The following is a 42830-nucleotide window of genomic DNA, read 5'->3' on the forward strand; positions in this document are numbered from 1 at the left end:
GGCCCCCACGCTGCCGTCGAGGATGGTCCCGGTGGCCCCCGCGACTCCCAGGACGGCGGGGATGCGGCGCTCGCGGGCCACGATCGCCGCATGCGACAGCACGCCTCCCGCCTCCGTGACGACCCCCGCAGCGATGCGCAGCAGGGGAGTCCAGGCGGGGTCGGTGAAGGGGCACACGAGGACGTCGCCGGCGCGTACGCGCGGAAAGTCGGCCGGACCGCGGACGATACGGGCCGGTCCCGTCGCGACGCCGGAGCTTGCTGCGGTCCCGCGGAGCAGGTTCGCGGCGCCGCGCCGGGGTGCGTCTCCCGAGACGTCGGCAGAAGAAGCCGGGAGCGGAGCCGTGACCGGCCGGGCCTGCACGATCCAGAGCGTGCCGTCGGCGAGCGCCCACTCGACGTCCTGCGGCCCGCCGAGGAGGTCCGCCGCATGCCACCCCAGCCGGGCGAGGCAGGTGGCGGTCACGTCGTCGAGCGTGGGTCGCCGACGGTCGTCCGGGGGCACGTCGCGCGCCACGAGACGAGTACCGTCCCGGTCGAGACGCGTCCGCTTGTCGGCGACGACGCGCGAGGACACGCGCACGGCCCCGCGACCGAGGGTCTCGTGCGCCACGACGCGATAGGTGTCGGGCGTGACCGTGCCGCCCGCGACCGAGGGGCCCAGCCCCCACGACGCCTCGATCACGGTCGTGACGCCCGGGTCGTCGGACGCGAACACGACCCCGGAGACCTCGGCGTCGACCAGGCGTTGGACGAGCACGGCCATGGCGGGCTCGTCGGGCGTCGCGCCGTCCTCGCCGCCTGTCTCGCCCCGTGCGTCGAGCCCCGCCCGGTAGTCGACCGCCCGGGGCGAGTGCAGCGAGGCCCAGCAGGCGCGGACGGCGTGCGCGACGTCGTCGGGATCCTGTACCGCGAGCACGCTCTCGTGCTGCCCTGCCGCCGAGGCCCGGGCCGTGTCCTCGCTCGTGGCCGAGGACCGGACCGCGACGCGGGGCGAACCGAGCGCCCGCAGGGCGGGGGCGAGGGCGTCGCGCAGCACGTCGTCGGGGACCGCCGCCCGGTAGGCGTCGAACGGCACCACGAAGCCGTCGGGGACGGGCAGTCCTGCCCGCAGCAGCCCGCCGAGCGCCGTGGCCTTGCCGCCGCACGTCTCGCGCGCGGCCTCCTCCAGTGGGACGAGCACCCGAACCGCCTTCAATAGATCGTTGACAACATTTCGTTGATTGTGCAGGATCGTCGCATGCCACGCAACGACGACACCGCCAACGCGGTGCAAGCCCCTCCCGCCGCGCGGGCAGCCCACACCACCGGGGCCGACCGCACCACCCGGGCCGACCACGCCCAGGCGCGCCGCGAGCACGACGCCCGCACCCACCTGCTCACGCGGGGCGCGGACGCGCTCGAGCCCCGGCCGTGGCAGCCCGCGTCCGTGCCGCCGTCGGCCGTGGACCTCGCACGGTTCGCGCTCTGGCGGTCCACCGACCTGCCGCCCGAGCACCTCCTCGACGCCCTCGCGCTGCTGCCCGCCGCGCGCGCCGAGGTCGACGGCCTCGAGAGCGGCCTGCTGTTCACGGCACGCAGCGCAGGCCTGACCTGGGCCCAGATCGCCGACGCGATGGGCTTCAACTCCCCGCAGGCGTGCCAGCAGCACTTCCACCGGCTCACGGCACGGCAGGAGGGCCGCGCGTGACCCAGGACTCCCCGGTCGACCTGCTCGTCCTGCACGCGGTCCGCATCTGCGGGTTCGCCGACACCGCGACGCTCGCCCGCCGCTTCGACCTCGACCCGGCCGAGACCGACGAGCTGCTCGGCGACTTCGAGGCGTACGGATGGGTGCAACGGTCCGCGTTCGCGGACCTGAGCGGCTGGGCGCTGACCGAGGCGGGACGGAGCGAGGACGAGCGCCGGCTCACGGCCGAGCTTGCCGCCACGGGCCGGGCCGACGACGTCCCCCACGCCCACCGCGAGTTCCTGCCGCTCAACGCGCGCCTCCAGCGGGCGTGCACCGACTGGCAGCTGCGGCCCGTGCCGGGAGCGCGACTGGCCCCCAACGACCACACCGACCCCGCCTGGGACGCTGCGGTGCTCGACGAGCTCACCGCGCTCGACGACGCCCTCGCCCCGCTCGCGCGGCGGCTCGGCGACGTCCTGGTCCGGTTCGGCGGGTACGACGAGCGCTTCTCCACGGCCCTGCGCCGGGCACGCGCGGGGGAGGGCGGCTGGGTCGACGGCACCGACGTCGACTCGTGCCACCGCGTGTGGTTCGAGCTGCACGAGGACCTCGTCGCGACGCTCGGGATCGACCGCGCGACGACGGAGTGAGGGCCTAGCGGAGCATCGTCGCCGTTCGCCGGGCGGAGGGTCGCTCGGGCCGCTACCGTCCGGGTATGTCCGTCCTGTGGGGTGAGGGTCGAGGGCGCGTCGCCCTCGCGGGAGCGACGATGGGCCTCGTGCTCGCCGGGTGCGGCCCGGTCCCGGGCGCCGACGACGCCGTCGCGGTCACCCAGGAGTTCTTCGCGGCGCTGAGCGCCCACGACCCGTCGACGGCGTGCGGTCTGCTCGCCCCCGCGACGCGCGAGTCGTTCGAGCAGGATGCGGCGTCGTCGTGCGACCAGGCGCTGATCGACGGCGAGGCGGGCCTCGTGCTGGGCCCCGTGGCCCGGCGCGTCGAGGAGGCGCCGGGCGACTCGTCCGTCACCGTGGCCGGTCGTCAGGCGCAGGTCCTCCTGGGCGGCGAGGTCACGTTCCTCGCGGTGTCGGGGGACTCGTGGCGCGTCACGGCGGCAGGGTGCGTCCCGCGTCCCGACCGCCCCTACGACTGCCTCCTGGACGGGGGCTGACGTGCGCGGCGTCTTCTTCGGGCTCCTGGGCGGGGTCCTCCTCGCTCTCGCGTGGTTCCTCACGGTCGGGCTGCTCGCGCGATGAGCGCGCGCGTGCCGGCGGCGTTGCGGGACAACGGGCTCACGCTCGTGTTCGTCACGATCTTCGTGCTCGCCCTCGCGGGGCAGGCCGTGTTCGGGGTCGCGCTCTACAACCAGGAGCAGGCCTCGGCGGGCCTCGACCCGATCACGCTCGGGCAGTACGTGACGACCTCGGCGTTCGCGGTGGACGTGACCGAGAACTGGCAGTCGGAGTTCCTCCAGTTCCTGCTCTACGTCCTCGCGACCGTGTGGTTCGTGCAGAAGGGCTCCCCGGAGTCCAAGCCCCTTGGCCAGGCCGGGCGTGAGTCCGACGAGGCGCAGCACGTCGCCGAGTTCTCGACGCCGCAGTCCCCGCCGTGGGCGCGGGTCCGCGGTTGGCGGCTCGCGCTCTACTCCCGTTCGCTGAGCCTGGTCATGGGGTCGATCTTCGCGCTGAGCTGGCTCGCACAGTCGATCGCGGGCTCGGTGACGTACAACGAGTCCGCGATGCGTGACCTCGAGGACCCCGTCACCTGGGGCCAGTACCTGACCCTGCCCGACTTCTGGGGCCGGACGCTGCAGAACTGGCAGTCCGAGTTCCTCGCGGTGGCGTGCATGGTCGCCTTCTCGATCTACCTGCGCGAGCGCGGGTCGCCCGAGTCCAAGCCCGTCGGGACCTCCCACACGGCCACCGGTGTCGAGGGATGAGCGTGACGGCGATCACGACGCCTCGACCTGCGAGCGCACGGCACCCGGGCCACGATGGGAGGAGCGCAAGGCGCTGATGGACCGAGCACCGAGGAGGAATACATGGCTGTCCGCAAGGAGATGCCCGAGTACACCGTCCCGTCGCTGACCCTGAAGGACGGGGGGAAGATCGCCGCGATCCTGCAGAAGCGTCTGCACGCGCTCAACGACCTGGCGCTGACCCTCAAGCACATCCACTGGAACGTCGTGGGACCGCACTTCATCGCCGTCCACGAGATGATCGACCCGCAGGTCGATGCCGTCCGTGCCATGGTCGACGCCACGGCCGAGCGCATCGCGACCCTCGGCGTCCCGCCGCGCGGCACGCCGGGCGCGATCGTCGCCGAGCGTACCTGGGAGGACTACAGCCTGGGCCGCGCGTCGACCATCGCCCACCTGGGTGCGCTCGACGAGGTCTACCAGGGAGTCATCGCCGACCACCGCAAGGCGGCCGCCGACACCGAGGAGCTCGACACCGTGACCAACGACCTCCTGGTCGGTCACCTGCACGAGCTCGAGCTCTTCCACTGGTTCGTCCGCGCGCACCTCGAGTCCTCCGGTGGCGAGCTCTCGACCTCGGGGGCGACGACCGAGACCGGCGCGGCCCGCAAGGCGGAGTCCGCAGCCAAGAAGGAAGCCTGACCCGAACGACACCGAGCCCCTCTCCCCGCACGGGGAGAGGGGCTCCGTGCTGTCTGCGCGGTGGGCGCTCGCGTGCTCAGGCCGACAGCGGCGCGTTCCCGGGGGTGAGGATCACGAGCTGCTGGGTCGCGCGGGTCATCGCGACGTAGCGGTCGACGGCGCCCGCGATGCCGTCGTCGCCCTCGCCGAACGACGCGGGGTCGACCAGGACCACGAGGTCGAACTCGAGCCCCTTCGCGAGCACCGGGGTCAGGGAGCGCACACGCTCGGTCGCCCGGAACGCGGGGTCCCCGACCACGCACGCGACGCCCTGGTGCTCGGCGAGCCACCGGTCGAGGATCGCGTCCAGGTCCTCGGGAGCGCCGTGCAGGACGGGCGCATGGCCACTGCGGACCGACGTGGGCACGTTGGCGTCCGGCAGCGCGGCCCGGATGACCGGCTCGGCCTCGGCCATGACCTCCTGCGGCGTCCGGTAGTTGATGGTCAACGACGCCACGTCGACCTGCGACAGGCCGACGCGTTCGAGCCGTTCGCGCCAGGACTCGGTGAACCCGTGCCGCGCCTGCGCGCGGTCCCCGACGACCGTGAAGCTGCGCGACGGGCACCGCAGCGCCAGCATCTGCCACTCGGCGTCCGTGAGCTCCTGCGCCTCGTCCACCACGACGTGCGCGAACGGTCCCGCGAGCCGGTCGGGTGTCACGTCCGGCCGGGACGCGTCGTCGACCAGGGCGTCGCGCAGGTCCTGACCACGCAGCATCGACATGACCTGCAGCTCGGAGTCGTCGGTCGCGATGAGGTGGTCGACGACGTTGCTCATCTCCTCACGCTCCGCCGCGACCTGCGCTGCGTGCCGGCGACGGCGGCGCGACGCCTCGGGGTCACCGAGCCGCTGCCGTGCCGCGTCCAGGAGGGGCAGGTCCGAGACCGTCCAGGCCTGCGGCTCGTCGCGCTGCAACGACCGGACCTCGTCCGGCGTGAGCCAGGGCGCGCACATCCTCAGGTAGGCGGGCACGTCCCACAGGTCGCCGACGAGGTCGGACGGCTCCAGGAGCGGCCAGGCCGTGTTGAGGGTCTTCGCCAGGTCGCGGTGGGTCACCAGGGAGCGGCGCACGAGGTCGAGCGGCAGCCCGTCGTCGCCCTGCGCGTCGCCGAGCCTGTCCATCAGGATCTCGATCAACGCCTCCCAGACCACGTCGCGCGCCTCGTTGTGCGGCGTGCCGGGGTCAGGGGCGTCGAACGCCTCGGCCCAGTCGTCGGCGCCGAGCCGCAGGTCGAGCCACGGGGTCTCCACGGTCGTGCCCGTCCGGGGAGGACGCTCGTACAGCCGCACCGCGGGCTCGATCGCCGCGACCATGCGGGCGGACGCCTTGAGGCGGGCCACGGCCGGCTCTGCCTCGACCGTGGCCTTCGCGCCCTCGGGGACGAGGTCGCGCAGCGTGCACGTCTGCACGCCCTCTTCGCCCAGGCTCGGCAGGACGTCCTCGACGTAGTCGAGGTACGGCTGGTGCGGCCCGACGACGAGCACCCCGCCCCGGTGCCGTCCGACGTGCGGGTCGGCGTACAGCAGGTACGCCGCGCGGTGCAGGGCCACGACGGTCTTGCCCGTGCCCGGCCCGCCGTCGACCACGAGGGCGCCGTCCGAACCCGCACGGATGATGGCGTCCTGGTCGGCCTGGATGGTGCCCAGCACGTCGCGCATCCGCGGGGTCCGCTCGGCTCCCAGGCTCGCGATGAAGGCCGACTGGTCGTCGAGCGAGGCCGAGGACGCGAGCCCGCCGGCGCCCCCCGCTCCCCGCGCTCCGGAGCCCGGTCCGGAACCCGGTCCGGAACCCTGGACCGTCAGGAAGACCTCGTCCCAGTAGTCGCTGATGCGGCCCTGCGTCCAGCGGTAGCGACGACGGCTCGCGAGCCCCATCGGGTGGGCGTCGGTCGTGCGGAAGAAGGGCTCGGCCGTGGGGGAGCGCCAGTCGACCAGCAGTCGGCGTCCGCTGCGGTCGGTGAGTCCCAACCGGCCGATGTGCACGGGCTCGGAGCCGTCCGCGGGCACGACGCGGCCCAGGCACAGGTCCAGCCCGTGGGCTCGCAGGGTGCGCAGCCGTCCGGACAGCCGGTGGATCTCTTGGTCGCGCTCCAGGGCGAGCGTCCCGCTGCCGCCCGGCGATCTGCGGGCCGCGTCGAGGCGCGCGGACACGTCGGCGACCGCGTCGTCGAGGCAGGCCGCGATCGCCGCGAAGTGCTGCTCGTCGTCGGCGACGAGGGCGGGGTCGGCCTTCGGGGCCAGGCGCGCAGGGAGGGCGAACACGCTCGCGTTCGCGGTCGACCGGGAGACGGGGGTGGGGGTGGGCGTGGAGGGTGGCATGAAGGCGCTCGTTCCGTCGTGCGGGGCTCGGGCCGACCATCGTGCGCCACCCCGGGGGCCTTGCCGCAAGCCCCCCGGTGCGCTATAGATTGAGAGTGGCGGGAGGTCCGAGGACCTGCCCGCCACTCTCGTGCTCACCGTGGGCGCTCACCCGGTGCGCTCACCCGTCGTGCGGGCGGTCAGCCCCCCACGTACGCCGCGAGGTGCTCGCCCGTGAGGGTCGAGCGGGCCGCGACGAGCTCGGCCGGGGTGCCCTCGAAGACGATCCGTCCGCCGTCGTGCCCTGCGCCGGGGCCCAGGTCGATGATCCAGTCCCCGTGCGCCATGACGGCCTGGTGGTGCTCGATCACGATGACCGACCGGCCTGCCTCGACGAGCCGGTCGAGGAGGCCGAGGAGCTGTTCGACGTCGGCCAGGTGCAGGCCCGTGGTCGGCTCGTCGAGGACGTAGACGTCGCCCTTGGCGCCCATCTGCGTCGCGAGCTTGATGCGCTGGCGCTCGCCGCCGGACAGGGTCGTGAGGGGCTGTCCCAGGCTCAGGTACCCGAGCCCGACGTCGACGAGCCTGCTGAGGATCGAGTGGGCCGCGGGGATGCGGCCGTCGCCCTCGGCGAAGAACCTCTCCGCGTCGGTCACCGACATCGCGAGGACCTCGGCGATGTCGCGCCCGCCGAGCGTGTACTCGAGCACGGCCGCCTGGAACCGCTTGCCGCCGCACTCCTCGCACGTGGTCTCGACCGTGGCCATGACGCCCAGGTCGGTGTAGATGACGCCCGCGCCGTTGCAGACCGGGCAGGCGCCCTCGGAGTTGGCGCTGAACAGCGCGGGCTTGACCCCGTTGGCCTTGGCGAACGCCTTGCGGATCGGGTCGAGGAGGCCCGTGTACGTGGCGGGGTTGCTGCGCCGCGAGCCGCGGATCGCGCTCTGGTCGATCACCACGACGCCCTCGCGCCCCGCGACGGACCCGTGGATGAGCGAGCTCTTGCCGGACCCGGCGACGCCCGTCACGACGCACAGCACGCCGAGCGGCACGTCGACGTCGACGTCGCGCAGGTTGTGCTCGCTCGCCCCCCGGATCTCGAGCTGCCCGCTCGGGGGGCGCACGGCCTCCTTGAGCGTCGCGCGGTCGTCGAGGTGGCGGCCCGTGGTGGTGTCGGAGGCTCGGAGGCCGTCGAGCGTGCCCTCGAAGACGATCTCGCCGCCCGCGGTGCCCGCGCCCGGGCCCAGGTCCACGACGTGGTCCGCGATCGCGATGGCCTCGGGCTTGTGCTCGACGACGAGGACCGTGTTGCCCTTGTCCCGGAGCTGGAGCAGCAGGGAGTTCATGCGCTCGATGTCGTGCGGGTGCAGGCCGATGGTCGGCTCGTCGAAGACGTACGTGACGTCGGTGAGCGAGGAGCCGAGGTGCCGGATCATCTTGGTGCGCTGGGCCTCGCCGCCGGACAGGGTCCCCGACGGTCGGTCGAGCGAGAGGTACCCCAGCCCGATCTCGGCGAACGAGTCGAGCAGGTGCTGCAGGCCCTTGAGCAGGGGCGCCAGGGACGGCTCGTCGAGGCCGCGCACCCACTCCGCGAGGTCGGTGATCTGCATCTGGCACGCGTCGGCGATGCTCGTGCCGGCGATCTTCGACGACCGCGCCTCGGGGCTCAGGCGGGTCCCGTGGCACTCGGGGCAGGTCTGGAAGGTCACGGCCTTCTCGACGAACGCCCGGATGTGGGGCTGCATCGCGTCGACGTCCTTGGACAGGAAGGACTTCTGGATCTTGGGGATGAGGCCCTCGAACGTGACGTTGATGCCGTCGACCTTGATCTTGGTCGGTTCCTTGTAGAGCAGGTCGTGCAGCTCGCGCTTGGTGAACGTGCTGATCGGCTTGGTCGCGTCGAAGAACCCCGAGCCGCGGTAGATGCGCCCGTACCAACCGTCCATCGAGTAGCCGGGGATCATGAGCGCGCCCTCGTCGAGGGACTTGCTGTCGTCGTAGAGCGCGGTCAGGTCGAAGTCGTTGACGTTGCCCATGCCCTCGCAGCGCGGGCACATGCCGCCGAGCTGGTGGAACGTCGCCTTCTCGGCCTGCGTCTTGCCACCCCGCTCGATCGTGATCGCGCCGCTGCCGGACACCGAGGGCACGTTGAACGAGTACGCCTGGGGCGAGCCGATCTGCGGCTGCCCGAGGCGGCTGAACAGGATGCGCAGCATCGCGTTCGCGTCCGTGACGGTCCCGACCGTCGAGCGGGGGTTGGCGCCCATGCGCTCCTGGTCGACGATGATGGCCGTCGTGAGCCCCTCGAGGTGGTCGACCTCGGGCCGGGAGAGCGAGGGCATGAAGCCCTGCAGGAACGCGCTGTACGTCTCGTTGATCATGCGCTGCGACTCGGCCGCGATCGTGCCGAACACCAGGGAGCTCTTGCCCGAGCCCGAGACACCGGTGAAGACGGTGAGCCGGCGCTTGGGGATCTCGACGCTGACGTCCTTGAGGTTGTTCTCGCGTGCGCCCTGCACGCGGATCATGTCGTGGCTGTCGGCAAGGGGCAGTGCGGACGACTCGTCCGTCCTCGTGGCCGTGCTCATGGGCTCTCCATCTGTCGGGTCGGCAGGCGCGCGAGAGCCTGCGGCCGGGCATGTCGTCTCTCGTCCGCCCCAGCCTAGGTCCAGGCACCGACGCGGCGAGGGGGCGCGACGCCGCGTGCGCCGGGTGGTGCGTGGCTCAGCCCGACGGCGCCACGTCCGCGGGAGCGTCGGCAGGCCCAGGCGAGGGTTCCTCGAGGAGGGCTGCGCGGATCGCCTCGACCCCGACCTGCACCTCGGCGAAGCTCGTCGACAGGGGCGAGAGCCCGAGCCGCAGACCGTCGGGGCGGCGGAAGTCGGGGATGATGCCCTGCGCCCACAGCCGCCCGACCACGTGCTCGAACGCGGCGTGGTCGATCGTGACGTGGCCCCCGCGCCGGGCCGGGTCGCGGGGCGAGGCCACGCGCACCCCCAGGGGCACCAGGAGCTCGTCCACGAGGTCGAGCGCGAACGTGGTGAGCCGGACCGACTTGTCCCGCACGGCATCGGCCCCGGCGACGTTCCCCGCCTCGTCGAGCAGGTCGAGCATGTCCTGCATCGCGAGCATCCCGACGACCGCGGGCGTACCGCTCAGGAACCTCCGTACCCCGGTGTGGGGTGCGTACTCGGGCCCCATCTCGAACGGCGCGTCGCTGCCCATCCAGCCCTGGATCGGCTGGGTCAGCGCCGTCTGGAGCTCTGCGCGCACGTACCCGAACGCGGGCGACCCGGGGCCGCCGTTGAGGTACTTGTAGGTGCAGCCCGCCGCGAGGTCCACGTCCCAGGCGTCGAGCGCGACGGGCACGGCCCCCGCGGAGTGGCACAGGTCCCACAGCACGAGCGCCCCGGTGTCGTGGGCGACGCGCGTGATCGTGCCCGCGTCGGCGAGGAACCCGGACCGGTAGGCGACGTGGCTGAGGACCACGAGCGCGGTCTGCGGCCCGACGACGCCCGCGACCTCGTCCGGGGTCACGCCCGCGTCGGGGTCCGGGGAGAGCCAGCGCAGCGTCGCGCCCCGTTCGGCCGCGACGCCCTGGAGCACGAACCGGTCCGTGGGGAAGTTCCCGGTGTCCACCACGATCTCGGTGCGCCCCGGGCGGGCGTCGAGCGCCGCGCGCACGAGCTTGTAGAGGATCACGGTCGTCGAGTCGCCCACGAACGTCTGGCCCGGCGCCGCGCCGAGCGCGGTCTGCCCGATCCGGTCGCCGATCGCGAGCGGCAGGTCGTACCAGGACTCGTCCCAGCCGCGGATGAGGCGCGAGGCCCACTGCTCGGTCGTGAAGCGGGCCAGGCGCTCGGCGCTCGCGCGCGTGGGACGCCCCAGAGAGTTGCCGTCGAGGTAGGCGACCACGTCGTCGGAGGGCACGAACTCGTCCCGGAACCGGGCGAGCGGGTCGGCGGCGTCGAGGGCTGCGGCGCGTCGCGCGGGAGTCCGGGTGCGGGCGGTCGGGGGACTGGCCTGGCTGCTGGTCACGGGTGGTGCTCCCTGGTCGGGTCGTCGAGGGACAGGTCGTGGGTGGTCACCGCACGGCCGGAGGCGTCGGCCGAGGGCGGGTCGGCCGTCGGTCCGTCACGTGCAGGTGGTTCCCGGCCGAGGAGGTCGCGTGGCCTGAGCACCGTCGCACGCGCGAGCCAGGCGGCGACCTCCTCGGGCGGGGCGCCCGGCGCGGGTCTCGGCCCGGGCAGGAACGTGCAGGCGACCGGGGTCGGTGCGGAGGTCAGGGCGAGCAGCAGCCCGTCCGTGGCGAGACCTGCGGACTGGAGCGCGACGAGCTCGCGCTCGTCGACCCCGACGGGCAGCGGACCGTTGCCCTGGTCCGTCCCGTAGACGACCGCGCCGCCCGCCGCGACGAACCGCGTGAGGTTGTCGAGGGCCACCGCGTACGGGGCCGCCGGGGAGCCCCAGCCGTGGATGTCGAGCGTGCTGACCCATGACTGGGTGCGCGCCGCCGCCGTCACGAGGCGGTCGGGCAGCCGCTCGCTGAACGGGCAGTGCGCGAGCCGGTCCACGCCCGCCACGAGTGCCCGCTCGGCCTGGCCCGCGCCCTCGGTGTGCGCGACCACGGTCCGGCCGTGCTCGTGCGCCCGACCCACGAGCGCACGGAGGGTCGCGTCGTCGGGCACGGGACCCGCGTCCGCGTGCAGGGCGACCTTGACGAAGCTCGCCCCCGCGGCGACCTGCCGGTCTACTGCGGCGGCGGCCTGTGCGGGGCCGTCGACCTCCTCGACTGCTCCGGGGGGCGCCCACGACCGGTCCGACGGGTAGCCGCCGCGGGCAGTCAGGAACGCCCCGGCGAAGCGGACCTCGGGCAGTGGTGAGGTGTCGGCAGGGCCGGACCGGGCCGATCGTGCGCCCCGGGCGGAGCGTGCGGCGAGGGCCGACACGACCGCCGGGTCGCCGCCCAGGTCGTCGACCGCGGCGAGGCCGCCCCGGAACAGGGCCCCGGCGTCGACCAGCGCCAGGTGGACGTGCGCGTCGCGGAAGCCGGGCAGGAGGACGCCCGCGAGGTGACGGGTCGGAGCAGGGTCGGTACCCACACGCGAGCGGAAGCCGCCCGGGGTGGCGACGACCGCCGTCGGGCCGGTCCATCCCGTACCCCGCTCCCAGCGGGCGTCGACCGTGAAGGTGACCGCAGGACGTCCGGGCGCTCCGTTCACGCCCGGCCGATCTCGGTGCGCACCGCGAACAGCTCGGGGAAGAACGTCAGGTCGAGGGCCTTCTCGAGGAAGCCCACGCCGCTCGAGCCACCCGTGCCGCGCTTGGTCCCGATGATGCGCAGCACGGTCTTCATGTGACGAAAGCGCCAGAGCTGGAAGTTGTCCTCGAGGTCGACGAGCTCCTCGCAGCTCTCGTAGGCGAGCCAGTTGCCCTCGGGGTCGTCGTAGATCGCGCGGAAGGTCTCGACCAGGTCCTCGTCGAGCGTGTAGCCCTGCGTGACGTCGCGCTCGAGCACGCGGGCCGGCACGTCGTGGCCGTGCCGCGCGAGGTAGCGCAGGAACTCGTCGTAGACGCTCGGCTCGTGCAGCAGGCGCTCGAGCTCGGCGCGCGCCGCGGGCTCGGCGTCGAACACCGAGAGCATGCGCGCGTTCTTGTTGCCCAGCAGGAACTCGACCGCGCGGTACTGCCACGACTGGAACCCGGACGCGTGGCCCAGGAACCCGCGGAACTGCGCGTACTCGCTCGGCGTGAGGGTCGCCAGGACCGACCACTGCTCGGTCAGCGTGCGCTGGACGTGCTTGACCCGCGCGATGCGCTTGAGCGCCGACTGGAGGTCGTCGGCCGCGATGAGCGCGCGCGCCGAGACCAGCTCGTGCAGGACCAGCTTGAGCCACAGCTCGGTCGTCTGGTGCTGCACGATGAAGAGCATCTCGTCGTGGTGGGCGGGCTCGCTGACCGGGGCCTGCGCGTCCAGGAGCGTGTCCAGGTGCAGGTACGAGCCGTACGTCATCTGCTCGCGCAGGTCGGTCACGATGTCGGGCTCGAGCGGGCGCTCGCTGCCCGGTGACGGCGTTGTCATCCCCCGAGAGTAGGTGCCGTGGGCGACGGGTGCCACGAGTCACGTGCCGGACTGCGCGTGCTGGGGGGTACCGTCGCCGGGTGGACACGGAGACCGGGCGGACCAGCAGCATCCTTCTCGACGACCTCGCGCAGGACCGGGCGTCCCGCGAGGAGATGCTGGGCCGGTTGCGCGGAGTCACGGCCGCACCGGGCCAGGACCGGTTCGTCTCGTCGGCCGCCGAGATCGTGGCCCTCGCCGAGGCGGACCCCGGCCGTCACCTCCTGGTCGTCTCGCGCGGCGAGGAGGTCGCGGGGCTCGGCGTCCTGCACCCGGGCGGCGCGCCCACCGAGGTCGTCGCGCTGCTCGACGGGCCGGCGACCGGCGACGTCGTGCTGTTCCGCGGGTTCCTCGTCGACGCGGCGCACCAGGGACAGGGCGTCGGGACCGCCGTGGCGGCCGCCCTGCCGGCGCTCGCGGCCCGGCTCGCGGAGCGCCTCGGACGAGGGCCTTTCGCGGCCGTCGTGCTGACCGTCAACGAGGAGAACGCCGCCGGGCTGCGCGCCTACGCGCGCGGCGGGTTCGTCGACCGCGGCCGGTACCTCGGGGGTGACGCGGGGCCGCAGCGCGTCATGGCGCACGCGCTGTAGCGGCGCGCACCCCGAGGCGCCCGGGGTGCCCGGGCGCACGGAGGCGGTGTTCGTGACCGCAGTTTCCACCGTGGATCTTCGATGATCGCGGTCCGTGGTCGCTGCGACTTCTCAGAGCCAGCGGCGCCACTTGAAGATGCCCCAGAGCCCGAAGCCGAAGCAGGCCATGAGGAGCAAGGCGTACGGGTAGCCCCAGGTCCAGTGGAGCTCGGGCATGAAGTCGAAGTTCATGCCGTAGATGCCGGCGATGAGGGTCGGGGTGAACAGGATCGCGGCCCAGGAGGAGATCTTCTTGACCTGTTCGCCCTGGTCGATGGTCTCCTCCGCGAGGCGGCGGCTCTCCTCGCCCTGGGCGAGGCTCGCGCTGGACATGCGGCGCATGGCGTCGTTCTGCTCGAGCGAGACGAGCGTGGAGTGCACGGTCAGGGCGTTCTCGAGCAGGGACCGCGAACCGTCGACGCGGTCCGTCACGCGAAGCGTGTGGTCCAGGACGTTGCGCAACCGGTTCTGCACCTCGTCGCCTGTGCCGTAGCGGTCTGCCCCGCGCAGCAGTCCGTGCACCATGTCCGGGAGGGGGCCGATCGCCCGCTGGAGGGCGATGACCTGGGAGAGCAGGTTGTAGATCCGCTGGGACAACGTGGGATCCACGTTGCCCTGGCCGAAGAGGCTGTCCTCGACCTCGTCGATGTCGTTCACCAGGCCGGCCACGACGGGCGCATAGCCGTCGACGATGGCGTCGAGGAACGCCGTGAGCATCGCCTCGGGCCCTCGGCCGAGGAACTCGGGTTCGGCTTCGAGCGCGTCCCGAGCCGCTGTCAGGTCCAGTCGATCGCCGTGGCGGACGGTGACGACGAACCGGGGCCCGACGAACAGGTGCACCTCGCCGATGTCGACGCGCTCGGCCCGGTCGTCGTACCAGGCGGGGCGGATCACGACGAACACGGTCTCGCCGTACCGTTCGAGCTTCGCGCGCTGGTGCCCCTTGTGGGCGTCCTCGACGGCCAACGGGTGCAGACCGAACTTCGCAGCGACGGTCTCGAGATCGTCCTCGCTCGGGTCCAGCAGCCCGATCCATGCGACGCCTCCCGAGCGCTCCAGGTCGTCGGCGACGCCCTGGAGGTCAGGTGGGGACGCGGTGCGGTGTCCGCCGACGTAGATGCGGCTGTCGATCGTCGTCATCGGTTCATCCCCTTGTCGCACGGGTCATCGCCCTCGTCCTCTTCCTCGTCACCGAGGGCCGCAGGTGCCGGGGCGAGCACCGTCTGCACGGCGGGTCCGACGAGGGCGACCAGCGTCTCACGGTCCGCTTGCGCCAGCGTGGGGACGCCGACCACTCCCCGTCCCACCACGAGCCCGACCAGCATCGACGACACGAGCCCCGCGCGGAGCGTCGCGTCCTCGACGTCACGGGACGCGACGGCGTCGACGAGGAGTCGCTCCTGGAGGAACTCGCGCAGCTGGGTACTTGCCTGATCGTTGACGATGGCACCGCGCAGCATGGCCATCAGCGGGGCAGAGCTGTGGGCGTCCTCTTCCCAGATTCCGAGGAAGGCCCGAACCACCCGCTCCCCGAGGCCGTGGTCGGGCCCCTCGAACGCCGCGCTGAAGCGCGAGAGTGCGCCCGCCGGCACGGACATGACGGCCGCGAAGAGCTCGTCCTTGGACCGGAAGAACTGCATCACGAGCGAGGCGTCGACCCCGGCGTCGGCCGCGACGCGGCGGATCGTGGTCGCCGTGAAGCCGTCGGCCGCGAACCGGGCGCGGGCCGCGTCGAGGACGGCTTGCCTGGTCGAGGTTGCACCCGGTCGACGCCCGCGCCGCGCCGGGGACGCCGGGCTCGTGTGTGTGGTCATGCTCCGAAGGTACCGTCCCTCGGATCGAATCTCAACAGGTGTTGAGTTTTGCGTCGAGCGGTCGTACGGTCGAGGAGTTGGCAGAGCCCGTCCCGGGCTCGACAGAGACGAGGAGCTCACGATGAGCGTCGACCAGAAGGTGTATGTGCCGTCCCAGCCGCTGGAGCCGGGTCCCCGGTACGGGATCCTGAGCGGCTACGAGCCGGGGACCCGGACGCTCGAGGCGGGGTTCCAGATCGCCCCGCCCTTCAAGCCTCTGCCGGTCGACGTCGTGCTCGACAAGGACGTGCCCGTCACGCTGCGCGACGGGGTGACGATCCACGTCGACGTCTTCCGGCCTGTCGGGACCGAGCAGGTGCCGGTCATCGTGGCGTGGAGCCCCTACGGCAAGGGCCAGGGGACCTCGGCGAGCGTCATGGGCATCTTCGGCTTGGTCGGGCTCGACAACGGCACGGTGTCCGGGCTCGAGAAGTTCGAGGGGCCCGACCCCGCGTACTGGTGCGCGCGCGGCTACGCGATCTGCAACCCCGACATCCGGGGCGTGGCCGAGTCCGAGGGGGACAGTGTCATCTGGGATCGCCAGGAAGGCCGCGACGCCCACGACCTGGTCGAGTGGCTCGCCGAGCAGGACTGGTGCTCGGGCAAGGTCGCGATGAGCGGCACGTCCTACCTCGCCGTCTCACAGTGGTTCACCGCAGCCGAGCAGCCCCCGCACCTCGCTGCGATCAACCCGTGGGAAGGCGTGAGCGACGTCTACCGTGACCTCGTGATGCGCGGCGGGATGCCCGACACCGGGTTCGCCGAGCAGCTCCAGGACAACAGCTTCTGGGGCAGGAGCCATCGCGAGGACATCCTCGCCGAGGCGGCCCAGTTCCCGCTCATGGGCGAGCTGTGGGAGGACAAGATCCCCGACTTCGACAAGATCACCGTGCCTGCGTACGTCGTGGCTAGCTACTCCAACACCCTGCACACCCAGGGCACGTTCCGTGCCTGGCGGCGCATGGCCTCGCAGGACAAGTGGCTGCGCATCCACAACAGCCAGGAGTGGCCCGACTACTACGACGAGGCCAACGTCGAGGACCTGCGCCGGTTCTTCGACCACGTCCTCAAGGGCCAGGACAACGGGTGGGAGCAGACGCCGCGCGTGCGCTACTCCGTGCTCGACCTGGAAGGCAGCGACCGGGTGAACGTCCCTGCCGACCAGTTCCCGCCCGCGGAGGTCACGTCCACGACCTACTACCTCGACGGCGTCGCTCGCACCCTGTCGACGAGGCCGCCCGCCACGGAGAGCACGGCGGGCTACGCCGTGGGGGGCAACCCGGACGTGGTGTCGTTCGTGACGCGCTTCGAGACCGAGACCGTCCTCGTCGGGTACCCGAAGGCACACCTGTGGGTGGAGGCGCAGGGCTCCGACGACATGGACCTGTTCGTCCTGGTCCAGAAGCTCGACGCGCACGGCACGCCGCTGCAGGAGTTCACCGTGCTCAACCACGGCGCGATCGTCCACGACGTCACCGAGCGAGGAGCCTCGATCCTGCGCTACAAGGGCTCCGACGGGCGCCTACGCGTCTCCCTGCGCCACCTGGACGAAGAGCTTTCCACCGACGACGTCCCCGCCCACACCTTTGACCGTGTCGCCAAGCTCGTGCCCGGCGAGGTCGTCGACGTCGAGATCGACCTGCTCCCCGTGGGCCTGGCGTTCCACCCCGGCGAACAGCTGCGTCTCGTCGTCAGCGGACGGTCGCTCCTGGGCACCATGATGCCCGGCAACCGCGAGTACGCCTCCACCGTCAACGCGGGCACGCACGTCGTCCACACCGGCGGCCACCGGCCCTCCTACCTCCAGCTCCCGGTCCTGACCGCGTGACTCCACGTCCGCCCTCCTCACCTTCGGGCGAGGTGGGCGGACGCACGGCGTGGTCGTGAGGCGTGACACCTACCGCCGGGTGGTGCGTCGATCGGCCGAGACTGCCGTCGTCGTCGGGCGAACCCGGTTGTCGTCGAGATCCGGCCGGACCCGAGCGGCAACCCACGCTCGGCACCTCTGGTACGTCTGTGGGCAGCGGAGTTGAGACGCGCGTCCTACAGTGCAGGCAGGCGCACGCGGGACCCCGACCGGGCACGTGTGCACGACCGGGGAGGCACCATGACACGAGCAGTGGTGACAGGTATCGGCGCGGTGACACCGCTGTCTTCGACGGCCCAGGGGACCTGGGAGGCCCTCGTGCGCGGGGACCACGGCGTCCGGGCGATCTCCGATGAGTGGGCGCACGACCTGCCCGTACGGATCGCTGCACGTGTCGACGACGCGTTCGCCGAGCCGCTCGGCGTGCGGCTGCTGCGCCGCACCGACCGCGCCGAACAGCTCGCGCTCGTCGCGGGCCGGGAGGCGTGGGCCGACGCCGGGAACCCGGACGTCGACCCGGAACGACTGGCCGTGGTGGTCGGCTCCGCGAACGGAGGCATCGCCACGACCCTCGCTCAGAGCCGCCTCTTCGACGCGCACGGCCACCGCCGGGTCTCCCCGCACGCCGTGACCATGCTCATGGCCAACGGCCCCGCCGCCTGGCTCTCGATCGACCTGGGCGCCCGGGCCGGCGCCCGGGCCCCGGTCAGCGCGTGCGCCGCCGGCAGCGAGGCCATCGCCACGGCGCGCGAGATGATCCTCGCCGGGACCGCGGACGTCGTCGTGTGCGGGGGAGTCGAGGCAGGGGTGCAGGCGTTCTCCCTCGCGGCCTTCGCCCAGGCGCGGGCCATGTCGACGCGCAACGACGAGCCTGAGCGGGCCTCGCGCCCGTTCGACGCCGCGCGCGACGGTTTCGTCATGGGCGAGGGGGCGGCGATCGTCGTCCTGGAGTCCGAGGAGCACGCTCGGGCGCGCGGCGCCCGCGTCCTGGGCGTGGCCTCGGGGGCCGCGCTCACCTCGGACGCCTACGACATCGTGGGCGGCGACCCCCAGAACCAGGCCCGCACCGTGACGCTCGCGCTGCGCTCGGCCGGGCTGTCGCCCGGCGACCTGGGGCTCGTCCACGCCCACGCGACCTCGACCCCCGTGGGCGACCGCAACGAGGCCGACGCGCTGCGCTCGGCCCTGCCCGACCCGCCGCCCGTGACCTCGACCAAGGGTGCGACCGGTCACCTCCTCGGCGCCTCGGGATCTCTCGGTGTCGTCGTCGCGCTGCTCGCGCTGCGCGACGGCATGGTGCCGCCCACGCTCAACCTCGACACCCCGGACCCCGCGATCGACCTCGACGTGGTGCACGGGACCGCCCGTCCGACGACGGCGCGGCACGCGCTGGTCGACGCGTTCGGGTTCGGGGGGCACAGCGTGAGCGTCGTGGTCTCGCGCGACTGAGGACGTCGGGCGGCCTCGGCATCAGCTCCGGCGTGCCTTCCTCGTCGTGCCGCGACGCGGCTGCCGTCGCTGCCCGCCGACGCGCGTGGCGACAGCGGGTCCGGCGGGCTCGCCGGCCGGGACCTCGGCCACCGCGGGACGGGACGCTCGCGCCACGTCCTGGTCGCCCGAGGGCACGAGGCGACCGATCACGAGCTGCTGCCCGAGCCCCCACAGCGACGACGTCGCCCAGTACAGGACCACTCCCACGGGGAAGCCCACCGCCACGACCGCGGAGACCGCAGGCAGCACGAACGCGAACGCGCCCTGCTGCCGCGCCAGCGGGGTGGTGTCGACCGGGTTGGCGCGCGCGCTCAGCCGCTGGGTCAGGACCTGCGCGGCGTACATCACGACGATCAGCACGGCGGGCACCAGGACCCCGGCCAGGCCGCCCGTCGCGGCACCGCCCGTGAAGGCCCCGGTCAGCGTCCCCGACAGAGGCGCGCCGAGGAGCGTCGCGGCGTCCGCCTCACGGACCAGGTCGCCGGTCAGCGCCCCGACGGGCACCTGGCGCCCGATCCCCGAGAGTACCGAGTACAGCGCGAACAGGACCGGCGCCTGCACGAGCAGCGGCAGGCAGCCCGCGAGCGGGTTGGCGCCGGTGCGCGCCATGAGCTCCTGCTGCTCGCGGCGGGCCGCGTCCCGGCTCGCCGGGTCGCTCGTGCCCCGGTACTTCTCCTGGATCCGGCGGATCTCGGGCGAGGCCAGGCGCATCGCCCGCATGCCCCTGACCTGCACGACGACGAGCGGGACGAGCACGAGCCGGACGATCACGACCAGGCCGACGATCGCGAGGCTCCACGCGGTACCCCCGGCAGGGTCGAGGCCGAGCGCGGTCAGTGCCGAGTGGAGATGGACGAGGATCCAGGCGACCACCAGCTGGATCGGGTGGACGAGCGTGGAGAGGGCATGGGTGAGGGCATCGACGACGGGCACGGTGGACTCCTGCGGGTGGAGGGGAGGGGGGAGCGCGGAGCTCCCGCGCCAGTTCCGCAGGGACCGGCACGGCACCGGGCCGACGACGGCTCGGGGGAGTGCTGGAGGTTCAGGCGGTGCGCGGGAGCGGGCTCGCTCCCGGCGCTCGCGGCCGGGGCCGTCCGGGGGTCGTGGGGCTGTGCTGGCGCACGGGGGCGGGCAGCGGCACGGGCTCGGGGCCGACGGGCACCGCGAGCAGCAGCAGGACCGCGACCGCGACGCACGCGAGCACGACGCCGAGCGCCCCGGCGGTGGCCGCGAGGGTCGCGGCACCGAGCAGGGAGAGCACGCCGCCCAGCGACGACGAGCCGCCGAACGACTGCCCGACGGCGAGCACGAGCACCGCCAGCAGCGGCACCAGGGCCACGGCCCGGGCCGAGGACGTCGAGGTCAGCCGGTCGTAGCGCGCGCGCAGCGAGGCGGCTCCACGTACGACATGGTCTGCCCGCACGTCCCTCACCTCCTGCGCTCGTCGTCGGTCGCTCGTCCCGCCCAGACTAGCGCGGCGTCCGTCCGTTCCGGTGTCGCGCGCGCGGTGCTCGTGCGATGCTCGCAGGACCCGCAGCCCCGACACGACCGGGATCCTGCACGTCCCGGGTCCTCGTCCCACGGGGATCCGCACCGGCTGTCCTGCGCGTCGCCGCCCGTGCTGACCGACGCGCCCCTGCACCCCGGCGTGCCGACGCACCCGGGACGTCCTCGGGAGGTCTCATGTCCGAGCTGGTGGTCGACAGCGGCGACACGGTCTGGGTGCTCGTGTCCGCGGCCCTCGTCCTGTTCATGATGCCGGGGCTCGCGCTCTTCTACGCGGGACTGGTCCGACGCGGCAACGTGCTCGCGATCATGCAGCAGAACCTCGTCCCGATCGCCGTCATCACGCTGACGTGGGTCCTGGTGGGCTACAGCATCGCGTTCAGCGACGACATCGGGAACGGCTTCATGGGGGACCTGGGCCTGTTCGGGCTCACGGGCCTCGACTCGGCCCCGACCCCCGCTCTGCACGTCGTCGACGGCGACGTCGCCATCCCGACCCTCGCGTTCGTCGCCTTCCAGATGATGTTCGCGATCATCACGCCCGCGCTCCTCACGGGGGCGACGGTGGGGCGCCTGCGGACGGTCGGTTGGGTCGTGACGCTCGCCCTGTGGTCCGTGCTCGTCTACCCGTTCGTCGCGCACTGGCTGTTCAACCCGGACGGCTGGCTCGCGCAGCTCGGGGCGCAGGACTGGGCGGGCGGGATCGTCGTGCACGCCGCGGCCGGGGCAGCGGCGCTCGCGGTCCTCGTCGTCGTCGGGCGTCGGCAGGGGTGGCCCGAGGCGGGGTCGATCCCGCACTCCATCCCGCTCGCCGTGGCCGGAGCGGGCATCCTGTGGTTCGGCTGGTTCGGCTTCAACGGCGGCGGCTCGCTCCAGGGGAACGGGGTGGCGGCCCAGGCCGTCCTCAACACGCACGTCGCGGGGGCCGCTGCCATGGGGGCCTGGCTGCTCATGGAGCGCTGGCGCACGGGCAAGGGCACCGTGATCGGTGCCGTCACGGGCGGCGTCGCGGGGCTCGCGACCATCACCCCCTGCGCGGGATACGTCAGCACGCTGTCCGCGCTCGTGATCGGGGTCGCGGCGGGCGTCGTGTGCACGTTCGCGCTCGGGCTCAAGAAGGTGTTCCGGTTCGACGACGCGCTCGACGTGATCGCGGTGCACTTCGTGGGCGGCCTCCTGGGCTCGCTGCTGCTCGGGTTCTTCGGGGAGCGCGCGATCAACGACGCCGGCGCCGACGGTCTCTTCTTCGGCGGGGGGCTCGACCTGCTGGGCGCCCAGGCGCTCGCCCTGGTCGTCGTGGTCGCGTTCTCGTTCGTGGTGACGCTGGTCATCGCGTTCGGGGTCGACCGGACGGTCGGCCTCAAGGTGCCGCCCGGGCAGGAGTTCGGCATGGACGAGGTCGAGCAGGGGGCGAACGCGTACACGCTGGGGCAGGTCTCGGGCCTGTCCGCGACGGGGACGGCGTCGGCCCCGGTCGGGTCCAGCACGGTGGCTCGCGGCGAGCGCACGGCTTCTGCCGCAGCGGCGGCCGCGACCGCCGCCGGTGAGGTCTCCGTCCCCGCGGTGACCGACGCCGTCGTGCTGTCCGCGACGTTCGACTCGGCGGACCTCGACGCCCTCACGACCGCCCTCGAGCAGGCCGGGGCATGGGCCATCCAGGTCTGCGAGGTCAACGAGGTCGTGGCCGACGCCCCGACCCTGCGCTTCCGCGAGTCGACCGAGCGCACCCGCTTCGCGCGCCGCCTGCGCGTCGACCTCTGCACGAGTCGCGGCGACGTGCCGGCGGTCGTCGCGCTCCTCACCCAGCACGCCGTGGGGCTGCGCTCGCCCCTGGTGCTCCCGCTCGTGGCGGCCGCCGGGACCTGACCGGGACCGGGGCGGGGGAGAATGACCCCGTGGACCCGGACCCGATCGCCCGCCTGCTCGCCTCCCCGCCCGATCTCCCGGTCCGCCACCACCTGGCCGAGCTCACCGACGCCGTCCGGGACCGGGGTGTCGCCGTGCTCCGGGCTCCGCCGGGCACGGGCAAGACGACCCTCGTCCCGCCGGCGCTCGCGGCCGCCCTGCCCGCGGGGCGCGTCGTCGTGACCCAGCCGCGCCGGATCGCCGCGCGGGCTGCCGCTCGCCGGCTCGCGCACCTGCTCGGCGAGCCGGTCGGGCGCACGGTGGGATTCTCGGTGCGCGGGGAGTCCCGGACGGGTCCCGAGACGCGCGTCGAGGTCGTCACGACCGGCGTCCTGCTGCGCCGCCTCCAGCGCGACCCGGAGCTCGCAGGGGTGGCTGTCGTCGTGCTCGACGAGGTCCACGAGCGGCACCTCGACGCCGACCTGACCCTCGCCCTGCTGGTCGACGTCCGGGCGACCCTGCGGCCAGACCTGGCCCTGGTCGCGATGTCCGCGACGATCGAGGCCGAGCGCACCGCGCGCCTCCTCGGCGACGGGCTCCCCGCGCCGGTCGTGGTCGCGGACGGCAGCCTGTTCCCCGTCGAGGAGGTGTGGGCGCCGTCGCCCGGGCCGCGGCTCGACGAGCGCGGCGTACCGCGCGCGTTCCTCGACCACGTCGCGGCGACCACGCGCCGGGCGCTGGCCGAGCAGTCCGGCGACGTGCTGGTCTTCGTGCCCGGCGCGGGCGAGGTCGACGGCGTCGCGCGCCGTCTGTCCGGCCTGGACGCCGACGTGCGTCCCCTGCACGGGCGCCTGCCCGCGCGCGAGCAGGACCTGGCCCTGACGCCCGGGCCACGCCGCCGGGTCGTGGTCTCCACGGCCGTCGCCGAGTCCTCGCTCACCGTGCCCGGGGTGCGCGTGGTCGTCGATGCGGGACTGTCCCGCGAGCCGCGCACCGATCACCGGCGCGGCCTCGCGGGTCTCGTGACGGTCCGCCTGAGCCGCGCTGCGGCCGATCAGCGCGCCGGGCGCGCCGGGCGCGAGGGACCGGGGGCCGTGTACCGCTGCTGGTCGCCCGGCGAGCACGCCCAGCTCGTCGCGCACCCGACGCCCGAGATCCTCACGGCCGACCTCGTCGCGTTCGCGCTCGAGCTCGCGTGCTGGGGGAGCCCCGACGGGTCGGGCCTCGCGCTCCTCGACGCCCCGCCCGCGGCCGCGATGACGGTCGCGCGCGGGACCCTCGAGGCCCTCGGCGCGGTCCACCCGGACGGCACCGTCACCCCACGGGGACGCGAGATCGCGCGCGTCCCGGCCGACCCCCGGCTCGCGCGGGCCCTCCTGGACGCGAGCGACGTCGTCGGGCCGCGGCTCGCCGCCGAGGTGGTCGCCCTCCTGTCCGACGACGTGCGCGCACCCGGTGCGGACCTCGTCGCCGCCCTGCGGGACGCCCGGCGGGGCGGCCCGGCGAGCGGGGCGTGGCGCGCGCAGGCCGAGCGGCTCCAGGGTCTCGCTCCCGCGCCGGGGCGGGGACGCCGCGAGGACCTGAGCCTGGACCTCGCGGTCGGGCTCGTCGTCGCGCTCGCGCACCCCGACCGGGTCGCGCGCAGGCGGCCGAACGGGTCGACGTACCTCATGGTCTCGGGCACCGGGGCCGCGCTGCCGCCCGGGTCCCCGCTCGCGGGGTACGACTGGCTCGCCGTCGCGGACGCCGACCGCGGCGCCGGCAGGCGCGACGCGACGATCCGCTCGGCCGCACCCGTCGACGAGGACCTCGCGTACGAGGCCGCGTCCGCGGCCCTGCGCGAGGACGACACCGTCACGTGGTCGGGCGGGCGCATCCAGGCGCGGCGCACGACGCGGCTCGGCGCGATCGAGCTCGCCTCGCAGAAGGTCGCCGACCCGCCCGCCGACCAGGTCGTCGCGGCGCTGCGCACCGGGCTCGAGCGCGAGGGCCTCGACGTCCTGCCCTGGCGCGAGCCCGCGCGCGAGCTGAGGCACCGGCTCGCGTTCCTGCACCGCGCCCTGGGCGAACCGTGGCCCGACGTGTCGGACGAGGCCCTGCTCGCGGGGCTCGACACGTGGCTCGGCCCCGACCTCGCCCGGGTCCGCTCGGCAGCCGACCTCCAGCGCCTCGACGTGACCAGCGCCCTGCGGCGCCTGCTGCCGTGGCCCGCGGCGGGCCGGCTCGACGAGCTCGCCCCCGTGCGCGTCGACCTGCCCGGGGGACGCAGCGCCCGCCTCGACTACACCGGGGACCAGCCCGTGCTCGCCGTCAAGGTGCAGGACGCCTTCGGGTGGCGGGCCACGCCCCGCGTCGCCGACGGACGCGTGCCCGTGCTGCTGCACCTGCTGTCCCCGGCCAGGCGCCCCGCCGCGATCACCGCGGACCTCGAGTCGTTCTGGGGAACGGGATACGCGCAGGTGCGCGCCGAGCTGCGCCGCCGCTACCCCAAGCACGACTGGCCCGAGGACCCGACGGCCTGATCCCGTCCGCGCTGCCGCCGAGCGGCGCTGCCCCCGAACGGCGCAGCGCCTGCGCGGCCACCGGCCTACGCTGGGACGGACCGCGACGGAACCCGGCGAGGAGCGCACCGTGGCACAGCTGACCTGCACCGGCATCATGTCCCTCGACGGCTACGTCGCCGACGCCTCCGGCTCGTTCGGGTGGAGCGCCCCCGACGAGGAGGTGCACGCGTTCGTCGACGACCTCGAGCGCTCCGTCGGGACCTTCCTCCTGGGGCGCCGCGTCTACGAGGTCATGCGCGTGTGGGACGACCCGGCCATGCTCGACGACGAGTCGCCCGCCGTGCGCGACTACGCGCGCATCTGGCGCGACGTGGACAAGGTCGTGTACTCGACCACGCTCGACGACCCGGGCCTGGCGCGCACGCGCGTCGAGCGGTCGTTCGACCCGGTCTCCGCCCGCGCGCTCGTCGACCGCGCCGAGCGCGAGGTCGGCATCGGCGGACCGACCCTGGCCGCGCAGGCGCTCGCGGCCGGGATCGTCGACGAGGTGCGGGTCTTCGTGCACCCAGTGCTGGTGGGCGGCGGCACGTCCTTCTACCCCGCGGGCGTCCGGCTCGACCTCGAGCTGCTCGACGAGCGCCGCTTCACGGGCGGCGTGGTCTACACGAGGTACCGCGTCGCGAGCTGACGCGCTCCCGTGCCGTGGGCCTCGTCACGTCGTGCCGTCTCCGCCGGGCCTGTGGTCGGCCGTCCTGAGAAGGTGGGGCCATGCGCGCACACTCCGAGCCCCGGACCGAGCGACCCCACGACCTGGAGGACCTGCAGCACCGCATCGCGAGCATGGACACGCAGGAGGTCGTCGACGAGCTCGGGCGCCTGGGCGACCAGCGGCGCGCGGTCGCGTTCCGCCTGCTGCCCAAGGGGCGCGCGGTCGAGGTCTTCGAGGACCTCGACCCGGCGATCCAGGCGGAGCTCGTCGAGGCGTTGCGGTCCGAGGCGACCGCGGAGATCTTCGCGGCCCTCGACCCGGACGACCGGGCGTCGCTGCTCGACGAGCTGCCCGCGGGTGTCGCGGCCCGGCTCCTGGGCGGGCTGGGGCCCGACGAGCGGGCCCTGACGACCGCGCTGCTCGGGTATCCCGAGGACAGCGCGGGCAGGCGCATGTCCCCCAGGGTGGCGTCGGTGCGGCGTGGCACGAGCGTCGCGGGGGCCCTCGACGCGCTGCGCCGGGCGGGCGACGACGTCGAGACGATCTACACCGTGCCCGTCCTCGGTGCCGGGCGCGTGGTCGAGGGCGTCGTGTCGTTGCGCCGGCTGCTCGTGAGCGACCCGGACGCCCTGGTCGAGGACGTCATGTCCCCGGCCGTGACGGTCGAGGCGACCGACGACCAGGAGCACGCGGCCAACGTCGTGCGCGACGGCGGGTACGTCGCGGTGCCCGTGGTCGACCACGAACGCCGCCTCCTGGGCGTGCTCACGGTCGACGACGCGATGCGCATCCTCGAGGCCGAGGACGACGAGGACTCTGCCCGCGTGGGTGGCTCGGAGCCGCTGCGCCGCCCGTACCTGACCGTCTCGGTCCTGGGGCTGGTGCGGGCGCGCGTGGTGTGGCTCCTGCTGCTGATCGTCGCGGCGAGCCTCACGGTCGGGGTGCAGAGCTACTTCGAGGCCGAGCTCGACGCGGTCGTGGCGCTCGCGCTGTTCATCCCGCTGCTCATCGGCACGGGCGGGAACGCGGGGTCCCAGGCCGCGACGACCGTGGTCCGCGCGCTGGCGGTGGGTGACATCCGCCGCGGCGACCTGCTGCGCGTCGTGGGGCGCGAGATGCTCACCGGCCTCCTGCTCGGGACGGTGCTCGCCGCGGTCGGCTTCGGTCCGGCGGCGTGGGTCGCGGGGGTCTCGATCGCGCAGGTGCTCGCGATCACGGTCGTGGGGGTGTGCGTGCTCGCGACGACGGTCGGGTCGAGCATCCCGATCCTGGCGCGCCGCGTGGGTATCGACCCGGCGATCGTCGCGGCGCCCTTCATCTCGACGTTCGTCGACACCCTGGGGCTGGTCATCTACTTCTCGGTGGCGAAGGTGGTCCTGGGCATCTGAGGCGCGCTCAGTCCTGCGGGGGCCGCGCACCTCGGACCTGCGCGGGCCGGCGGCGCGCGCCCACGACGCTCAGCGACATCGCGGCAAGGACCGCGAGGGCGGCGATCACCCAGCCGTAGGCCGGGACCTCGGGAGTCGTCGTCGCGCCCGGCGGGGTCGGGTTCCCGGAGGGCGTCCCGCTGCCCGACGGCGTCGCGCCCGTCTCCCGCGCGGCCGCGGCCCGCGTGCCGGACGCGTCGCCCGGCGTCTGCGGGCCGGTCGCGCGAGACTCGGCCACGGCGCCGTCGGCGCCGTCGGTGCCGTCGGGGACTGCGGGACCGGCGGGAGCCGCGGGTGCTGGCGCCGGGGTGGGCGGCGGGTCGAGGGCGAGCGCTGCCGTGGTCGCGGGGCCCACGACGCCGTCCGGGGCGAGACCCCGCGCGCCCTGGAACGCGACGACCGCGGCGGACGTCGCGGGGCCGTACGCACCGTCGGCGGCGAGGTCCTGGCCGTGGAGTCGCAGTCGTTCCTGGAGGGCCTGGACCTCGGGGCCCGAGGCGCCGAGCACCAGGCCGAGGGGGGAGCGAGGCCGGCTGGCCGCAGACCTGCCTGTTTTGTCCGTTCCGCCCGTCGTGCCCGCGGCGACCGGTGACCGGTCGGGAGCCGCCTGCGCCGGCGGCTGCGCGGGAGCAGAAGGGGCCGCGCCGGGGTAGGCGGCGAACACCTCGGCGACGTAGGCGCCCCCCGCGGCGTCGGTCGCGTACCCGACCCCCACCGACGTGAACGTCGAGGACAGGATGTTGGCCCGGTGCCCCGGGGAGCCCATGAGGCTCGCGTGCAGGCCCGACGGCGACGGGTCGGTGGACCACGCCACGTTCTCGCCCCACGAGGACCAGCCGCCAGGGATCTGCGCGCCCGTCGACGGGTTGTGGCTCATCGAGCCGTTCGCGGCCATCCGCTCGGCCCACGCCTGGGCGACGCCGGCGAGCCCGGGGTCGTGCGCCAGGGGCGCGAGCCCCGCGGACGAGCGCGCGCCGTTCACGAGACCCACCACGTCCCCGGCCCCCGAGGCCCGGGCCGGTGCGCCCGTGCTCAGGCCCACCGGCACCGTCAGCACGAGGGTCGTGAGCGCGACGAGGAGCGTGGTCATCCGGCGTGCGCGCACGGTGCCTCCCGGGTGGTCGGGCAAGGACGGGTCGGGTCCACTGTGCCGTGACCGGGTCGCTCGTGCGCGCGGGCGGCGCCTCGAGCGCCTCGGTACCCCGCTCAGCCCTGCGGGTCCAGGGCTGCCTGGGAGAGCTTCCACTCGCGGTACCTCTCGCGCAGGCACACCGCGCACGGCCGGTACCCGGCGGCGATCGCGGTCTCCTCGTCGGCGAAGAACACGCGATGGGCCACGTAGCCCCCGCGCGCGATCGCGCGGGCGGCGCCGGGGCAGTCGAGCCGGCCGTAGATCCGGGAGCGTCGGTGGCCGCCGAGAGTCCCGGGGACGGTGCTGAGGGTCGGGACGCGGTCGGGTCCGAGCAGTCGGTAGAGCCGTGGCGTCGTGCTCACAGGGGCGCTCCTGGGGTGGGGAGACCGGGCGGACGTGCTCACCTTCGTAGACGCACGTGCCGGGCGCGACGTGAGGTGGCGTGCTGGGGTGTGAGGTGGGGAGCGGCGACGTCGGGCGGGGCGGGCTTCCTGATGCCGACCGCGGCCCGCGCGGATACGTTCGCCCGTGAGGCGCGCACGGCGCCCACGGTCGAGAGGCGGGCGCATGCCGACGAGCACCAGGCCACCCACACGCGCGCAGCGACCGTGGTTCGTGTTCGCGTCCCTGCAGGGATACCGCGGGGCCTGGCTGCGGGGCGACGTGGTCGCGGGCCTGACCGTGTGGGCCGTCCTCGTGCCCGAGTCGCTCGCGTACGCGACCATCGCGGGCGTCTCACCCGTCGTGGGCCTGTACGCCGCGGTGCCCTCGCTGATCCTGTACGCGGCGTTCGGCAGCTCGCGCCACCTGGTCGTGGGGCCCATGTCCGCGACGGCGGCCCTGTCCGCGAGCGTGGTCGCCGCCTTCCGGCCCGGCGACGACGCCGCGTTCGTCGCGCTGACCACGGCCGTCGCGCTCGTGACCGGGGTCCTGTGCCTGGTGGCGGGCATCGCGCGCCTCGGGTTCCTGGCCTCGTTCATCTCCGAGCCCGTGCTCAAGGGGTTCATCGTGGGCCTCGCGCTCACGATCGTGATCGGGCAGGTGCCCGCCCTGCTGGGCGTCGACAAGGGCGAGGGGAACTTCTTCGAGAAGCTCTGGACGATCCTCACCGAGCTCGGCACGGCGCACCCCCTGACCGTGGTCCTGGGCCTGGGGTCCCTCGCGGCGGTCCTCGCGATCAAGCGCTGGCTGCCCAAGGTGCCCGGCTCGCTCGTCGTGGTCGGGATCGGGATCGCCCTGGTCCTGCTGCTCGGGCTCGACGACGACGGCGTCGACATCGTCGGCCCCATCCAGGCCGGGCTCCCTGCGCTCGGCCTCCCGACGGGCGTCGACCGGAACACCTGGACCGACCTGGTCGGCCCGGCCGCGGGCGTCATGCTCGTGGGCTTCGCCGAGGCCTTGGGTGCCGCCAAGACGTACGCCTCGCGCGAGGGCTACGACATCGACGCCAACCGCGAGCTCGTCGGCATGGGCGCCGCGAACCTCGGCTCGGGCCTCGCGTCCGGGATGGTCGTCAACGGCAGCCTGTCCAAGACCGCGGTCAACGGCGGCGCGGGCGCCAAGAGCCAGGTCTCGGGCCTCGTCGCCGCAGTGCTGACTCTCCTGACGCTGCTGTTCCTCACGCCCGTGTTCGAGTCCCTGCCCGAGGCCACGCTCGCGGCCGTCGTCATCGCCGCCGTGATCGAGCTCGTCGACGTCAAGGCCCTGCGCCGCCTGTACCGCCTCGCGACGCCGCGCTCCAAGGCCCTGTACGGGGGAGCGGCCCGGCACGACTTCTGGGCGGCGCTCGCGGCCATGCTCGGCGTCCTGGTGTTCGACACCCTGCCTGGCCTCGTGCTCGGGATCGTCTTGTCCCTCTTCCTGCTCCTGGACCGGGCCTCGCGGCCCCACGTGGCCGTGCTCGTGCGCAGCTCGCACGGCGTGTGGGTCGACCGCGCGCGGCGCATCGCCACGGGCAAGGACGGGGGCCGGGGCGTCGAGGGGGCGCTCGTGGTGCGCGTCGAGTCGGGCCTGTTCTTCGCCAACGCGGACACCGTGCGCGCGGCGGTCCGGCGCCTGGTCGCCGACGCGTCGCCGCGCGTCGTGGTCCTCGACGCCGAGACCGTGCCGTTCGTGGACGTCGAGGCCGCCGAGATGCTCGTGACCCTGCACCGCGACCTCGACCGGGTCGGTGCGCGCCTGGCCCTGGCCCGCGACGTGGGTCAGGTGCGGGACGTCCTGCGCGGCGCCGTCGGGCCGGACGAGATGCCACCCACCTACCCCGACGTCGACACCGCGCTGCGCGACCTCCTGCCCGCCGCGGCCGCAGGCTCGGGCTCGGCCGGGGGCGCGGGAGAGCCCGCCGCGGGCGCGTCGCCCGCCTGACTCCCGCCTGCCCGACGCCGCCGGCGCACCTCGCGGCCTCCCGCAGCCCGTCGACCGTGGCCCTTCGCGCGCGGTCGGCCGGGCGCAGCACTACGGTCGGGATGACCGGACCCGCGGGCAGCCGCGAGACCCGGGACGCGGCGCCGACCGGCGGCGCACGACGAGAGGAAATGCCGTGGGCCCAGCCGTCGGTCAGTCCCTGCCCATCGCGGTGGGAGTCCTCATCAGCCCCATGCCCATCGTGGCGGTCGTGCTGATGCTCGTCAGCAGGAAGGCGAAGGCCAACGGCTTCTCGTTCCTGCTGGGGTGGATCGTGGGGATCGCGGCCCTCGGGTCGATCGTGCTGCTCGTGGCCGGCGCTGCCACGCCCGACGCGTCCGGGCCCCCGGCGTGGGCGAGCGTCGTCAAGATCGTCCTGGGCGTCCTGCTGCTGCTCCTCGCGGTCTCGCAGTGGCGCGGACGCCCGCGCGAGGGCGCGAGCCCCCAGCCGCCGAGGTGGATGAGCGCGATCGACGCCTTCACGCCCGTCAAGGCGTTCGGCCTCGCGGTCCTGCTCGGGGCGGTCAACCCCAAGAACCTGCTGCTCGTCGTGTCCGGCGCCGCGGCGATCGCCGCCGCGACGCCCGAGACGTCCGAGCAGCTCGGGGCCCTCGCGGTGTTCGTCGTCGTGGCGAGCCTGGGGGTCGCGGCCCCCGTCGCGATCTACCTGGCCATGGGATCCCGGGCAGCGACGCTGCTCGACGGGCTCAAGGCCTGGATGATCCAGAACAACGCCGTCATCATGGCCGTGCTGCTCCTGGTGCTCGGGGCCAAGATGATCGGTGACGGGATCACGGCGCTGTGAGCGAGGCGGCGGGCGCGGTGCCGCAGACCGACGAGCGGGTCCAGGCGGCGCTCGACCTCCTGCGGGCCGGCGGGCACCGTGTGACCGAGGCGCGCCGCGCCGTCCTGGAGGTCCTCGCGACCGAGGAGGGGCACCCGAGCGCCGACGAGCTGTGCACCCGGGTCCACGACCGGCACCCGGGCATCCACCGGGCCACGGTCTACCGCACGGTCGACCGGCTCACGACGCTGGGCGTGGTGACGCACGTGCACATCGGTGGTGGTGCGACGGCCTACCACCTGGCCCCGGGCGGACCCGTGCGCGAGCACCTGCACGCGATCTGCGACTCGTGCGGGCGGATCATCGACCTGCCGGGCGACCTGCTCGACCCCGTGACCACCTGGCTCTCGACCGAGGCAGGCTTCACGCTCGCCCCGGCGCACGTCGCGCTGTCCGGCACGTGCGCGGACTGCCGGGTGTGAAGGCCACCGCGGGGGGAGCGCGACGCCCGAGGGTCGGTCGACCGTGCTCGTCCGCGCGACCGGCGCGCGATCTCCCCGAAAAACCCTTGCCCTTGCCCGGGGGCAGGCCGCTACTGTGGTGCACGTCCGGTCAGGAGGCCGGTCGCCGGTCGGGGCAGCCCGCGCGGCGCTCGCTCCTGACCCGTTCTCATGAGGTGCCGCTCCGGCGGCCCGCACGAGCTGACGCACACGAGACCGCGCCACAGTGGTAGCGCGGCGAGCCAGGCACATGAACCTGGCCACGACGGGGACCCGTGGTGTGCGTGGAGGTTCCAAGTCGCCCGGACTGCAGTCGGGCGGCACCCCTGGAGAGGCATGTGCCAAGGACGGCGACGGGGCGCACCAGCGCCCCGTGGGGCGGGTTCGATTCCCGCCCTCTCCGCAGACGACGTGGGTGGCCCGCGGCGCCGAGGATCTCGGTACCGCGGGTCGCAGACAGGGAGTCGGTCGATGAGCGAGGTCCTCATCTACAACCTGGGCGGCGGGCAGGTCCTGGGCCGTGTCTCGCTCGGGCACGCGATCCGTATGCTGCACCGCCGGGTCGCGGCCGTGCGGGAGGCCGTCGAGGGGGAGACCTTCGGCCCGTACCAGCGCCCGGTCTCGGTCGAGCTGGTGCGCTACGTCCACTCCCGCTGGGTCTACGAGCGCACGGGCCGCGTCCCATACTCGCGCGCCGCGCTGCTGCGTCGCGACAAGCACCGTTGCGGCTACTGCGGTCGCCCTGCGACGACCATGGACCACGTGGTGCCTCGGTGCCAGGGCGGGACCACGACCTGGCTCAACGCCGTGGCGGCGTGCGAGGCGTGCAACAGCGCCAAGGCGGGCCGGACTCCCCAGGAGGCCGGCATGACGTTGCGTTCGCGGCCCTTCGAGCCCGTGCTCGCCGACGTCTACCCGTACGGGAAGCGCTGAGCGTCAGGGCGACGGGGAGTTCTCGACCCGGATGGTGCCGTCGTCCTCGAGGACGAGCCGGTGCGGGTCGCCGTCGGCGAGGCGCAGGGCGTGCTCGAGCGCGAGCTGCGGCACGTCCAGGGCCCAGTCCGGCAGGTGGCGGTGCGTGCGCAGCGCGTCGAGGATCGGACCGGGCGGGATGCGGCGGGACGTCAGGTCGGACACGGCTCCAGGATCCCACGGCCGGCTCCACCCGCACCGCTTGCATGGTTGCGTGACTGCGCAAACAGGCAGAATGATGGGGGCATGCTCTCGGCCCTCGCGCACCCCGTCTACCGACGCCTGTTCGCCGCGCAGGTCGTCGCCCTCGCGGGCACCGGCGTCGCGACGGTCGCGCTCGGCCTGCTCGCCTACGACCTCGCGGGCCCCCGCGCGGGCGTCGTCCTCGGGACGGTCTTCACGGTCAAGATGGTCGCCTACGTCGCCCTGGCCCCGCTCGCGGCCACGCTCGTGGCCCGGGTGCCGCGGCGGCTGGTCCTGGTCGGTGCGGACCTCGTGCGCCTGGTCGCGGCGCTCGCGCTGCCCCTCGTGGGGGAGGTGTGGCAGGTCCTCGTGCTCGTCCTGGTCCTCCAGAGCGCGTCGGCGACGTTCACGCCCACGTTCCAGTCCGTCGTCCCCGACGTCCTGCCCGACGAGCGCGACTACACCGCCGCCCTGTCCCTGTCCCGGCTCGCCTACGACCTCGAGGCCGTCGCGTCCCCGGCGCTCGCGGCCTTCCTCCTGCTCGCACTCAGCCCGGCCGGGCTGTTCTGGGGGACCGCGGTGGGGTTCGGGGCCTCGGCGCTCCTCGTGGCCACGGTCGTGCTGCCGCGAGTCCCCGGCGCCGCGGCAGCGACGACGGACGGCCACGTCGCGGCGACCGAGCCCGACGGGCCGTTCGGCGCGCGCGTGCGCCGGGGGGCGGGGATCTTCCTGCGCACGCCCGCGCTGCGGCCCGTGCTCGCGCTGAACCTCGCGGTCGCGGCCGCGGGCGCTCTCGTCCTGGTCCAGACGGTCGTGATCGCCCGCACGGTCCTGGGTCTGGGGCCCGACGGCGTCGCTCTCCTCCTGGCCGTGTGCGGCAGCGGGTCGGTGGCCGCCGCGCTCGTCCTGCCGCGGGTCCTGCGCGCCTGGCCCGAGCGTCGTGTGATGCTCGGGGGAGCGGCCCTGCTCACGGTGGGCTGCGCCGTCGTCCCCCTGGTGCTCGCGGCTCCCGCAGGGGTCGCCGTGGCCGGGGTGTGCGCCGCCTGGGTCGCGATCGGCGCCGGGTGGTCGGCGGTCGAGACCCCCGTCGGGCGCCTCGTGCGGCGCTCGGTGGACCGAGGGGACCTCCACCTGGCCTTCGCCGCGCAGTTCTCGTTGTCGCACGCGTGCTGGCTGGTCACGTACCCGCTCGCGGGGTGGCTCGGGACGCTCGGCCTGGCGGCCGCCGCGACGGCGCTGGCCCTCGTCGCGGGCGCCGCGACCGGGCTCGCGCACGTGCTGTGGCCGGGGTCCGTCGCCGGTGAGGCGCCTCTACCGGGCGCCGATCGCGTGCGAGCCGCCGCGAGGGTGGGACCATGAGGGGGATGGCCACCACGCAGCGTGACTCGCTCCCCGTCGCACCCCCCGAGGTCGACCTCGACCGTGCGGTCGAGGTGCTGCGCCTGCTCGCCGACCGCACCCGCCTCGCGGTGCTGCAGATGCTGACGGGCACCGAGATGCCGGTGACCGCGATCGCCGAGGCCCTCGACCGTCCCGTCCCCGCGATCTCCCAGCACCTCGCGAAGCTGCGCGCCGGGCATCTCGTGACGTCGCGGCGCGAGGGCACGAGCGTCTACTACGCGCCCGCGACCGAGCACGTCGAGGCGCTCGTCACGAACGTCCTGCACCACACCGAGCACATGCTCTACCCGCGCCCGCCGCACCACGTCCGCGAGGCGTGAGTCCCCGCTCCCGCCGGGCGCTCGCGCCATGGACGGGGCTTGGACCTACGCGCGCGGCGGTCTAAGGTGAGGCACCTAGGAGTCAGGAAGCGGCCCCTCGACACGCACGTGCTGAGAGCGAGCCATCATGACCACCGAACAGTCCCCTCGCAGGCGTCGCCGCGACCCGCTCGCGGAGGCGTTGAGCCTCGGGCGGGCCCATCCCACCGGCCAGTACCGCGTCGACCTGCGCACCAGCGAGTGGTGGTGGTCCGAAGAGGTCTACCTGCTGCACGGGCTGACGCCCGACTCCGTCGTGCCGAGCGCGGCTCTCCTCGTCCAGCACAAGCACCCCGACGACCGCGACACGGTCCTGCGCGACCTCGCGCTGCTGCGCACTACCGGGCGCCCCTTCAGTGCCAGCCACCGCATCGTGGACGCGCGCGGGCGCACCAGGACGGTCACGGTCACGGGTCAGGGCCGCCGCGACGCCTCGGGGGCCGTGGTCGAGGTGATCGGCATGATGATCGACACGTCCGCCGCGCACGAGGACGCGCTGCGCCGTGAGGTCACGCGCCAGGTCGCGGTCGGTCTCCAGGACCGCGCCGTCGTCGACCAGGCCAAGGGCGTCATCATGGCCTCGCACGGGCTGGACCCGGACGGCGCGCTCGACCTGCTCGTCGTGCACGCGAGCGAGAGCAGCCGACGCCTGCCCGACGTGGCACGCGAGCTGATCGACGCGATCGCGGCCGGCGGCGGCCTGGGCGGTCGCGCCAAGGACCGGGTCGACGCGTGCCTGGCCGCCCTCGAGCCCGGCAGCGTGAGCCGCCCGGGCGGCGCACAGCTCTTCCGGCGCAAGGGAGCGGTCACGGGCTGAGCCGCCGACACCCGGACGGGACCCGCCCGGGCCCGACGGCTACGTCACGGGGAACCTGCGTGTCTCGACGACCTCGCGGGCGAGGTCGTAGAGCTTGACGTTCGAGTCCTGCGAGACGCGGCTCAGCACCGAGAACGCGCGCTGCGCCGAGAGCTGGTAGCGCTCCATGAGGATGCCCTGGGCCTGGCCGATCACGGTGCGGGTCTGCACGGCGCTCGTGAGCTGCTCCTCGGTGCGCGCGGCGGTCAGTGCCGCCGCGGCGACCGCGGCGAACGTCGAGACGATCGACAGCGCCGTGGCGGGAAACGCGCCCGTGGAGCGCGAGTACAGGTTCAGGGCGCCGTGCGAGGTCTCGCTCGTGAAGAGCTGGACGCACAGCATCGAGCGCACCCCGAGCTCCGCGTGGACCTGGTCGGCCCACCGCTGCCAGCGAGGCTCGGCCGCGAGGTCGTTGGTGCGCACCAGGTCGGTCTCGCGGATCGCGTCGAGGCACGGCCCCTCGTTCAGGGCGTACTGGAGCTCGTCCCCGCGCCGGGCGAGGTCGTGCGACGCGGCGGGGGTCTCGATGCGCCCCTTGCGGGTCACGAGCGAGATCCCGGCGGCGTCGCAGCCGTCGACCATCGCGACCGCGAGCTCGACCGTGCGGTCGAGCGTCTCCTGGAGGCTGGGCTCCTCGGCGAGCGTCCGCGCGGCCGACGCGATCGACGACTCGATCGCGGTGGCGGGGCTCACCCCGGTGCCGAACTCGGCGGTCGTGGCGACGGCGAGGGCGTCGTCCTTCGTCTGCTGCAGATCCTGCGTCATCGTGCGTCCCGTTCGTGCTCGGGGGTGGCCGGTCGTCGGCGCACGACCGCGCCGTTCCTCCACCTGTCGAGGACAACGCTACGCGGTCCGTGGGCGGCCCCCGTGCGTGGGCGCCCGAGGGGTGCCCGGGGGCTGCTCACGCGTCCTGCAGGTCCGCGGTGTCGCGGGCACCGACCGTGACCTGCCCGCGCTCGATCGCGGTCACGAGGTCCGAGAGGCGGACGATGCCCACCAGGTCCGGTCCGACCATGACGGGCAGTCGCAGCAGGGCGTGTCGTTCCATGATCCGCACGGCCTCCCGGGCCGGGTCCTGGGGGCTCAGGACCACGAGGTCCTCGGTGCACAGGTCGCCCACGGGGTGGTCCGGCGAGGCGTCGTCTGCCAGTGCCCGCACGATGCTGCGGTCCGTGAGGATGCCCAGCACGTCCCTGTCGTCGAGCACGACGGCGTCACCCGAGTCCTCGTCGATCATGGTGCGGGCGGCCTGCGCGACGGTCGCGGTGCGCTCGACCGTGCAGAACGCCGTGGACATGAGCTGTGCGATGGTCGTCGGCATCGTCGCCTCCGTGGTCCCTGCCATGATCCGTGCCCTGAACGGCGAGCCGCTCCTTGGCCCGGTACCCACCCTAGCCCGCGCCGGTCAGGCGGGCGGCTCGTGGGGTCCGCGCGCGAGGCCGGCACAGGCGCCGTGAGGGGCCCGTGCCGGCCTCGCGTCGAGGAACGTCGCGAGGGCGGCGTCAGAACACCGGCTTGCCGCCCGTGACCCCGAGCACGGTCGCCGAGACGTAGCCCGCGTCGGCGGGCGAGGCCAGGAAGACGAAGGCCGGTGCGACCTCGGCCGGCTGCCCGGCCCGCCCGAGCGGGGTGTCGGCCCCGAACTGCTCGATCTTCTCGGGCGGCTGCGTCGCGGGCTGCAGCGGCGTCCAGATGGGTCCGGGGGCCACCGCGTTGACGCGGATGCCGCGCTCACCGACCTCGGCCGCGAGGTTGACCGTGAAGTTGTTGATCGCCGCCTTGGTCGCCGCGTAGTCCAGGAGCGAGGTGGAGGGCTGGTAGGCCTGGATCGAGGAGACGTTGATGATCGACGCGCCCTCCCCCAGGTGCTCGAGCGCGGCCTGCGTCACCCAGAACAGCGCGTACAGGTTGGTCTTGAGCACCCGGTCGAGGTCCTCGGTCGTGACGTCGGCGATCGAGGACCGTCGAGCCATCTGGAAGCCGGCGTTGTTCACGAGGACGTCCAGCCCCCCGAGCTGCTCGACGGCGTCGGCGACGAGCGCGCGGCACTCCGGCTCCTCGCGCAGGTCCCCGGGCAGCAGGACGGCCGTGCGGCCCGCCTCGCGCACCCAGCGCGCGGTCTCCTCGGCGTCGGACTGCTCCTCGCGCAGGTAGCCGATCGCGACGTCCGCCCCCTCGCGTGCGAACGCGATCGCGACCGCACGCCCGATGCCCGAGTCGCCCCCGGTGATCAGGGCCCGCAGGCCGGCGAGCCTGCCCGAGCCCCGGTAGGACGACTCGCCGTGGTCGGGCAGCGGGTTCATGGGGGGCGTCAGGCCCGGGGGCTCCTGCTGCTGGGCGGGGAAGGCGGGGGTCTGGTCGGTCACGGGATCCTCCTTCAGGTCGCCGCACGCGCGCACGCCGGTCGGCGGCCCGCGGCGGGCGAGGTGTTCTCGGGTCCCGTCCACGCTAGGACGGCGCTCGCGGACTCGCAGCACGAGCGCCGACCCGGCCGCTCGGCGACGGGTGGGCGCCGCGGTGGCAGGATGAGCACCTGCCGGGCGCGAGGGAGCGCCCGAGGAACGAGGTGGCCACGATGACCAAGGACGGCTGCGAGGAGCGGGCGGACGGGCGCGAGGACGCGCGCGGCGACGCCGGGGGCGTCTCGCACGACGTCGACGTCCTCGTGGTGGGGTCGGGCTTCGGCGGTTCCGTGGCTGCCCTGCGCCTGACCGAGAAGGGCTACCGGGTCGCGGTCCTGGAGGCGGGCCGGCGCTTCGCCGACGAGGACTTCGCGAAGACCTCCTGGCACCTGCGCGACTTCCTGTGGGCCCCGCGCCTGGGCTGCCTCGGGATCCAGCGCGTGCACCGGCTGCGCGACGTCCTGGTCCTCGCGGGCGCCGGGGTGGGGGGCGGCTCGCTCGTGTACGCCAACACGCTGTACGAGCCCCTCGACGCCTTCTACACGGACCCCGCCTGGGGCCACCTGACGGACTGGAAGGCCGAGCTCGCCCCGTACTACGACCAGGCGCGGCGCATGCTGGGCGTGGTCACGTACGCGGGCCGCACGCCGGCCGACGACGCCATGGCCCTGGTCGCCCGCGAGATGGGGGTCGGGGGCTCCTTCACCCCCGCTCCCGTGGGGGTGCTGTTCGGCACCCCCGGGGCCCGGGTGCCCGACCCGTTCTTCGGCGGCGCGGGCCCCGAACGTCGCGGCTGCCTCGAGTGCGGGCAGTGCATGACCGGGTGCCGCCACGGCGCGAAGAACACCCTCGTCAAGAACTACCTGCACCTCGCCGAGCGCGGCGGGGCGAGGATCCACGCCCTGGAGACGGTCACGCGCATCGCCCCGCTGCCTGGGGGCGGCTACGAGGTCACCTCCCGCCGTACCGACCGGGCGTCCGTCCGGCGCACCCGCTGGACCGCCGAGCACGTCGTCCTCGCCGCGGGGGCGCACGGCACGCAGCGCCTCCTGCACGCCCAGCGCGACGCCGGCACGCTCCCCGGCCTCTCGCCACGGCTCGGGATGCTCACGCGCACCAACTCCGAGGCGCTCCTGGGTGCGACCGCAGACCGGCCTCACCGCTCGGACCTCCCCGTGCCCGACTACACGCGCGGCGTCGCGATCACCTCGTCCTTCCACCCCGACGCCCACACGCACGTCGAACCCGTGCGCTACGGCCGCGGCTCGAACGCCATGGCCCTCCTGCAGACCGTCCTCGTCACGCCCCGCGGCGCTCGCGGCCTGCGCGGACCCGGCAGCGAGCAGCCCGACGACGGCGATCGCCAGGGCCCGTCGCCCACGCCCGGCGCGTGGTTGCGCGAGCTGTGGGCGCAGCGCCGTCGCCTCCCGGCCATGCTCGACCTCCGGGGCTGGTCCGAGCGCACCGTGATCGCCCTGGTGATGCAGAGCCACGACAACTCGCTCACGACCTACACGAGACGCACGTGGACGGGGCGACGTCGCATGACCTCACGTCAGGGCCACGGTGCCCCGAACCCCGGCTGGATCCCGGCGGCGCACGAGGGGGCCCGGCGGCTGGCCCGGGTCATGGGCGGCGCGCCGGGCGGGAGCATCGGGGAACCGTTCGGCATGCCGCTCACGGCGCACTTCCTGGGCGGGTGCGCGATCGGCGCCTCTGCGGCGACGGGGGTCGTCGACGCGTACCAGCGGGTGTTCGGCCACGAGGGGCTGCACGTCCTGGACGGGGCGGCGGTGAGCGCGAACCTGGGCGTCAACCCGTCGCTGACGATCACGGCGCAGGCCGAGCGGGCGGTCGCGCTGTGGCCCAACCGGGGCGAGGCCGACCCCCGGCCGCCTCTCGGGAGCGACTACCGGCGGGTCGCCCCGGTCGCGCCGCGCGGGCCCCTCGTACCGGCGTCTGCCCCCGGGGCGCTGCGCCTTCCCGTGGTCCGGGTCACGCACGGCGGCGCGTCCTGACGCAGGGTCGGTGCAGGGGAGAGGTGCCCTTGGCCCTGCGGCGGATGCCCGGTCGAACACATGTTCGACGAGATGCGGGCGCCCGGTCGGTCGGTGTCGAACTGGTGTTCGAGCCGAGGTGGGCCTGTCGGCTCGCGGACTCGAACACCCGTTCGACCCGGTGGGGGAAGGGCCTCAGGAGCCTCCTGCGCCGTCGAGCTCCACGTCGACGACGACCGCCCGATGGTCCGACAACCCGGTGTCGACCGCCCGACCCGGCGCGAGCGGGCGCACCCCGCCGTCGGCCAGGACATGATCGATCTGCAGCGTCGGGTGCGAGACCGGGTAGGACCGCGCGACCGCCAACGGGCTCCACCCCGTGACCGTCGCGGGGATCTCCGACCGAAGGTTCAGGTCCCCCAGCAGGACGAGCGGCCGCGGCGCCCCCGCCAAGCCCCTCACCAGCCGCTCGAGCTGGTGCTCGCCCCACCCGTCGAGGAAGCTCAGGTGCGTCGCCGCCACCGTCAACGGACCCTGCGGCGTCGCCACCACCGCGACCACGGCCGCCCGCGGCTCGTCGAGCCGCCACCGACGCGCCCGCTGGTCGGTCGCCCGGGGCAGGGGACGCCACCACGGGCGGCGAGGCAACGGCAGGACCCGCCACTCGAGCACGGGGAACCTCGACAGCAGGGCCACGCCGTACTGCGCCCGACCGTCGGCCGAACGCCGGTCGAGCGTCGGGGCGAACCGGTGCTCGACCGCGCCCATCGCCTCGGCCGCCACCTGCGCCAGGTCCGCCCGTCCCGAACGGTGCTGGTTGCGGTCCACCTCCTGCAGCGCCAGGACGTCCGCGTCGAGATCGGCCACCGCCCGGGCGAAGCGGTCGACGTCCACCAGGTCGTCGCTGGTCGACCGGCCGTGCAGGATGTTGAAGGTCGCGAGTCGCATCGCACCGATTCTCCCCCCACCGACGCCGCCGTGCTCGCCGTCGGGCGCGAGCCGGCTCCCGGCGGCAGCCCCACCGCGGCGGGCCTAGGCTCACGCCATGGCCAAGTACTTCGACGTCCACCCCGTCGACCCCCAGCCCCGCGCGATCGACCAGATCGTCACGCTCCTGCGCGACGACGCCCTCATCGCCTACCCCACGGACTCCTGCTACGCGCTCGGCGCCCGCATCGACTCCCACAGCGCCACCCAACGCATCCGCGACATCCGCCACCTCGGCGACAAGCACCACTTCACGCTCGTGTGCGCCGACTTCGCGCAGCTCGGACAGCTCGTCAAGATCGACAACGCGGCCTTCCGCGCCATCAAGGCCTCCACGCCCGGCAGCTACACCTTCATCCTGCCCGCGACCGCCGAGGTGCCCCGACGCCTCGCCCACCCCAAGAAGAAGACCGTCGGTGTCCGCATCCCCGACCACGCCGTGACCCAGGCCATCCTGCGCGCCCTCGGCGAACCCCTGCTGTCGAGCACGCTCCTCCTGCCCGGGGAGGACGAACCCATGACCCAGGGCTGGGAGATCAAGGAAGCCCTCGACCACCAGGTCGACGCCGTCGTCGACTCCGGGGACTGCGGCACCGAACCCACCACCGTCGTCGACTTCTCCTCCGGCACCGCCGAGGTCGTCCGCGTCGGCGCAGGAGACCCCACCCGCTTCGAGTGACCACGGACGTGACCGACGCCCCACGAGCCCGCCCAGCACGAGCAGGCACCCAGACCTAGCATCGACACCATGAGCAGCCAGGGCCTCACCCACTCCCAGCACAAGATGGCCGACGCCGGCGTCCACCCCACCGCGATCGACGTCTTCAGCCGCTTCTACGAGCTCCTCGACGGCGGCGCCACCGGCACCGTCCCCGAGACGGACGTCGACCCCCTCACCGACGTCACCCACCGCCACGACCTCGACATCAGCCCCGACGCCGCCGCCACCGCCCTCTCCCGCACCGCGCTCGTCAAGCTCAACGGCGGCCTCGGCACCTCCATGGGCATGGACCGCGCCAAGTCGCTCCTCTCCGTCCGCGACACCAGCCACGGCCCCCTGACCTTCCTCGACATCATCGCCGGACAGGTCCGCGCCGCCCGCGCCGCCACCGGCGCACGCCTCCCGCTGCTCTTCATGAACAGCTTCCGCACGCGAGACGACACCCTCGCGGCGCTCGCGGCCTACCCGGACCTCGCGGTCGACGGTCTGCCGCTCGACTTCCTGCAGAACCGCGAGCCCAAGCTGCGTGCGGACGACCTCGAGCCCGTCGAGTGGCCGGACGACCCCGACCTGGAGTGGTGCCCGCCCGGTCACGGGGACCTGTACACGGCACTCGTGACGTCGGGGGCGCTCCAGCGGCTCCTGGACGCGGGGTACCTGTACGCGAGCGTCTCCAACTCGGACAACCTCGGTGCGGCTCCGGACGCGGCCATGGCCGGGTGGTTCGCGGCGTCGGGCGCACCGTTCGCGGCCGAGGTCGCGCGCCGCACGCCCGCGGACCGCAAGGGCGGCCACCTCGTCGTGCGGCGCTCCGACGGACGCCTGGTGCTGCGCGAGACCGCACAGACGCCCGAGGAGGACCTGGCTGCGGCCGGGGACATCGAGCGTCACCGGTACTTCAACACGAACAACCTGTGGCTCGACCTGCGTGCGCTGTCCGCCGAGCTCGACCGCACCGGGGGAGTCCTCGAGCTTCCCCTGATCCGCAACCCCAAGACGGTCGACCCCACCGACCCGTCCTCGACGCCCGTGATCCAGATCGAGTCGGCGATGGGCGCCGCGATCGAGGTCTTCGAGGGATCGACCGTCATCGAGGTCGACCGCAGCCGCTTCCTGCCCGTCAAGGCGACGAGCGACCTGCTGCTGCTGCGCTCGGACGTGTACGAGCTCGGTGACGACTTCACGCTCGCGGCGCAGGTCGAGGCGCCGCTCATCGACCTCGACGGCGCGCACTACAAGCTCGTCGGTGACTTCGACGCCCGGTTCGCGCAGGGCGCGCCGTCGTTGCGCGGGGCGCGCAGCCTCACCGTGCGGGGCGACTGGACGTTCGGCCGCGGAGTCGTGGCCGAGGGGGACGCGGTCCTGGCGGACGCGGGCGAGCCGTCGACCGTCCCGGACGGGGCGCACGTCGGACCCGAGGGGATCGGGACCCGTTGACGCGGTGATCCGGCACGTCCCACCCGTGGGCGGGGCGCGGCAGGGCCCTGGCGGGGCCCACGGGACCGCTGACGGCTCGTGGGAGGCGCGTGGCGGGGGGGGGGGGGGGGGGGGGGGG

Annotated in this window: 39 protein-coding genes and 1 tRNA gene; 23 read left to right on the forward strand and 17 right to left on the reverse strand. The window is 74.1% G+C overall.

Annotated elements, in window-relative coordinates:
* On the reverse strand, positions 1–1182 hold a 1182-nt coding region (locus tag H9640_RS08890), incomplete at its 3' end, for a PEP/pyruvate-binding domain-containing protein (protein WP_318243714.1).
* Positions 1183–1239: 57 nt separating this feature from the next.
* On the opposite strand from H9640_RS08890, the gene H9640_RS08895 reads away from it, so the two are divergent.
* From H9640_RS08895 to H9640_RS08915, 5 genes are all read left to right on the forward strand, one after another.
* Positions 1240–1689 (forward strand): DNA-binding protein, encoded by a 450-nt coding sequence (locus H9640_RS08895; RefSeq protein WP_225226920.1) that lies wholly within the window; start codon positions 1240–1242, stop codon positions 1687–1689.
* Positions 1686–2321: a transcriptional regulator gene (locus tag H9640_RS08900; RefSeq protein WP_191790371.1), complete on the forward strand. Its 636-nt coding sequence runs from the start codon at positions 1686–1688 to the stop codon at positions 2319–2321. The genes H9640_RS08895 and H9640_RS08900 overlap by 4 nt, the downstream gene beginning before the upstream one ends.
* A 65-nt stretch (positions 2322–2386) precedes the next feature.
* Positions 2387–2839, forward strand: coding sequence for a hypothetical protein (locus tag H9640_RS08905; protein ID WP_191790372.1), 453 nt, complete (start codon positions 2387–2389; stop codon positions 2837–2839).
* Between the two features lie 81 nt (positions 2840–2920).
* Complete coding sequence (locus H9640_RS08910; protein ID WP_191790373.1) at positions 2921–3607, forward strand: DUF6766 family protein; 687 nt, start codon at positions 2921–2923, stop codon at positions 3605–3607.
* Positions 3608–3709: 102 nt separating this feature from the next.
* Positions 3710–4288 (forward strand): Dps family protein, encoded by a 579-nt coding sequence (locus H9640_RS08915; protein WP_191790374.1) that lies wholly within the window; start codon positions 3710–3712, stop codon positions 4286–4288.
* Positions 4289–4364: 76 nt separating this feature from the next.
* On the opposite strand, the gene helR is transcribed toward H9640_RS08915, so the two are convergent.
* From helR to kynA, 5 genes are all read right to left on the reverse strand, one after another.
* Positions 4365–6647 carry an RNA polymerase recycling motor ATPase HelR gene (helR, locus tag H9640_RS08920; protein WP_191790375.1) on the reverse strand — a complete coding sequence of 761 codons (2283 nt, stop codon included), beginning with the start codon at positions 6645–6647 and terminating at the stop codon, positions 4365–4367.
* A 179-nt stretch (positions 6648–6826) separates the two neighbouring features.
* Positions 6827–9214 carry an ATP-binding cassette domain-containing protein gene (locus tag H9640_RS08925; RefSeq protein ID WP_191790376.1) on the reverse strand — a complete coding sequence of 796 codons (2388 nt, stop codon included), beginning with the start codon at positions 9212–9214 and terminating at the stop codon, positions 6827–6829.
* Between the two features lie 136 nt (positions 9215–9350).
* Positions 9351–10664, reverse strand: coding sequence for a kynureninase (locus tag H9640_RS08930; RefSeq protein ID WP_191790377.1), 1314 nt, complete (start codon positions 10662–10664; stop codon positions 9351–9353).
* Positions 10661–11848, reverse strand: a complete 1188-nt coding sequence (locus H9640_RS08935; RefSeq protein WP_191790378.1) for an amidohydrolase family protein — start codon at positions 11846–11848, stop codon at positions 10661–10663. The genes H9640_RS08930 and H9640_RS08935 overlap by 4 nt, the downstream gene beginning before the upstream one ends.
* Positions 11845–12708, reverse strand: a complete 864-nt coding sequence (gene kynA / locus H9640_RS08940) for a tryptophan 2,3-dioxygenase (RefSeq protein ID WP_191790379.1) — start codon at positions 12706–12708, stop codon at positions 11845–11847. Before kynA ends, H9640_RS08935 begins: the two co-directional genes overlap by 4 nt.
* An 80-nt stretch (positions 12709–12788) precedes the next feature.
* Here kynA and H9640_RS08945 point away from each other — a divergent pair, with 80 nt between their 5' ends.
* Positions 12789–13337, forward strand: coding sequence for a GNAT family N-acetyltransferase (locus tag H9640_RS08945; protein ID WP_318243715.1), 549 nt, complete (start codon positions 12789–12791; stop codon positions 13335–13337).
* A gap of 111 nt (positions 13338–13448) precedes the next feature.
* On the opposite strand, the gene H9640_RS08950 is transcribed toward H9640_RS08945, so the two are convergent.
* Together H9640_RS08950 and H9640_RS08955 are read right to left on the reverse strand one after the other, a co-directional pair.
* The gene (locus H9640_RS08950) at positions 13449–14516 is read right to left on the reverse strand and encodes a magnesium and cobalt transport protein CorA (RefSeq protein ID WP_191790380.1); all 1068 of its coding nucleotides are present in this window, start codon (positions 14514–14516) and stop codon (positions 13449–13451) included.
* Positions 14513–15190 (reverse strand): TetR/AcrR family transcriptional regulator, encoded by a 678-nt coding sequence (locus H9640_RS08955; RefSeq protein WP_191790381.1) that lies wholly within the window; start codon positions 15188–15190, stop codon positions 14513–14515. Before H9640_RS08955 ends, H9640_RS08950 begins: the two co-directional genes overlap by 4 nt.
* A 121-nt stretch (positions 15191–15311) precedes the next feature.
* On the opposite strand from H9640_RS08955, the gene H9640_RS08960 reads away from it, so the two are divergent.
* Together H9640_RS08960 and H9640_RS08965 are read left to right on the forward strand one after the other, a co-directional pair.
* Positions 15312–17057 (forward strand): CocE/NonD family hydrolase, encoded by a 1746-nt coding sequence (locus H9640_RS08960; RefSeq protein WP_191790382.1) that lies wholly within the window; start codon positions 15312–15314, stop codon positions 17055–17057.
* 279 nt (positions 17058–17336) lie between these two features.
* The gene (locus tag H9640_RS08965; protein WP_191790383.1) at positions 17337–18545 is read left to right on the forward strand and encodes a beta-ketoacyl-[acyl-carrier-protein] synthase family protein; all 1209 of its coding nucleotides are present in this window, start codon (positions 17337–17339) and stop codon (positions 18543–18545) included.
* Between the two features lie 21 nt (positions 18546–18566).
* Here the strand turns inward: H9640_RS08965 and yidC are convergent, their stop codons facing one another.
* Positions 18567–19520, reverse strand: a complete 954-nt coding sequence (gene yidC / locus H9640_RS08970) for a membrane protein insertase YidC (RefSeq protein WP_191790384.1) — start codon at positions 19518–19520, stop codon at positions 18567–18569.
* A 109-nt stretch (positions 19521–19629) separates the two neighbouring features.
* Entirely contained in the window at positions 19630–20010 is a 381-nt protein-coding gene (locus H9640_RS08975; protein ID WP_191790385.1) for a hypothetical protein, read from the reverse strand.
* Between the two features lie 260 nt (positions 20011–20270).
* Between H9640_RS08975 and H9640_RS08980 the strand changes: the two genes are divergently transcribed.
* The 4 genes from H9640_RS08980 to mgtE all read left to right on the forward strand — a co-directional run bounded on the left by H9640_RS08980 (position 20271) and on the right by mgtE (position 26539).
* A complete protein-coding gene (locus H9640_RS08980) occupies positions 20271–21959 on the forward strand; it encodes an ammonium transporter (RefSeq protein WP_191790386.1) in 1689 nt (562 codons plus the stop codon).
* 29 nt (positions 21960–21988) lie between these two features.
* On the forward strand, positions 21989–24460 hold the full coding sequence (hrpB, locus tag H9640_RS08985; RefSeq protein ID WP_318243716.1) for an ATP-dependent helicase HrpB: 2472 nt from the start codon (positions 21989–21991) through the stop codon (positions 24458–24460).
* Positions 24461–24569: 109 nt separating this feature from the next.
* Entirely contained in the window at positions 24570–25130 is a 561-nt protein-coding gene (locus H9640_RS08990) for a dihydrofolate reductase family protein (RefSeq protein ID WP_191790387.1), read from the forward strand.
* 80 nt (positions 25131–25210) lie between these two features.
* The gene (mgtE, locus tag H9640_RS08995; RefSeq protein ID WP_191790388.1) at positions 25211–26539 is read left to right on the forward strand and encodes a magnesium transporter; all 1329 of its coding nucleotides are present in this window, start codon (positions 25211–25213) and stop codon (positions 26537–26539) included.
* Positions 26540–26546: 7 nt separating this feature from the next.
* Here mgtE and H9640_RS09000 read toward each other — a convergent pair whose 3' ends face one another.
* Together H9640_RS09000 and H9640_RS09005 are read right to left on the reverse strand one after the other, a co-directional pair.
* Positions 26547–27668: a CAP domain-containing protein gene (locus H9640_RS09000; protein ID WP_191790389.1), complete on the reverse strand. Its 1122-nt coding sequence runs from the start codon at positions 27666–27668 to the stop codon at positions 26547–26549.
* A gap of 116 nt (positions 27669–27784) precedes the next feature.
* Positions 27785–28072 carry an Ada metal-binding domain-containing protein gene (locus tag H9640_RS09005; protein ID WP_191790390.1) on the reverse strand — a complete coding sequence of 96 codons (288 nt, stop codon included), beginning with the start codon at positions 28070–28072 and terminating at the stop codon, positions 27785–27787.
* A gap of 205 nt (positions 28073–28277) precedes the next feature.
* Between H9640_RS09005 and H9640_RS09010 the strand changes: the two genes are divergently transcribed.
* The 5 genes from H9640_RS09010 to H9640_RS09030 all read left to right on the forward strand — a co-directional run bounded on the left by H9640_RS09010 (position 28278) and on the right by H9640_RS09030 (position 32330).
* The gene (locus H9640_RS09010) at positions 28278–30074 is read left to right on the forward strand and encodes a SulP family inorganic anion transporter (protein WP_191790391.1); all 1797 of its coding nucleotides are present in this window, start codon (positions 28278–28280) and stop codon (positions 30072–30074) included.
* Positions 30075–30249: 175 nt separating this feature from the next.
* Entirely contained in the window at positions 30250–30918 is a 669-nt protein-coding gene (locus H9640_RS09015; protein ID WP_191790392.1) for a GAP family protein, read from the forward strand.
* Complete coding sequence (locus H9640_RS09020) at positions 30915–31379, forward strand: Fur family transcriptional regulator (protein WP_191790393.1); 465 nt, start codon at positions 30915–30917, stop codon at positions 31377–31379. Before H9640_RS09015 ends, H9640_RS09020 begins: the two co-directional genes overlap by 4 nt.
* A 322-nt stretch (positions 31380–31701) precedes the next feature.
* Positions 31702–31800: transfer RNA gene (locus H9640_RS09025), tRNA-OTHER, on the forward strand.
* Between the two features lie 68 nt (positions 31801–31868).
* Positions 31869–32330, forward strand: coding sequence for an HNH endonuclease (locus tag H9640_RS09030; protein ID WP_191790394.1), 462 nt, complete (start codon positions 31869–31871; stop codon positions 32328–32330).
* 3 nt (positions 32331–32333) lie between these two features.
* On the opposite strand, the gene H9640_RS09035 is transcribed toward H9640_RS09030, so the two are convergent.
* Positions 32334–32534 carry a hypothetical protein gene (locus H9640_RS09035; protein WP_191790395.1) on the reverse strand — a complete coding sequence of 67 codons (201 nt, stop codon included), beginning with the start codon at positions 32532–32534 and terminating at the stop codon, positions 32334–32336.
* Between the two features lie 81 nt (positions 32535–32615).
* On the opposite strand from H9640_RS09035, the gene H9640_RS09040 reads away from it, so the two are divergent.
* The 3 genes from H9640_RS09040 (at position 32616) to H9640_RS09050 (ending at position 35129) form a co-directional block, all read left to right on the forward strand.
* Positions 32616–33911 (forward strand): MFS transporter, encoded by a 1296-nt coding sequence (locus H9640_RS09040; protein ID WP_191790396.1) that lies wholly within the window; start codon positions 32616–32618, stop codon positions 33909–33911.
* 5 nt (positions 33912–33916) lie between these two features.
* Complete coding sequence (locus H9640_RS09045) at positions 33917–34273, forward strand: ArsR/SmtB family transcription factor (protein WP_191790397.1); 357 nt, start codon at positions 33917–33919, stop codon at positions 34271–34273.
* Between the two features lie 127 nt (positions 34274–34400).
* Entirely contained in the window at positions 34401–35129 is a 729-nt protein-coding gene (locus H9640_RS09050) for a PAS and ANTAR domain-containing protein (RefSeq protein ID WP_191790398.1), read from the forward strand.
* A 39-nt stretch (positions 35130–35168) separates the two neighbouring features.
* Here H9640_RS09050 and H9640_RS09055 read toward each other — a convergent pair whose 3' ends face one another.
* The 3 genes from H9640_RS09055 to H9640_RS09065 all read right to left on the reverse strand — a co-directional run bounded on the left by H9640_RS09055 (position 35169) and on the right by H9640_RS09065 (position 37471).
* Entirely contained in the window at positions 35169–35933 is a 765-nt protein-coding gene (locus H9640_RS09055; RefSeq protein WP_191790399.1) for a GAF and ANTAR domain-containing protein, read from the reverse strand.
* 136 nt (positions 35934–36069) lie between these two features.
* Positions 36070–36489 (reverse strand): CBS domain-containing protein, encoded by a 420-nt coding sequence (locus H9640_RS09060; RefSeq protein ID WP_191790400.1) that lies wholly within the window; start codon positions 36487–36489, stop codon positions 36070–36072.
* 181 nt (positions 36490–36670) lie between these two features.
* Complete coding sequence (locus tag H9640_RS09065; protein ID WP_191790509.1) at positions 36671–37471, reverse strand: SDR family oxidoreductase; 801 nt, start codon at positions 37469–37471, stop codon at positions 36671–36673.
* Positions 37472–37743: 272 nt separating this feature from the next.
* On the opposite strand from H9640_RS09065, the gene H9640_RS09070 reads away from it, so the two are divergent.
* Positions 37744–39588, forward strand: coding sequence for an FAD-dependent oxidoreductase (locus H9640_RS09070; protein ID WP_191790401.1), 1845 nt, complete (start codon positions 37744–37746; stop codon positions 39586–39588).
* A gap of 174 nt (positions 39589–39762) precedes the next feature.
* Here H9640_RS09070 and H9640_RS09075 read toward each other — a convergent pair whose 3' ends face one another.
* Complete coding sequence (locus H9640_RS09075; protein ID WP_191790402.1) at positions 39763–40515, reverse strand: endonuclease/exonuclease/phosphatase family protein; 753 nt, start codon at positions 40513–40515, stop codon at positions 39763–39765.
* A gap of 97 nt (positions 40516–40612) precedes the next feature.
* On the opposite strand from H9640_RS09075, the gene H9640_RS09080 reads away from it, so the two are divergent.
* Positions 40613–41233 (forward strand): L-threonylcarbamoyladenylate synthase, encoded by a 621-nt coding sequence (locus tag H9640_RS09080; RefSeq protein ID WP_191790403.1) that lies wholly within the window; start codon positions 40613–40615, stop codon positions 41231–41233.
* Between the two features lie 69 nt (positions 41234–41302).
* Positions 41303–42712 carry a UTP--glucose-1-phosphate uridylyltransferase gene (locus H9640_RS09085; RefSeq protein WP_191790404.1) on the forward strand — a complete coding sequence of 470 codons (1410 nt, stop codon included), beginning with the start codon at positions 41303–41305 and terminating at the stop codon, positions 42710–42712.
* Positions 42713–42830: the final 118 nt, after the last annotated feature.

Origin of the sequence: Oerskovia gallyi, from assembly GCF_014836745.1 — a bacterium.
GTDB lineage: Bacteria > Actinomycetota > Actinomycetes > Actinomycetales > Cellulomonadaceae > Oerskovia > Oerskovia paurometabola.

Coding starts and splice junctions, on each gene's coding strand:
- H9640_RS08895 (WP_225226920.1), top strand. CDS start 1,240: ATGCCACGCAACGACGACACCGCCAACGCGGTGCAAGCCCCTCCCGCC.
- H9640_RS08950 (WP_191790380.1), bottom strand. CDS start 14,516: ATGACGACGATCGACAGCCGCATCTACGTCGGCGGACACCGCACCGCG.
- H9640_RS08915 (WP_191790374.1), top strand. CDS start 3,710: ATGGCTGTCCGCAAGGAGATGCCCGAGTACACCGTCCCGTCGCTGACC.
- H9640_RS08965 (WP_191790383.1), top strand. CDS start 17,337: ATGACACGAGCAGTGGTGACAGGTATCGGCGCGGTGACACCGCTGTCT.
- H9640_RS09010 (WP_191790391.1), top strand. CDS start 28,278: ATGCCGACGAGCACCAGGCCACCCACACGCGCGCAGCGACCGTGGTTC.
- H9640_RS09030 (WP_191790394.1), top strand. CDS start 31,869: ATGAGCGAGGTCCTCATCTACAACCTGGGCGGCGGGCAGGTCCTGGGC.
- H9640_RS08910 (WP_191790373.1), top strand. CDS start 2,921: ATGAGCGCGCGCGTGCCGGCGGCGTTGCGGGACAACGGGCTCACGCTC.
- H9640_RS08955 (WP_191790381.1), bottom strand. CDS start 15,190: ATGACCACACACACGAGCCCGGCGTCCCCGGCGCGGCGCGGGCGTCGA.
- kynA (WP_191790379.1), bottom strand. CDS start 12,708: ATGACAACGCCGTCACCGGGCAGCGAGCGCCCGCTCGAGCCCGACATC.
- H9640_RS09075 (WP_191790402.1), bottom strand. CDS start 40,515: ATGCGACTCGCGACCTTCAACATCCTGCACGGCCGGTCGACCAGCGAC.
- H9640_RS09085 (WP_191790404.1), top strand. CDS start 41,303: ATGAGCAGCCAGGGCCTCACCCACTCCCAGCACAAGATGGCCGACGCC.
- H9640_RS08925 (WP_191790376.1), bottom strand. CDS start 9,214: ATGAGCACGGCCACGAGGACGGACGAGTCGTCCGCACTGCCCCTTGCC.
- H9640_RS09070 (WP_191790401.1), top strand. CDS start 37,744: ATGACCAAGGACGGCTGCGAGGAGCGGGCGGACGGGCGCGAGGACGCG.
- H9640_RS09080 (WP_191790403.1), top strand. CDS start 40,613: ATGGCCAAGTACTTCGACGTCCACCCCGTCGACCCCCAGCCCCGCGCG.
- H9640_RS09065 (WP_191790509.1), bottom strand. CDS start 37,471: ATGAACCCGCTGCCCGACCACGGCGAGTCGTCCTACCGGGGCTCGGGC.
- H9640_RS09045 (WP_191790397.1), top strand. CDS start 33,917: ATGGCCACCACGCAGCGTGACTCGCTCCCCGTCGCACCCCCCGAGGTC.
- mgtE (WP_191790388.1), top strand. CDS start 25,211: ATGCGCGCACACTCCGAGCCCCGGACCGAGCGACCCCACGACCTGGAG.
- H9640_RS08980 (WP_191790386.1), top strand. CDS start 20,271: ATGTCCGAGCTGGTGGTCGACAGCGGCGACACGGTCTGGGTGCTCGTG.
- H9640_RS09060 (WP_191790400.1), bottom strand. CDS start 36,489: ATGCCGACGACCATCGCACAGCTCATGTCCACGGCGTTCTGCACGGTC.
- H9640_RS08960 (WP_191790382.1), top strand. CDS start 15,312: ATGAGCGTCGACCAGAAGGTGTATGTGCCGTCCCAGCCGCTGGAGCCG.
- H9640_RS08905 (WP_191790372.1), top strand. CDS start 2,387: ATGTCCGTCCTGTGGGGTGAGGGTCGAGGGCGCGTCGCCCTCGCGGGA.
- H9640_RS09055 (WP_191790399.1), bottom strand. CDS start 35,933: ATGACGCAGGATCTGCAGCAGACGAAGGACGACGCCCTCGCCGTCGCC.
- helR (WP_191790375.1), bottom strand. CDS start 6,647: ATGCCACCCTCCACGCCCACCCCCACCCCCGTCTCCCGGTCGACCGCG.
- H9640_RS09000 (WP_191790389.1), bottom strand. CDS start 27,668: ATGACCACGCTCCTCGTCGCGCTCACGACCCTCGTGCTGACGGTGCCG.
- H9640_RS09040 (WP_191790396.1), top strand. CDS start 32,616: ATGCTCTCGGCCCTCGCGCACCCCGTCTACCGACGCCTGTTCGCCGCG.
- H9640_RS09050 (WP_191790398.1), top strand. CDS start 34,401: ATGACCACCGAACAGTCCCCTCGCAGGCGTCGCCGCGACCCGCTCGCG.